The sequence below is a fragment of the Escherichia sp. WS3063 genome (assembly GCF_046486595.1).
GTDB classification, from domain to species: Bacteria; Pseudomonadota; Gammaproteobacteria; order Enterobacterales; family Enterobacteriaceae; genus Escherichia; species Escherichia coli.
This window is the reverse complement of sequence record NZ_JBJQKY010000032.1, coordinates 1-55,301: the sequence shown is the minus strand read 5'-3', so window position 1 is coordinate 55,301 and position 55,301 is coordinate 1. Positions and strand designations below refer to the sequence as shown.

Here is a 55,301-nt window from a genome sequence, read left to right as displayed (position 1 = left end):
CAGTAGTGAAGTAGTGATTCACGACTTCAAGGCGCTTTTCAAAAGGGTATTTTGGCTTTGACATATCAGGGGCTATTCCATTTCATCGTCCAACAAAATGGGTGCAGTACATACTCGTTGGAAATCAACACAGGAGGCTGGGAATGCCGCAGAAATATAGATTACTTTCTTTAATAGTGATTTGTTTCACGCTTTTATTTTTCACCTGGATGATAAGAGATTCACTGTGTGAATTGCATATTAAACAGGGGAGTTATGAGCTGGCGGCGTTTTTAGCCTGCAAATTGAAAGAGTAAGCGTCTTCGGCGGGAAGTTATTCCCGCCTTTCTTACGGCGTTGCGCATTCTCATTGCACCCAAATTTATTCTTCACAAAAATAATAATAGATTTTATTACGCGAACGATTATTTATTTCCTGAATAAACAAATAAAAAAATCCCCGCCATTTGGCAGGGATCTTAGATTCTGTGCTTTTAAGCAGAGATTACAGGCTGGTTACGTTACCAGCTGCCGGGCCTTTAGCGCCGCTTTCGATGGTGAAGGACACTTTCTGACCTTCGTCCAGAGATTTGTAACCATCGTTCTGGATAGCAGAGAAGTGTACGAACACGTCTTTAGAGCCATCGTCAGGAGTGATGAAGCCGAAGCCTTTGTCAGCGTTGAACCATTTTACGATACCAGTCATTTTACCGGACATAGTGTATTACCTTTAATAATTAAGTGTGCCTTTCGGCGATATGGCGTGCTTTACAGATTTTGAAGCGTTAAAGGAATGTGCACTACGAGGGGTATCAACGATAACTCTTGAAGGGACTTGCCTTACTACACTGCTTTAATGGTCTGTACGTCAAACCGTTGATGTGCATTAAGCCACGCATTGGCGGGTGATGCAACAATTATTTTTCATATTTATGATTAATCGGTTGGAAAACGGTCCTGTCATCAGGACCGTAAACAGCAATAAAGTGGATAAAAGTCTATTCCATCAACTGCTTACTTAATGCCGGGTTGGCTTGAATCAAACGCATCAATTTTAGTTCGGCACTTGAAGGCTTCACGCGTCTGGATTCCCATTCCTTTACCATGGCGACTGATACGCCCAAAACCCGGGCGAAATCATCGATTTTTAACCCTGTCCCTTTTCGTAACTGCTCAATTTCGGTACAGGACGTTGTTCTGTGCGTCAGGGTAATTTTCTGCGTTTCATCTTTAAAAACAATCTGTTCCAGGCTGCTCAACAGCTCATGCATTGGATCTTTATATTCCATTGAAAACTCCTCAAATCACACTGCGGGATCGTGAATTGCATCGAAGCTCATTAAGAATAGTCGGGAAAAACAGACACAGCGGGGTGTAGTCAGGGCATGCTCTGGCTATGATTCGATTCAGCCAGTCATTTAGCGTGACTTATAGCCACCTAACGATCTGATAAATGCCGATATATCTCTTACCACTCCCGGTTTGTAAAGATTTCGAAAATCTAACGTTCTGAGAAGGCGTAAATCTCTGGCTACAAAAAAAGCAACGGCACTATCATTTTTTAACAATGAAACAACAAATTAACCTTGTTTCATTTTCTCCATGATTTTACCAGGAAGATTACGTAGAAAGGGTATCCTGCAAGCCTGTCCTGGACTATCCTTGTCACGTCAGACACGCGTGTGTCGTTGTGCGCTTTTTTTGGGTGAAAGGAGTAAGAAAATGGCGACAGGAAAGTCCTGCTCTCGCTGGTTTGCGCCTCTTGCGGCGTTATTAATGGTAGTTAGCCTGAGTGGGTGTTTTGATAAAGAAGGCGATCAGCGTAAAGCGTTTATCGACTTCCTGCAGAATACAGTGATGCGTAGCGGTGAACGTCTACCAACCCTGACTGCCGATCAGAAAAAACAGTTTGGTCCTTTTGTCTCTGATTACGCGATTCTGTATGGTTATTCTCAGCAGGTGAATCAGGCGATGGATTCCGGTCTGCGCCCGGTTGTAGACAGCGTTAACGCAATTCGCGTACCGCAGGATTACGTTACGCAAAGCGGCCCACTGCGTGAAATGAACGGTTCTCTGGGTGTGCTGGCGCAACAGCTGCAAAATGCGAAGTTGCAGGCCGATGCTGCACACTCTGCGCTAAAACAGAGCGATGACCTGAAACCGGTTTTCGATCAGGCATTCACCAAAGTGGTAACGACGCCAGCTGATGCATTGCAACCGTTGATTCCGGCGGCACAAACTTTCACGCAACAACTGGTGATGGTTGGAGACTACATTGCTCAGCAAGGTACTCAGGTGAGCTTTGTCGCAAATGGCATCCAGTTCCCGACGTCACAGCAGGCAAGTGAATATAACAAACTGATTGCGCCATTACCGGCACAGCATCAGGCGTTTAATCAGGCCTGGACTACAGCAGTTACTGCAACCCAATAAAGAGTAAAAGCCCGAGCGATTATCGGGCTTTACTCCACGCAGTCGCGGCTTAGTCCGCGACGTGCGGATTCACACAGTTCTTCTCAACCTTTCCTTGTAACGCATCAATCAAATTATCCACGGCACAGGCGGCCATGCCATAACGCGTCTCATGGGTGGCAGATCCAATATGCGGTACTGCGACGACGTTGGCCATTGAGAGCAACGGCGAATCTACAGACAGTGGCTCTTGTTCGAAGACATCCAGCCCGGCGGCGTGAATTTCCCCTTTCTGCAATGCAGCAATCAGTGCATTTTCATCAACCACCGGGCCACGTCCGGCATTAATGAAAATAGCGGAGGATTTCATTTTGGCGAATTGTTCTGCGCCAAACAGATGATGCGTTTCATCAGTTAACGGCAGGATCAGGCAAACGAAATCTGACTCTTGTAACAGTGTATCCAAATCGCAGTAGCGGGCGTTGAAGCGTTCTTCTGCTTCTTTATGGTGGCGACGTGCGTTATAGAGGATGGGCATGTTGAAGCCAAAGTGCGCACGTTGTGCCAGCGCCATGCCGATCCGTCCCATCCCGACAATGCCCAGTGTTTTATGGTGAACGTCAGTGCCGTACCAGTCCGGGCCTATGCTCGCGGTCCATTCGCCTGCTTTTACCCGTTCTGCTACCTCCACAACCCGACGAGCGGTAGACAACACCAGCGCCATCAGCGTATCGGCGACGGTTTCTGTTAATACGGTTGGTGTGTGCATCAGCAGAATTTTTCGGGCGGTAAGCGCATCGACATCAAAATTGTCATAGCCGACGGAGATCGTTGATGTGGCACGCAGTTTCGGCATTTTTTCCAGCAATGCGGCATCAACATTCTCATTTGAACCCAGCAAGCCTTCAGCTTCGGCAAAAATTGCTGCATTTTGTTCGACGGTTTGTGGGCTGAGGTTTGCCACCTGGTGAACGGTGAAATGTTCTTGCAGGCGTTGCAGTAAATCATCAGGTAAGGCTTTGTAGAGGATAACGGACGGCTTCATGCTTCTCTCCATTCACTGATAAGGCGATCACCTTAGCCTGAAATATGATGAAGGAAAACTGAAGAATGCCAGGTGATTTCTGTATCACCTGACATGAAAGGGATTACAGTGGGCTTAAGGTAATTTCTACACGGCGGTTTTGCGCCTTACCTTCTGCGGTGCTGTTGCTGGCGATTGGGTTAGCCGGGCCAAGGCCTTGAGTACGGATGCGGCTGGCGTCCACGCCCTGGGTGATCAACGCGCTGGCAACGGAATCCGCACGCTGCTGGGAGAGACGCATGTTCAGGTCGTGCCCCCCCGTGCTGTCGGTATAACCAATCACGTTAACCGCCGTTTTCGGATACTCTTTCAGTACCATTGCCACGCCGGTCAGGGTGTTAGCGCCCGCCGGTTTCAGGGTTGCGCTGCTGCTGTCGAAGGTCACATTGTTCGGCATATTGAGGATAATGTTATCCCCGCTGCGGGTTACGCTAACACCAGTGCCGCGCATTTTGTCACGCAGCTTCGCTTCCTGCACATCCATGTAATAACCAACGCCGCCGCCCAGAGCTGCGCCTGCTGCTGCGCCAATGAGCGCGCCTTTACCGCGATCTTTCTTCGAAGAAGAGAGCGCACCAATACCCGCGCCAACGAGAGAGCCCAGACCTGCGCCGATAGCAGATTTACCTGCTTCGCGTTCGCCGGTGTAAGGGTTAGTTGTACAGCCAGATACCGCCAGAGCGCCACTCACTACGGCGGCAATAAGATAAACACGTTTCTTCATTGTTAATCCTTAATAACCTTTTTATTCTTTGCCACGGGTTCCGTGGCGGGAGATTATGCCGCGTGAACATGAAGATTATTCCTGGGAATACTCGGAAATTTGTAAGTAATATTTAACTGCTCAATACATCTAACCTTTCAGGAGTCTTCGGTTTGGCCAACTCATCCTCACGATATTCCGTTCTGACTGCCGCCCACTGGGGGCCCATGCTGGTTGAAACCGACGGCGAAACCGTGTTTAGCTCGCGTGGCGCGTTAGCCACAGGAATGGAAAACTCCTTGCAGAGCGCGGTTCGCGACCAGGTTCACAGCAATACGCGGGTGCGATTTCCAATGGTGCGCAAAGGCTTTCTTGCGTCACCGGAAAATCCGCAAGGCATTCGTGGGCAGGATGAATTTGTTCGCGTGAGTTGGGATGAGGTGCTGGAGCTCATCCATCATCAACATAAACGTATTCGTGAGGCTTATGGTCCGGCGTCGATTTTTGCGGGTTCCTACGGCTGGCGTTCAAACGGCGTGCTGCATAAGGCCTCGACATTATTACAACGCTATATGGTGCTGGCAGGCGGTTATACCGGGCATCTGGGGGATTATTCGACCGGTGCAGCACAGGCGATCATGCCGTATGTCGTGGGGGGCAGCGAAGTTTATCAACAGCAAACCAGTTGGCCGTTGGTATTGGAACATAGCGATGTCGTGGTGCTATGGAGTGCTAACCCACTCAATACGCTGAAAATTGCGTGGAATGCATCCGATGAGCAGGGGCTTTCTTACTTTTCCGCACTGCGTGACAGCGGGAAAAAGCTGATCTGCATTGATCCAATGCGATCGGAAACCGTCGATTTCTTTGGCGATAAAATGGAGTGGGTGGCACCGCACATGGGCACCGATGTTGCGCTGATGCTGGGGATCGCCTATACGCTGGTGGAAAATGGTTGGCACGACGAAGCGTTTCTGGCGCGTTGCACCACAGGTTATGCCGTCTTCGCCTCTTATTTGCTGGGCGAGAGTGACGGAATAGCGAAAAACGCCGAATGGGCGGCAGAGATTTGTGGTGTTGGCGCAGCGAAAATCCGCGAGCTGGCGGCTATTTTCCACCAAAATACCACCATGCTGATGGCAGGCTGGGGAATGCAACGTCAACAGTTTGGCGAGCAAAAGCACTGGATGATCGTCACGCTGGCGGCAATGTTGGGGCAAATCGGCACACCCGGCGGCGGTTTTGGTCTTTCTTACCATTTTGCCAATGGTGGTAACCCCACGCGCCGCGCTGCGGTGCTCTCTTCCATGCAGGGCAGCTTGCCGGGTGGCACCGATGCGGTAGATAAAATCCCTGTCGCCCGCATTGTTGAAGCACTGGAAAACCCCGGTGGCGCATATCAACATAACGGTATGGACCGACATTTCCCGGATATTCGTTTTATCTGGTGGGCGGGCGGTGCCAACTTTACTCATCATCAGGATACCAATCGCCTGATCCGTGCCTGGCAAAAACCGGAGCTGGTGGTGATCTCTGAATGCTTCTGGACGGCTGCGGCGAAACACGCGGATATCGTTCTGCCTGCGACCACTTCGTTTGAGCGTAATGATCTCACCATGACCGGCGATTACAGTAATCAGCATCTGGTGCCGATGAAGCAAGTGGTGCCTCCACGTTATGAAGCGCGTAATGATTTTGATGTCTTTGCCGAGTTGAGTGAACGTTGGGAGAAGGGCGGCTATGCGCGGTTTACGGAAGGAAAAAGTGAGCTGCAATGGCTGGAAACGTTTTATAACGTTGCCCGGCAGCGCGGGGCAAGCCAGCAGGTTGAATTGCCGCCATTTGCTGAGTTCTGGGAAGCCAACCAGTTAATTGAGATGCCGGAAAACCCGGACAGCGAGCGGTTTATTCGCTTCGCCGATTTTCGCCGCGATCCGCAGGCGCATCCATTAAAAACCGCCAGCGGCAAGATTGAAATCTTCTCGCAGCGTATTGCCGATTACGCTTATCCGGATTGCCCTGGGCATCCAATGTGGCTGGAGCCGGACGAATGGCAGGGCAATGCCGAACCGGAACAGTTGCAGGTACTTTCTGCTCATCCGGCACATCGTCTGCACAGCCAGCTGAATTACAGTTCTCTGCGCGAATTGTACGCGGTGGCAAATCGTGAGCCTGTCACCATTCATCCTGACGATGCCCAGGCGCGCGGCATACAAGATGGCGATACTGTTCGGTTGTGGAACGCACGCGGGCAAATTCTTGCCGGCGCGGTCATTAGCGAGGGAATTAAACCTGGCGTGATTTGCATTCATGAAGGGGCATGGCCGGATCTGGATTTAACCGCTGACGGTATTTGTAAAAACGGCGCGGTGAACGTTCTGACCAAAGATCTCCCCAGCTCGCGGCTGGGGAATGGCTGTGCGGGTAATACGGCGCTGGCATGGCTGGAAAAATACAACGGTCCGGAACTGACACTTACAGCGTTTGAACCACCGGCCAGCTCATAATCCAGGTGGGTAGTTGGGTTTCATCCTGCCATGCGCAATCGACAATGTGAAAACCCTGCGCCTGGTAAAAATCTATCGCCGGTTGATTTTTTTGATAAACCTCCAGCATCAGATGGGGATGGCGCTGCTGCACATACTGCATTAGCGCCTTACCAATACCGCGTCTGACGGCCTTCGGTGCGACAAACATTGCAGCCAGAAATCGGCCTTCCATAATGCTGACAAAACCGAGAAGCTTACCGTCTTCTTCCCAGACCCAGTTTTGCGCGTTGGCAAGATAGGCATCCCGCACCAGCGGAATGCAATCACGCCAGTAATTCGCTTTTATAAAGGGATGCCCCCAGGTTGTACTTTCCAGCCACAGTTCGAGGATCGCGGGGAGTTCTGAACGTTGCGCTTCCCGAATCATGGTTTATTTCCCGGATAGCAACAGCAGCCAACCACATGATCATTCACCAGCCCACATGCCTGCATAAAGGAGTAACAGATTGTGGTACCAACAAACTTAAAACCACGCTTTTTCAGGGCTTTAGATAGAGCGTCGGAGGCGGGCGTAGATGTAGGGATTTCGCTCAACGTTGTGGCTTGTGTCACCTGTGGTTGATGATTGACAAACGACCAGACAAAGTCGGCAAACGGTTCGCCGTTCTGTTCCATTTGCAGGTACGCCCGCGCATTACCAATAATTGCCTGAATTTTCCCGCGATGGCGGATAATCCCGGCGTCCTGTACCAGTCTTTCGACATCCTCTTCCTGCATTGCTGCCACCTTCACCGGATCGAACTGATGAAAGCTGGCGCGATAGTTTTCGCGTTTTTTGAGGACGGTGATCCACGATAATCCAGCCTGCTGCCCTTCAAGGCAGATCATTTCGAACAGTTTTTTACTGTCAGTTTCAGGCACGCCCCATTCATTATCATGGTAGGCAATATAAAGCGGATCCTGACTCACCCAGCCGCAACGTTCCATACTTTCCCTCGCTATGTACCCGATCGTAAAAATTTCAGCCGCTTTTCTTGACGCATCGGTGAAAAAGTCAATATTTAATACAGGGCTACTATGCCCGATATCCTTCATACAATGACAATAATATTGCCGAATTCGGCTCTTCCCTGGAGTCGTGTTAATGATCATAAAAAAAAGCGGTGGTCGCTGGCAGCTAAGCCTGCTGGCGAGTGTGGTAATCAGTGCCTTTTTTCTCAACACAGCTTACGCCTGGCAACAAGAATATATCGTTGATACGCAACCCGGACATTCCACAGAGCGTTACACCTGGGATAGTGATCATCAACCTGATTACAACGATATTTTGTCGCAACGTATTCAAAGTAGCCAAAGGGTGCTGGGACTGGAAGTCAATCTGGCGGAAGAAACCCCTGTGGATGTGACCAGCAGTATGAGTATGGGCTGGAATTTTCCTTTATATGAGCAGGTTACAACCGGCCCGGTCGCGGCATTACATTACGATGGCACAACCACCTCGATGTATAACGAGTTTGGCGACAGTACTACCACGCTGACCGATCCGTTATGGCATGCCAGCGTGAGTACTTTAGGCTGGCGTGTTGACTCCCGGCTTGGCGATCTCCGACCCTGGGCGCAAATCAGCTATAACCAGCAATTTGGCGAGAATATCTGGAAGGCGCAATCAGGCCTGAGCCGGATGACGGCGACAAACCAGAACGGCAACTGGCTGGATGTCACCGTAGGCGCTGATATGTTGCTCAATCAAAATATTGCTGCCTATGCGGCGCTATCTCAGGCAGAAAATACCACTAACAATAGCGACTATCTGTATACGATGGGGGTTAGTGCCAGATTTTAACGTTATAGATACAATTGAAACCCATAAATAACAACTAATGTGGCGATAGTGGGGACTAACTTACTAAATAATAAATTTGGCGAATAATTGTCGAGTCATTCATTCCTGAACTAATGCATTTCATTCCGTTCTGATGGCATTTCATGCCGTTTTTCCCCAGGCATAAAGCGCACTTCGTTATGGTTGTCAGCAGAGATTTTTCCTTTTTATTACTGCAGGAATACTGCCATGACACCTTCAAATTATCAGCGTACTCGCTGGCTGACACTCATCGGTACTATCATTACCCAGTTTGCTCTGGGGTCGGTTTATACCTGGAGTCTGTTTAACGGTGCGCTTTCTGCCAAGCTGGGGGCTCCTGTAAGCCAGGTTGCTTTCTCTTTCGGCTTGTTAAGTCTGGGGCTGGCAATTTCATCTTCTGTTGCGGGCAAATTGCAGGAACGTTTTGGTGTTAAACGCGTCACTATGGCTTCCGGCATTTTGCTGGGATTAGGTTTCTTCCTGACAGCACATTCCAACAACCTGATGATGCTGTGGTTAAGCGCCGGTGTGTTGGTTGGTCTGGCGGATGGTGCGGGTTACCTGTTGACGCTCTCTAACTGCGTGAAGTGGTTTCCGGAGCGTAAGGGACTTATCTCTGCTTTTGCTATCGGTTCTTATGGTCTGGGCAGCCTGGGTTTTAAATTTATCGACACGCACCTGCTCGAAACGGTGGGTCTGGAAAAAACCTTTGTTATTTGGGGCGCGATTGTACTGGTGATGATTGTCTTTGGCGCAACGTTAATGAAAGATGCGCCGAAACAGGAAGTGAAAACCAGCAATGGTGTGGTGGAGAAGGACTACACGCTGGCAGAGTCGATGCGTAAACCGCAGTACTGGATGTTAGCGGTTATGTTCCTGACTGCGTGCATGAGTGGTCTGTATGTGATTGGTGTAGCGAAAGATATCGCTCAAAGTCTGGCGCATCTTGATGCAATTTCCGCAGCCAATGCTGTGACGGTTATTTCCATCGCCAACCTTTCTGGTCGTCTGGTGCTGGGTATTCTGTCTGACAAAATCGCCCGTATCCGTGTTATCACCATTGGTCAGGTGATATCGCTGGTGGGTATGGCGGCCCTGCTGTTTGCACCATTGAATGCAGTGACGTTCTTTGCAGCGATTGCCTGCGTGGCGTTTAACTTTGGCGGCACTATCACGGTGTTCCCGTCACTGGTCAGTGAGTTCTTCGGCCTCAATAACCTGGCGAAAAACTACGGTGTGATTTATCTCGGTTTCGGTATCGGCAGCATTTGTGGGTCGATTATCGCCTCACTGTTTGGCGGCTTCTATGTGACCTTCTACGTGATTTTCGCCCTGCTGATTCTGTCACTGGCGCTCTCTACGACGATTCGTCAGCCAGAGCAGAAAGTATTGCGTGAAGCGCATGGCTCCCTTTAATCATCTGCCGCGAGCTACTGGGCTTTAACCTTAGTGTGAATCAAACGCTTCAACGCAATGTATAAACAATGACGCGTAAAATTTGGGCCAGTTAACTGGCCCTTTTTACTGCTTTTTGTAACGCTAAAGTCTCTTTTCAAACTTGCATTTTTGTAAATTTGTGCTTCATGCACACTCTTTCCCCACACTTTTTCCCTTTGCTGTGGTCTACTTATTCGCGCGTGTAGATTTTACTTATCTGACTACCTCCGCACTTTTCCCCTGCCGGGCCTGAAAAGCCGCTAAGCAGGGTGTTATCACCTGTTTGTCCAGGGTTTGTTTGCATGAGATACATCAAATCGATTACACAGCAGAAGCTGAGCTTTTTGCTTGCAATCTATATTGGCCTTTTTATGAATGGCGCGGTTTTTTACCGCCGCTTCGGCAGCTATGCGCACGATTTTACCGTCTGGAAAGGTATTTCTGCTGTTGTTGAACTGGCCGCCACCGTACTGGTGACCTTCTTTTTACTGCGTCTTCTTTCGCTGTTTGGCCGCCGCAGCTGGCGTATTCTGGCATCGCTGGTGGTGCTCTTTTCCGCAGGTGCCAGCTATTACATGACCTTCCTTAATGTAGTCATTGGTTATGGCATCATCGCATCCGTCATGACCACCGATATCGACCTGTCAAAAGAAGTTGTTGGTCTGAACTTTATTCTCTGGTTAATCGCCGTAAGCGCGTTGCCTCTTATCCTTATCTGGAATAACCGCTGTCGTTACACCTTGCTCCGACAACTGCGAACCCCAGGGCAGCGTATTCGCAGCCTGGCGGTCGTCGTACTGGCAGGTATTATGGTTTGGGCACCGATTCGTTTGCTGGATATCCAGCAGAAGAAAGTGGAGAGGGCGACAGGTGTTGATTTGCCGAGTTATGGCGGCGTCGTCGCGAACTCTTATCTGCCATCAAACTGGCTTTCGGCATTAGGTCTTTATGCCTGGGCGCGGGTCGATGAATCTTCCGATAACAATTCTCTCCTTAACCCTGCGAAGAAGTTTACGTACCAGGCTCCACAAAACGTTGATGATACATATGTCGTTTTCATTATTGGTGAAACCACGCGCTGGGATCATATGGGCATTTTCGGCTATGAACGCAATACCACACCGAAACTGGCTCAGGAGAAAAATCTGGCGGCGTTCCGTGGTTACTCCTGTGATACTGCAACCAAACTCTCACTGCGTTGCATGTTTGTACGTCAGGGTGGAGCAGAAGATAATCCGCAGCGCACATTAAAAGAACAGAACATTTTCGCGGTATTGAAGCAGTTAGGATTCAGTTCTGATCTCTACGCTATGCAAAGCGAAATGTGGTTCTACAGCAATACGATGGCGGACAACATTGCTTATCGTGAGCAGATTGGTGCGGAGCCACGTAACCGTGGCAAACCGGTAGATGATATGTTGCTGGTAGACGAAATGCAGCAGTCGCTGGGGCGCAACCCGGATGGTAAGCATCTGATCATTCTGCATACCAAAGGCTCACACTTTAACTACACCCAGCGTTACCCGCGCAGCTTTGCGCAGTGGAAGCCGGAATGTATTGGTGTTGATAGCGGCTGTACCAAAGCGCAGATGATCAACTCATACGACAACTCGGTGACCTATGTGGATCACTTTATTTCCAGCGTGATTGATCAGGTTCGCAATAAGAAAGCGATTGTGTTCTATGCAGCTGACCACGGTGAGTCAATTAATGAACGCGAGCACCTGCACGGCACGCCGCGTGAACTGGCACCGCCGGAACAGTTCCGTGTGCCGATGATGGTCTGGATGTCGGATAAATATCTGGAAAATCCGGTCAATGCGCAGGCATTTGCGCAGCTGAAAAAAGAAGCCGACATGAAAGTGCCACGCCGTCACGTAGAGCTGTACGACACCATCATGGGGTGTCTTGGCTATACTTCACCTGATGGTGGAATTAACGAAAACAACAACTGGTGTCACATCCCGCAGGCAAAAGAGGCAGCGGCTAACTAAGAGGTCTGCTGACTTTCTCGCCGATCAAAAGGCATTTTGCTATTAAGGGATTGACGAGGGCGTATCTGCGCAGTAAGATGCGCCCCGCATTCGGTGATTGGCGCAGCCTGGTAGCGCACTTCGTTCGGGACGAAGGGGTCGGAGGTTCGAATCCTCTATCACCGACCAAATTCGAAAAGCCTGCTCAACGAGCAGGCTTTTTTGCATCTGTAACTCATGAGGAAGAGAACCTCCGGGGGCGGGGAGGTTCGACTCGACGTAGGCCTGATAAGACGCGCCAGCGTCGCATCAGGCAAATGTACCGGCCCATTGTCGGATGCGGCGCGACCGCCTTATCCGATCTACACACCACACATTTCCCTGCCAAATTTGCGCCCCATATCTCACTATCCATTAACGGATTTGTGACAGAAACCATTGTCTTTTTTTATATTTGCTTAAATCTTTTTTTGCGTTACTTATGGCTGGCGCTGGCATTTTCCGCTGTGCGTTTTAGCGTTCATGGTATTAATCGCTCAGATATCCACCTTTACCTCAGATTTTTTTCATTAAATGCATAAAACTTAATCACCAAATGTTGCTAAATATTAAGCTGATTGTTCTGGTTGTGTTGGCGTAGCACAAATTTCTCTGCTGCAAATAGCTGTTTGAAGTTTTTTTAATCTTTGTTTGTGGATTCTCACCGTTGGTGTAAATCCCGGTTGGCTGTATTGACGTTTTCACATTCTGTTGACAGATTGTAGGTCACGAGGGGCATTTTATGGAGGATCCGCACTGTTACACTGATGTTAATTAGTACGGCATCCCCACCTCATAACGTTGACCCGACCGGGCAAAAAACAAAAAAGGTCAGGCAGCGACAACCCACTGCAAAGGGTTAAAACAACAAACATCACAATTGGAGCAGAATAATGCGTATTTCCTTGAAAAAGTCAGGGATGCTGAAGCTTGGTCTCAGCCTGGTGGCTATGACCGTCGCAGCAAGTGTTCAGGCTAAAACTCTGGTTTATTGCTCAGAAGGATCTCCGGAAGGGTTTAACCCGCAGCTGTTTACCTCCGGCACCACCTATGACGCCTCTTCCGTACCGCTTTATAACCGCCTGGTTGAATTTAAAATCGGCACCACTGAAGTGATTCCGGGCCTCGCTGAAAAGTGGGAAGTCAGCGAAGACGGTAAAACCTATACCTTCCATCTGCGTAAAGGTGTGAAGTGGCATAACAACAAAGAATTCAAACCGACGCGCGAACTGAACGCCGATGACGTGGTGTTCTCGTTCGATCGTCAGAAAAACGCGCAAAACCCGTACCATAAAGTTTCTGGCGGCAGCTACGAATACTTTGAAGGCATGGGCTTGCCGGAGCTGATCAGCGAAGTGAAAAAGGTGGACGACAACACCGTTCAGTTTGTGCTGACTCGCCCGGAAGCGCCGTTCCTCGCTGACCTGGCAATGGACTTCGCCTCTATTCTGTCAAAAGAATATGCTGACGCGATGATGAAAGCCGGTACACCGGAAAAACTGGACCTCAACCCAATCGGTACCGGCCCGTTCCAGTTACAGCAGTACCAGAAAGATTCCCGTATTCGCTATAAAGCGTTTGATGGCTACTGGGGCACCAAACCGAAGATCGATACGCTGGTCTTCTCTATTACTCCTGACGCTTCCGTGCGTTATGCGAAATTGCAGAAGAACGAATGCCAGGTGATGCCGTACCCGAACCCGGCAGATATCGCCCGCATGAAGCAGGATAAATCCATCAACCTGATGGAAATGCCGGGGCTGAATGTCGGTTATCTCTCGTATAACGTGCAGAAAAAACCACTCGATGACGTGAAAGTTCGCCAGGCTCTGACCTACGCGGTGAACAAAGACGCCATCATCAAAGCAGTTTATCAGGGCGCGGGCATATCAGCGAAAAACCTGATCCCGCCAACCATGTGGGGCTATAACGACGACGTTCAGGACTACACCTACGATCCTGAAAAAGCGAAAGCCTTGCTGAAAGAAGCGGGTCTGGAAAAAGGTTTCTCCATCGACTTGTGGGCAATGCCGGTACAACGTCCGTATAACCCGAACGCTCGCCGCATGGCGGAGATGATTCAGGCAGACTGGGCGAAAGTCGGCGTACAAGCGAAAATCGTTACCTACGAATGGGGTGAGTACCTCAAGCGTGCGAAAGATGGCGAGCATCAGACGGTAATGATGGGCTGGACTGGCGATAACGGGGATCCGGATAACTTCTTTGCCACCCTGTTCAGCTGCGCCGCCTCTGAACAAGGCTCCAACTACTCAAAATGGTGCTACAAACCGTTTGAAGATCTGATTCAACCGGCGCGTGCTACCGACGACCACAATAAACGTGTTGAACTGTACAAACAAGCACAGGTCGTGATGCACGATCAGGCTCCGGCACTGATCATCGCTCACTCCACCGTGTTTGAACCGGTACGCAAAGAAGTTAAAGGCTATGTGGTTGATCCATTAGGCAAACATCACTTCGAAAATGTCTCTATCGAATAATTAAAAGCCATACCCGGTGGCGCTGTGCCTCTGCGTGCAGCGCCATCCGGCAGCAATACTTCATTCCCTGTCCCACAAGGGCGGGAATTGATTTGTGAGCAATACAGACACGCAGTTCCAGGCTGCGGGTCATTATAGAGAATCCGGGTTATGTTGCAGTTTATTCTCCGACGTTTGGGACTCGTCATCCCCACGTTTATCGGTATTACCCTTCTCACATTTGCCTTTGTCCACATGATCCCGGGCGATCCGGTGATGATCATGGCGGGCGAACGTGGGATCTCCCCAGAGCGTCACGCGCAATTGCTGGCTGAACTCGGCTTAGATAAACCGATGTGGCAGCAGTATCTCCATTACATTTGGGGCGTAATGCACGGTGATTTAGGCATTTCCATGAAAAGCCGCATCCCGGTATGGGAAGAGTTCGTGCCGCGCTTTCAGGCCACGCTGGAACTTGGCGTCTGCGCGATGATTTTTGCGACGGCAGTCGGTATTCCGGTTGGTGTGCTGGCTGCGGTTAAACGCGGTTCCATTTTCGATCACACAGCGGTTGGCCTGGCGCTGACCGGCTACTCGATGCCAATTTTCTGGTGGGGCATGATGCTGATCATGCTGGTTTCGGTGCACTGGAACCTGACGCCTGTCTCCGGTCGTGTGAGCGACATGGTGTTCCTCGATGATTCAAATCCGTTAACCGGTTTTATGCTGATCGACACCGCCATCTGGGGTGAAGACGGTAACTTTATCGATGCCGTCGCCCATATGATCCTGCCCGCCATTGTGCTGGGTACCATCCCGCTGGCGGTCATTGTGCGTATGACGCGCTCCTCGATGCTGGAAGTGCTGGGCGAAGATTATATCCGCACCGCGCGTGCCAAAGGTCTTACCCGGATGCGGGTGATTATCGTCCATGCGCTGCGTAACGCGATGCTGCCGGTGGTGACCGTTATCGGCCTGCAGGTGGGAACATTGCTGGCGGGGGCGATTCTGACTGAAACCATCTTCTCGTGGCCCGGTCTGGGGCGCTGGTTGATTGACGCACTGCAACGCCGCGATTATCCGGTAGTGCAGGGCGGCGTATTGCTGGTGGCGACGATGATTATCCTCGTCAACCTGCTGGTCGATCTGCTGTACGGCGTGGTGAACCCGCGTATTCGTCATAAGAAGTAAGGGGACATCATGTCACAGGTTACTGAAAATAAAGTGATTAGCGCACCGGTGCCGATGACCCCGTTACAGGAGTTCTGGCACTATTTTAAACGCAACAAAGGCGCGGTTGTCGGGCTGGTTTACGTCGTCATCGTGCTGTTTATCGCGATCTTTGCCAACTGGATTGCACCCTATAACCCAGCGGAACAGTTCCGCGATGCACTGCTCGCCCCGCCAGCCTGGCAGGAAGGCGGCAGCATGGCGCACTTGCTGGGCACTGATGACGTGGGGCGTGATGTGCTGTCGCGGCTGATGTACGGCGCGCGCTTGTCGCTGCTGGTTGGCTGTCTGGTAGTGGTGTTATCGCTGATTATGGGCGTTATTCTCGGCCTGATCGCTGGTTACTTTGGCGGTCTGGTCGATAACATCATCATGCGCGTGGTCGATATCATGCTGGCGCTGCCAAGTCTACTGCTGGCACTGGTGCTGGTGGCGATTTTCGGCCCGTCGATTGGTAACGCCGCGCTGGCGCTAACCTTCGTTGCGCTGCCGCATTATGTGCGCTTAACCCGCGCCGCCGTGCTGGTGGAAGTTAACCGCGATTACGTCACCGCGTCTCGCGTGGCGGGTGCCGGGGCAATGCGCCAGATGTTTATTAACATCTTCCCGAACTGCCTTGCGCCGCTGATTGTTCAGGCGTCGCTCGGTTTCTCTAACGCTATTCTCGATATGGCCGCCCTTGGCTTCCTCGGCATGGGGGCGCAGCCGCCAACGCCGGAGTGGGGCACCATGCTCTCTGACGTGTTGCAGTTCGCGCAAAGCGCCTGGTGGGTCGTGACCTTCCCGGGTCTGGCGATCCTGCTGACGGTGCTGGCATTTAACCTGATGGGTGACGGTCTGCGTGACGCGCTCGATCCCAAACTGAAGCAGTAAGAGGTTCGAGATGGCGTTATTAAATATAGATAAATTATCGGTGCATTTCGGCGACGAAAGCGCACCGTTCCGCGCCGTAGACCGCATCAGCTACAGCGTAAAACAGGGCGAAGTGGTCGGGATTGTGGGTGAGTCCGGCTCTGGTAAGTCGGTCAGTTCACTGGCGATTATGGGGCTGATTGATTATCCGGGCCGCGTGATGGCGGAAAAGCTGGAGTTTAACGGTCAGGATTTACAGCGTATCTCAGAAAAAGAGCGCCGCAACCTGGTGGGTGCCGAAGTGGCGATGATCTTCCAGGACCCGATGACCAGCCTTAACCCGTGCTACACCGTGGGTTTCCAGATTATGGAAGCGATTAAGGTGCATCAGGGCGGCAACAAAAGTACCCGCCGTCAGCGGGCGATTGACCTGCTGAATCAGGTCGGTATTCCCGATCCGGCATCGCGTCTGGATGTTTACCCGCATCAGCTTTCCGGCGGCATGAGCCAGCGCGTGATGATCGCCATGGCGATTGCCTGTCGGCCAAAACTGCTGATTGCCGATGAACCAACCACTGCGCTGGACGTGACCATTCAGGCGCAAATCATTGAACTACTGCTGGAGCTACAGCAGAAAGAGAACATGGCGCTGGTGTTAATTACCCATGACCTGGCGCTGGTGGCGGAAGCGGCACATAAAATCATCGTGATGTATGCAGGTCAGGTGGTGGAAACGGGCGATGCGCACGCCATCTTCCATGCGCCGCGTCACCCGTATACTCAGGCATTGCTGCGTGCGCTGCCGGAATTTGCCCAGGACAAAGAACGTCTGGCGTCGTTGCCAGGTGTTGTTCCCGGCAAGTACGACCGTCCGAACGGCTGCCTGCTTAACCCGCGCTGCCCCTACGCCACTGACAAATGCCGCGCTGAAGAACCGGCGCTGAATATGCTCGCTGACGGGCGTCAGTCCAAATGCCATTACCCACTTGATGATGCCGGGAGGCCGACACTATGAGTACGCATGAGGCCACCTCGCAACAACCGCTGTTGCAGGCTATCGACCTGAAAAAACATTATCCGGTGAAGAAAGGCATGTTCGCGCCGGAACGTCTGGTGAAGGCGCTGGATGGCGTTTCGTTTAACCTTGAACGTGGCAAAACGCTGGCAGTAGTAGGTGAATCTGGCTGCGGTAAATCGACCCTCGGTCGGTTACTGACGATGATCGAAACGCCCACCGGTGGTGAGCTGTATTACCAGGGGCAGGATCTGCTCAAGCACGATCCGCAGGCGCAGAAGTTGCGTCGGCAGAAAATCCAGATCGTCTTTCAGAATCCCTATGGTTCGCTAAATCCGCGTAAAAAAGTTGGGCAAATTCTTGAAGAGCCGCTGCTTATTAATACCAGCTTAAGCAAAGATCAGCGTCGGGAAAAAGCCCTGTCGATGATGGCGAAAGTCGGCCTGAAAACCGAGCATTACGACCGCTATCCGCATATGTTCTCCGGCGGTCAGCGTCAGCGTATCGCCATTGCCCGTGGTCTGATGCTCGACCCGGATGTGGTGATTGCCGATGAGCCGGTTTCCGCGCTGGACGTCTCAGTGCGTGCGCAGGTGCTGAATCTGATGATGGATTTGCAGCAGGAGTTGGGGCTGTCTTATGTCTTTATCTCCCACGACCTGTCAGTGGTTGAGCACATTGCCGATGAAGTGATGGTGATGTACCTGGGCCGCTGCGTGGAGAAGGGAACGAAGGACCAAATCTTCAATAACCCGCGTCATCCGTACACTCAGGCGCTACTCTCCGCGACGCCGCGCCTGAACCCGGACGATCGCCGCGAGCGCATCAAGCTCACCGGTGAACTGCCAAGCCCGCTCAATCCACCGCCGGGCTGCGCGTTTAACGCCCGCTGTCGTCGGCGCTTCGGCCCCTGCACCCAGTTGCAGCCGCAGCTAAAAGACTACGGCGGTCAACTGGTAGCTTGTTTTGCTGTTGATCAGGATGAAAATCCGCAGCGTTAACTCACAAAACCGGGGCCGTGCGCTCCGGTTTACTCAATCAGCTTCAACAGTGGCGACAAGCATAGCAAAATGCCGTAAAGCAGAATCAGCCAGGCTTTAAATCCGCGAAGTTTTTCCAGTTGTGCGACTTTATAGATCAGGAAAAACGGAATGAGGCACGACACAATGCCATATAACGGGCTTCCCAACTGAAAGAACACCAGCACCGATACACGAAACGAAACCCAAATCGTCAACGTAATGACGATAAAAGCGCAGATCGCCAGAGTCAGCACGCGTGAATTAATTTTCCTGGTATCAATAATTCGGCTTAACAGATTGAGAATAATGCCTTTAATGGCCTCGTGGAAACCGAGATAAATGCCAAAGAATGCGGTCAGTACGGCAAAGATATTCAGCACCGTAGAGGTGATATGAATGATATGCCCAGGGATCACCTGCGCGGCCAGTGCCAGTGCCGAGATATTTTGTTCAAAGGCAGAAACGGCTTCTTCGTGGCTAATTGAGAAGGTAAACGAAAAGGCAAAAAACAGGATCACCGCGATGAGCGTGACATAACTAATTCGGTGGGTACGCAGCGCGAGCCGGGTTGCCAGTACTTTATCCGCTTCCCGTTTACGATAGGCAATATTCATTGGGTTAAGTACCTGAATAAATACCGCAGAAAAGAAGCAAAAGGGAATGGTAAGCAGGACATCGCGGAAAAAGACGGAGGCTTGCGGGAAGGCGGTTATATTGGCGAAATTCCAGTGCGGGATCATCGCAAAACCGAACACGACGATAATCCCTACTTTGACCACCACCATTGGCCCGGAAATCTTAAACAGTAATCGTTCACCACCAGACGCAATTGCCACCAGTACGGCGAAAATGGCGACTTTATAAAGTAGAGATTGTGAAAGATCGGCATCGGTTAAACCGAAGGTTTTCAGGTACGAGGCGCTGTCGAAAACCACGGAGAGAGAGTAGATAAAAATCCCGTGGATAATCATCAAAAAGTAGATAACCCCGAGGAAAATTCCCCAGTTCTTCCCCAGGTAATGACTGATAATATCGGTATAGTCATTACAGGAATCGCTTTTAGAAAGGGTTTTTAAATAAATGTCCTGCACTACCCAGGTGGCAGGATAAGCAATGATCGCTGCGGTAATAAATACCCAAATTCCCTTCAAGCCAATTTGTACTGGCATCAGCACGGTTCCGGCACCAATCGCCATGCCTATGCATAATAAAACCCAGCCGAAGTCGTAGCGTGTAAACGGCAATTTCTGATCGTGTTTCGGTAGTGTGTTGTGCTGCATAAAGTCCTGTCCAGAAAGAAGTCGGCCTCGCAAAAATGAATAAACCCAGTTTCTCTTGCGCAACAGGTGGAGAAGTCGAATACGCAGTATGTAAAAAATGAGGCAACAGATTCACTGGGGAGGTCGCGAGGAGGCGCAATTCTACAAAATTGCGCATTTCACTACCAGTCTGGAGTCAGCCCGGATATGAACTGCAACTATTGCAAATAAAGAAATTAAGCTGGAATGCATCACGCAATGAGGAAGATTGCCGGGTGCTGACGGTAAAAAGCAATCGTAGAATCAGCGGCAAGCCGGAAAGGTTCCGGTGAGGCGCAATGTTGCGGGGGCTTAATCCCTGGTGGCATTGGTTGCTGGAGAGAGAAAACCCCCGCACGTTGCAGGTATGCACCTGACAACATCACGGGGGCTAATCTTGAACCTAGACCACTCAAGAATAGCCGCGAAACGTTGTCATTACAACACAGGCGGCTATATGACGCTCGCAGAACTGGGCATGGCCTTCTGGCATGATTTAGCGGCTCCGGTCATTGCTGGCATTCTTGCCAGCATGATCGTGAACTGGCTGAACAAGCGGAAGTAACGTGTCAGACGGGCGTCAGGCTGCGGTAATGGCAATTTGCGCCCGGACCAGGCCGCAGGGATAAAACTCTGCGGCCTTTTTCGTAAGAAAAAGGCAACGGTTGCAAGCGGATAATATTCTGCGGAATGGACAGCACAGAGTGAAGAAGTGACGGATTCCGGAACAGAAAAACAGTCGTAGAATCAGCGGCAAGCCGGAAAGGTTCCGGTGAGGCGCAATGTTGCGGGGGCTTTATCCCTGGTGGCATTGGTTGCTGGAGAGAGAAAACCCCCGCACGTTGCAGTTATGCACCTGACAACACCACGGGGGCTAATCTTGACTCTAGACCACTCAAGAATAGCCGCGAAACGTTGTCATTACAACTCAGGCGGCTATATGACGCTCGCAGAGCTGGGCATGGCCTTCTGGCATGATTTAGCGGCTCCGGTCATTGCTGGCATTCTTGCCAGCATGATCGTGAACTGGCTGAACAAGCGGAAGTAACGTGTCAGACGGGCGTCAGGCTGCCGTAATGGCAAGTTGCGCCCGGATCAGGCCGCAGGGGTGAAACTCTGCGGCCTTTTTCGTTCTTATTGCGGGTAAGGCACCCAGTCGCCGCCGTTCAGGCGAACGTACGGTTTATCCTGGTATTGAATAACTACTGCATTTGAGTTCTCGGAGACCGGTGCTGTTTGTGGCAACCCACTGGTGAGTTTTTTCCAGTCAACATTGTCTTCGGAGAAAATCTTGCCATCAAGAACGCGAACCACCAGATCGGAGATAGCCAAGAAGCTGCTCGGTTGGTCGATGACAATCGGTGCCCCCTGATGTGGTGCCTTCATGCCGAAGAATTTCACCCCAACGGGGACGTCTGTGATAGACGGGCTAGGGATATCACGTAGGCCAGATACCTGCATTCTGTCGCCCTTCAGCGCGCCGCCGTGTTCCGGCACCACGACCACCATCACTTTACGACCCGATTTCTCCAGTTCAGTAAAGAAGGCGTCCAGTTCATCAAAGAATTTCTGCGCCCGCGCTTTGTAATCCGCTGTTTTGCTGACGCCCGGATAATGGTTGCCGTCATGCAGTGGAAGCGTGTTGTAGAACGTGGCACTACGGCTGTTTTTATCTTTTTCGGTAACGTCCAGCCAGCGGTTAAGCACGGCAGTATCGTCATAAACCGGCGAACCATCAAAGCCCAGCAAAACAACCGGCAGATTTGTTTGATCCATCAATTCGGTCTGCATGCCGCCATTTTCGCGAACTTCTTTCAAAAAACCGCCGAACTGGCCGTTATGTCCCATCATCAGGTGCTGGGTAAAGCCCAGTTTCGACAGGTTATCAAACAGATAGCAGTCGTTATTTGCCGGTTGATACAGATTAGTGTGCGAAGTCTGCCCGCAGCTGGCGCGCAGTAAACGGATCGCCGCCGGGCCACTGTAGGAGGTGGCGGAGTTAAAGTTCTTGAACTCAATATCGAAATGCGACCACAGCGGATGCGACATCAACCCGGCGGCTTCAATATCCGACCAGGAAAGCGAACAGATATTAATCACCAGTAGTTCAAATGGCTGAGCATCAGCGGGCAGCGAAGACGGGAAGATTGATTTACGTTTCGCCTCCGCGTTATAGAAATTATTCAGCCAGGCGTTAAGGTTCGCCGTTGTTGGCGGTGCAGTTTGTGCGGGCATATCACCCACTACCGGTGCGCCACCCGTCGCCGCAACGGTTGCCGCTGCGTTACCGCCCGTCGTTGTTACAGTGGTCGTTGGTTGACCGGCTGGCCACAAGGAGAAACTTGGTCCCGCCAGGGTAAGTACGTTCAGCCATAGCAGAATGGCAACCACAAAAACGGTAATGCGAATCCATTGTGACAGGAATAACCAGGCCACTAATAAAACAAAAATGGCCCCAATCATCTGCCAGTTAATAAAGCGTGTGACAAGGTCGATTAAATAATCGGTACTGAACCCCGCCACCTGCGAACCCTGGCTCATTATGCTTTCCGGGCCAGGCAACCAGGTGTCATGCCAGAACAAAGCAAAGCCGATCGGCAGGGCAATCCAGTGGCGTAAGCGATGCAGGCTGTAGCGCGGAATGGGCATCAGCAGAAACGCGGCAAACACCAGATTGAGGAGCGGATGGAAGTTAAGATATCCCGCCCACAACAGGCCGAACTTAACCAGAAAATAGAAGTTCCAGCCGGAAAGGCCGCGCCAGTATTGCCAGAGGGAAGAAGGCATGGCGGTATTTTGCGTAAATTGAGTCATTTTTTGGTTGCCCTGGCTTTTTCCGTGCGGCGTAACGTCCCGGCCGGTTTAACATAACGAGGTTTAGCAAAGAACAAACGTAAGGTGTCGCGAATGCGTCGCAAAGAGTGCCGCGCCAGATAGCCCAGCGGGAAAAATATCAGTGCGCAAACGACAATAATTTCAATGATATCGCTGATGGTCATCATGATGAGCGCTCCACAGCATCATCTAACAGTCGCATTGGTTCTGGTATTCGTCGCCAGTGGCGACCATCGTGCTCGGCATTGATGACCGGTTTAGAACTTTGCGTTAAAGGCAGCGGCATGCCCCATTGTTCTGGGGCAAGCAGGCGCATCTGCACCAGCTCGGCACTGATTTGATCATCTTCAAACCAGACCATACGGTTTGAGAAAATGTCGCCAGTAGGCAATGGGAAAATATGATTCAACGCGGTATCCAGATCGTTAATCCGACAGAATGAGAGAAACAGCACCAGCCGATTACCGCCAATGGTCATGATATCGCCGGTGCGATTAGGGCGACATAGCGTCAGGGCTTGCTCAACGCGGATACCCGGTACCGGACGTAGGGCAACCAGAACGCCTTTACCGTGGGCAGGTAATAGAGGGTTATTCATCATGTTGTTGACGGCATTACAGAACACATCCCACTTCTGGAAACCACGCAGTTTGAGCGGCTGGGTCATTGACAGCAAGGTAGTGATATCTTCCGGCACATAGCGACTAAACTTCTGCCCTTGCACGCTTTCGATCATCGTCAGACAGCGGGAGAGTGGGGCATTCCATGGGATAACCATATTTGCACCGCAGGCCAATAACAAACGTTCATCGGTGGCGCGCAGGCTAGCGGTATTTTCCCGTACGAGGATTTTCATCGCACTACCGCGCTGGCGACGCAGAGTATGAATGCTGCGGGCCAGTGGCTCGATTTGCGCATTTTGTTGTAAAGAAAAGACCACCGTCGCCGCCTGAGCGGTACGGGCTTCATTAAACAGGACTTCGTTATTGTTGAACAGTTGCCAGTGTTCCGATAGCGGCGGCGCACCTTCAAGTACAGAAACATTACTCAGAATGCGTTTTTCGTCGCTGCGTGGTTGGATTTCCGCCTCTTGGTGTTGAACTAATGTCCAGCAACCATTTTGTTGCTGAACGCTAAGCTGCTGACGGGCGCTGACCCCTTTTTCGTTGCACCAGAAAGCAATATCCAGCAAATGTTGGTCGCCCTGAAAACGCAAACTGGCAAGACCAAAAAGTGACCGGTATTCCTCAAGTAACAATGAAAATTGTTTATCGTTATTATTTCCGGAATTAATTACCAAAAGCGAACAATGGTTTAGCCGGCTCCATTTATTCATTTTATCCAACCATGAGCGAAGCCGCTCGGCAGGAATGTTTTGCCATGCATTATTTGCGCAAACAAGAATAAAAAGGTAATTATGGGGATCAATAGAACACTGCAAATCACGGGCCAAATAGTATAGACCTTTTTCATGATTTAGCATCGAAAATAATGTTATTTTTTCCGGCCCTTGAGAATCATCTAATTGAAAGATTTTCGCCGGATCGCTGTCCATGCTAATGACCGCGACGTGTGCGGTTTCAGCCTGGGATGCAATTGTTTGATTCGCCAGACTGATAGCATCTTCATGGCGATCGACGTTAAACCACCAGACGCCGCCTGCTGGCATATGTCGCAGCTCATCCCATAATGATGAGATACCGATAGAGAATACAGGGTCCACAATGTCCCTCATGTCAACATTTTGTCTGATTATCAGTTTACTAGCGAAAGCTAAGAAATAAACCTACCATTGAAATTAAAACTTATCAGATTTAGCATGTGAATCAATTTAGCAGGTCACAAGACGTGTGATTTTAGTCTTTTCGTTTTTAACTTTTTTTGTTGCGTAACGGAAAGTCAAAAAGTGAGCAAATTCCCGTCTCGCCGTAAACAATAAACCGGCGAAATGCTCACGGTTAGAATTGTCTCATGAACGGTGCGGTTATTTCATAGGGATCAAGCAAATGAATAACAATGAACCAGATACTCTGCCTGATCCCGCGATAGGCTATATCTTCCAGAATGATATTTTGGCGTTAAAGCAGGCATTTTCACTGCCTGATATTGATTATGCCGATATTTCCCAACGCGAACAGTTGGCCGCGGCATTAAAACGCTGGCCGTTGCTGGCAGAGTTTGCGCAACAAAAGTAGGGGATTGGTGAATGGCCGTACTGGGATTGCAGGGGGTGCGGGGAGGCGTGGGGACAACAACCATCACCGCCGCATTAGCCTGGTCATTACAAATGTTGGGAGAAAATGTCCTGGTGGTCGATGCCTGCCCGGACAACTTGTTGCGCCTGTCATTTAACGTTGATTTTACCCACCGTCAGGGCTGGGCCAGAGCTATGCTGGATGGCCAGGACTGGCGTGACGCTGGGTTGCGCTATACCTCGCAACTCGATTTGCTGCCTTTTGGTCAGTTATCCATTGAAGAACAAGAAAATCCACAGCACTGGCAAACCCGGCTGAGCGATATTTGCTCCGGCTTACAGCAACTAAAAGCCAGCGGGCGTTACCAGTGGATTTTAATTGACTTACCGCGTGATGCCTCACAGATAACCCACCAGCTGCTGAGTTTGTGCGATCACTCGCTGGCAATCGTCAATGTGGATGCCAACTGCCATATCCGACTGCATCAGCAAGCGCTGCCGGATGGCGCGCATATTTTGATTAATGACTTCCGTATCGGCAGTCAGGTTCAGGACGATATTTACCAGCTTTGGTTGCAAAGCCAGCGCCGATTACTGCCAATACTCATTCATCGTGATGAAGCGATGGCTCAATGCCTGGCGGCTAAGCAACCAGTCGGTGAATACCGCAGTGATGCGCTGGCGGCTGAAGAGATACTGACGCTGGCTAACTGGTGCCTGTTGAACTATTCCGGGCTGAAAACGCCAGTCGGGAGTGCATCATGAGTATCCTGACCCGGTGGTTGCTTATCCCGCCGGTCAACGCGCGGCTTATCGGGCGTTATCGCGATTATCGTCGTCACGGTGCGTCGGCTTTCAGCGCGACGCTCGGCTGTTTTTGGTTGATCCTGGCCTGGATTTTTATTCCGCTGGAGCACCCGCGCTGGCAGCGTATTCGCGCAGAACATAAAAACCTGTATCCGCATATCAACGCCTCGCGTCCGCGTCCGCTGGACCCGGTCCGTTATCTCATTCAAACATGCTGGTTACTGATCGGTACATCGCGCAAAGAAACGCCGAAACCGCGCAGGCGGACATTTTCAGGTCTGCAGAATATTCGTGGACGTTACCATCAATGGATGAACGAGCTGCCTGAGCGCGTTAGCCATAAAACACAGCATCTCGATGAGAAAAAAGAACTCGGCCATTTGAGCGCCGGGGCGCGGCGGTTGATCCTCGGTATCATCGTCACCTTCTCGCTGATTCTGGCGTTAATCTGCGTTACCCAGCCGTTTAACCCGCTGGCGCAGTTTATCTTCCTGATGCTGCTGTGGGGTGTAGCGCTGATCGTACGGCGGATGCCGGGGCGCTTCTCGGCGCTAATGTTGATTGTGCTGTCGCTGACCGTTTCTTGCCGTTATATCTGGTGGCGCTACACCTCTACGCTGAACTGGGACGATCCGGTCAGCCTGGTGTGCGGGCTTATTCTGCTGTTCGCCGAAACGTACGCGTGGATTGTGCTGGTGCTCGGTTACTTCCAGGTGGTATGGCCGCTGAATCGTCAGCCGGTGCCATTGCCGAAAGATATGTCGCTGTGGCCGTCGGTGGATATCTTTGTCCCGACTTACAACGAAGATCTCAACGTGGTGAAAAATACGATTTACGCCTCGCTGGGTATCGACTGGCCGAAAGACAAGCTGAACATCTGGATCCTTGATGACGGCGGCAGGGAAGAGTTTCGCCAGTTTGCGCAAAACGTGGGGGTGAAATATATCGCCCGTACCACTCATGAACATGCGAAAGCGGGCAACATCAACAATGCGCTGAAATATGCCAAAGGCGAGTTCGTGTCGATTTTCGACTGCGACCACGTACCAACGCGATCGTTCCTGCAAATGACCATGGGCTGGTTCCTGAAAGAAAAACAGCTGGCGATGATGCAGACGCCGCACCACTTCTTCTCACCGGACCCGTTTGAACGCAACCTGGGACGTTTCCGTAAAACACCGAACGAAGGCACGCTGTTCTATGGTCTGGTGCAGGACGGCAACGATATGTGGGACGCCACCTTCTTCTGCGGTTCATGTGCGGTGATTCGCCGTAAACCGCTGGATGAAATTGGCGGCATTGCTGTCGAAACGGTAACTGAAGATGCGCATACTTCTCTGCGTTTGCACCGTCGTGGCTATACCTCCGCGTATATGCGTATTCCGCAGGCGGCGGGGCTGGCGACCGAAAGTCTGTCGGCGCATATCGGTCAGCGTATTCGCTGGGCGCGCGGGATGGTGCAAATCTTCCGTCTCGATAACCCGCTCACCGGTAAAGGGCTGAAGTTTGCTCAGCGGCTGTGCTATGTCAACGCCATGTTCCACTTCTTGTCGGGCATTCCACGACTGATCTTCCTGACTGCGCCGCTGGCGTTCCTGCTGCTGCATGCCTACATCATCTATGCGCCAGCGTTGATGATTGCCCTGTTCGTGCTGCCGCATATGATTCATGCCAGCCTGACCAACTCGAAGATCCAGGGCAAATATCGCCACTCTTTCTGGAGTGAAATCTACGAAACGGTGCTGGCGTGGTATATCGCACCACCGACGCTGGTGGCGCTGATTAACCCGCACAAAGGCAAATTTAACGTCACCGCCAAAGGTGGACTGGTGGAAGAAGAGTACGTCGACTGGGTGATCTCGCGGCCCTACATCTTCCTTGTTCTGCTCAACCTGGTGGGCGTTGCGGTAGGCATCTGGCGCTACTTCTATGGCCCGCCAACCGAGATGCTCACCGTGGTCGTCAGTATGGTGTGGGTATTCTACAACCTGATTGTTCTTGGCGGCGCAGTTGCGGTATCGGTAGAAAGCAAACAGGTACGCCGATCGCACCGCGTGGAGATGACGATGCCCGCGGCAATTGCCCGCGAAGATGGTCACCTCTTTTCATGTACCGTTCAGGATTTCTCCGACGGTGGTTTGGGGATCAAGATCAACGGTCAGGCGCAGATTCTGGAAGGGCAGAAAGTGAATCTGTTGCTTAAACGCGGTCAGCAGGAATACGTCTTCCCGACCCAGGTGGCGCGCGTGATGGGTAATGAAGTTGGGCTGAAATTAATGCCGCTCACCACCCAGCAACATATCGATTTTGTGCAGTGTACGTTTGCCCGTGCGGATACATGGGCGCTCTGGCAGGACAGCTATCCGGAAGATAAGCCGCTGGAAAGTCTGCTGGATATTCTGAAGCTCGGCTTCCGTGGCTACCGCCATCTGGCGGAGTTTGCGCCTTCTTCGGTGAAGGGCATATTCCGTGTGCTGACTTCTCTGGTTTCCTGGGTTGTATCGTTTATTCCGCGCCGCCCGGAGCGGAGCGAAACGGCACAACCATCGGATCAGGCTTTGGCTCAACAATGATGATAACGCGATGAAAAGAAAACTATTCTGGATTTGTGCAGTGGCTATGGGGATGAGTGCGTTCCCCTCTTTCATGACGCAGGCGACGCCAGCAACGCAACCACTGATCAATGCTGAGCCAGCTGTAGCCGCCCAGACGGAACAAAATCCGCAGGTGGGGCAAGTGATGCCAGGCGTGCAGGGCGCTGATGCCCCCATCGTGGCGCAGAACGGTCCTTCGCGTGATGTGAAGCTGACCTTTGCGCAAATTGCGCCGCCGCCGGGCAGCATGGTGCTACGTGGCATTAACCCGAACGGCAGCATTGAGTTTGGTATGCGCAGCGATGAAGTGGTGACGAAGGCGATGCTCAACCTCGAATACACGCCATCGCCATCGTTACTGCCTGTCCAGTCGCAGTTAAAGGTTTATCTCAATGATGAGCTGATGGGCGTGCTGCCAGTGACCAAAGAACAGTTGGGTAAAAAAACGCTGGCGCAAATGCCCATTAACCCACTGTTTATTACCGACTTCAACCGTGTGCGGCTGGAGTTTGTCGGCCATTATCAGGACGTGTGCGAAAACCCGGCCAGCACCACGCTTTGGCTGGATGTTGGGCGGAGCAGTGGACTGGATTTGACCTATCAGACCCTGAATGTGAAGAATGACCTGTCACACTTCCCGGTACCATTCTTTGACCCGCGTGATAACCGCACCAACACCTTGCCGATGGTCTTTGCGGGTGCCCCGGATGTTGGGCTCCAACAAGCATCTGCCATTGTCGCCTCGTGGTTTGGTTCGCGTTCTGGCTGGCGTGGGCAGAACTTCCCGGTGCTCTATAACCAACTGCCGGATCGCAATGCCATTGTTTTTGCCACTAATGACAAACGGCCGGACTTCCTGCGCGATCATCCGGCGGTAAAAGCCCCGGTGATTGAAATGATCAACCATCCACAGAATCCTTACGTCAAACTGCTGGTGGTCTTTGGTCGTGACGACAAAGACCTGTTGCAGGCAGCGAAAGGTATCGCTCAGGGTAACATTCTGTTCCGTGGTGAAAGCGTGGTAGTGAATGAAGTGAAACCGCTGCTACCGCGTAAGCCGTACGATGCGCCGAACTGGGTGCGTACCGATCGTCCGGTCACCTTTGGTGAACTGAAAACCTATGAAGAACAGTTACAATCCAGCGGTCTTGAGCCAGCAGCGATTAACGTTTCGCTAAATCTGCCGCCGGATCTCTACCTGATGCGCAGTACCGGCATTGATATGGATATCAACTATCGCTACACCATGCCGCCGGTGAAAGACAGTTCGCGGATGGATATCAGCCTGAATAACCAGTTCCTGCAATCCTTCAACCTGAGCAGTAAACAGGAGGCGAACCGCCTGCTGCTGCGTATTCCGGTATTACAAGGTTTGCTGGATGGCAAAACGGATGTCTCTATTCCGGCGCTGAAACTGGGCGCGACCAACCAGTTGCGGTTCGACTTTGAGTATATGAACCCGATGCCGGGCGGTTCGGTGGATAACTGTATTACCTTCCAGCCGGTGCAGAATCATGTGGTGATTGGTGACGACTCCACCATCGACTTCTCGAAGTATTACCACTTCATCCCGATGCCGGATCTACGCGCCTTTGCTAACGCGGGCTTCCCGTTCAGCCGGATGGCGGATCTGTCACAAACCATCACCGTGATGCCGAAAGCGCCTAACGAAGCACAGATGGAAACCTTGCTGAATACTGTTGGCTTTATCGGTGCGCAGACGGGCTTCCCGGCGATTAACCTGACGGTGACCGATGATGGCAGCACTATTCAGGGCAAAGATGCCGACATCATGATCGTCGGTGGTATCCCGGACAAACTGAAAGACGACAAGCAGATCGACCTGTTGGTGCAGGCGACCGAAAGCTGGGTGAAAACGCCGATGCGCCAGACCCCGTTCCCCGGCATTGTACCGGACGAGAGCGATCGCGCGGCAGAAACTCAGTCAACGCTGACCTCTTCCGGTGCGATGGCAGCGGTGATTGGCTTCCAGTCGCCGTATAACGACCAGCGTAGCGTGATTGCGCTGCTGGCAGATAGCCCACGCGGTTATGAAATGCTTAACGATGCGGTGAACGATAGCGGCAAACGCGCCACCATGTTCGGTTCGGTCGCGGTGATCCGCGAGTCCGGTATCAATAGCCTACGCGTTGGCGACGTCTATTACGTTGGCCATCTGCCGTGGTTCGAACGCTTATGGTATGCGCTGGCAAACCATCCGATTCTGCTGGCGGTGCTGGCGGCAATCAGCGTCGTGCTGCTGGCATGGGTACTGTGGCGTTTGCTGCGTATTATCAGCCGTCGTCGTCTTAACCCGGATAACGAGTAATTGAAGATGAATGTGTTGCGTAGTGGACTCGTGACGATGCTGCTGCTGGCTGCCTTTAGTGTTCAGGCAGCCTGCAACTGGCCTGCCTGGGAGCAGTTCAAAAAGGATTACATCAGTCAGGAAGGGCGCGTCATTGACCCCAGCGACGCGCGTAAAATCACCACTTCCGAAGGGCAAAGTTACGGCATGTTCTTTGCCCTGGCGGCTAACGACCGTGCAGCTTTCGATAATATTCTCGACTGGACGCAGAACAATCTCGCTCAGGGTTCTTTAAAAGAACGTTTGCCCGCATGGCTGTGGGGCAAGAAAGAGAACAGTAAGTGGGAAGTGCTGGACAGCAATTCGGCCTCCGATGGTGATGTCTGGATGGCCTGGTCGTTGCTGGAGGCGGGGCGTTTGTGGAAAGAGCAGCGTTATACCGACATCGGCAGCGCGTTGTTAAAACGTATTGCGCGGGAGGAAGTGGTGACGGTGCCTGGGCTGGGTTCCATGTTGTTGCCGGGCAAAGTGGGATTTGCAGAGGATAACAGCTGGCGTTTTAACCCCAGCTACCTGCCGCCGACGCTGGCGCAGTATTTCACCCGCTTTGGCGCGCCGTGGACTACGCTGCGCGAAACCAATCAACGTTTATTGCTGGAAACCGCCCCGAAAGGCTTTTCGCCAGACTGGGTGCGCTATGAGAAAGACAAAGGCTGGCAGCTAAAAGCCGAAAAAACATTGATCAGCAGCTACGACGCGATCCGCGTTTACATGTGGGTAGGCATGATGCCTGACAGCGATCCGCAAAAAGCGCGGATGCTCAACCGGTTTAAACCGATGGCGACATTCACCGAGAAAAACGGCTATCCGCCAGAAAAAGTGGATGTGGCTACGGGGAAAGCGCAGGGTAAAGGACCGGTCGGTTTTTCTGCCGCCATGCTGCCCTTTTTACAAAACCGCGATGCACAGGCCGTTCAGCGCCAGCGCGTGGCCGATAACTTTCCCGGCAGCGATGCCTATTACAACTATGTGCTGACCCTGTTTGGACAAGGCTGGGATCAACACCGTTTCCGCTTCTCGACAAAAGGTGAGTTATTACCTGACTGGGGCCAGGAATGCGCAAATTCGCACTAAACATATTCACGCTTTCCCTCGGTCTGGCCGTCATGCCGATGGTCGAGGCAGCACCAACCGCTCAGCAACAGTTGCTGGAGCAAGTTCGGTTAGGCGAAGCGACCCATCGTGAAGACCTGGTGCAACAGTCGTTGTATCGTCTGGAACTTATTGATCCGAATAACCCGGACGTCGTTGCCGCCCGTTTCCGTTCTCTGTTACGTCAGGGCGATATTGATGGCGCGCAAAAACAGCTCGATCGGCTGTCGCAGTTAGCGCCGAGTTCAAATGCGTATAAATCGTCGCGGACCACAATGTTGCTTTCCACGCCGGATGGTCGTCAGGCACTGCAACAGGCAAGATTGCAGGCGACTACTGGTCATGCAGAAGAAGCTGTGGCGAGTTACAACAAACTGTTCAACGGTGCGCCGCCGGAAGGTGACATTGCCGTCGAGTACTGGAGTACGGTGGCGAAAATTCCGGCTCGCCGTGGCGAAGCGATTAATCAGCTAAAACGCATTAATGCGGATACGCCGGGCAATACGGGCCTGCAAAACAATCTGGCGCTATTGCTGTTTAGTAGCGATCGCCGTGACGAAGGTTTTGCCGTCCTGGAACAGATGGCGAAATCAAACGCCGGGCGCGAAGGGGCCTCTAAAATCTGGTACGGGCAGATTAAAGACATGCCCGTCAGCGATGCCAGTGTGTCGGCGCTGAAAAAATATCTCTCGATCTTTAGTGATGGCGATAGCGTGGCGGCTGCGCAATCGCAACTGGCAGAACAGCAAAAACAGCTGGCCGATCCTGCTTTCCGCGCTCGTGCGCAAGGGTTAGCGGCGGTGGACTCTGGCATGGCGGGTAAAGCCATTCCCGAACTACAACAGGCGGTGCGGGCAAACCCGAAAGACAGTGAGGCTCTGGGGGCGCTGGGCCAGGCGTATTCTCAGAAAGGCGATCGCGCCAATGCGGTGGCGAATCTGGAAAAAGCCCTCGCACTGGACCCGCACAGCAGCAACAACGACAAATGGAACAGTCTCCTGAAAGTAAACCGCTACTGGCTGGCAATCCAGCAGGGCGATGCTGCGCTGAAAGCCAATAATCCTGACCGGGCAGAACGCCTGTTCCAGCAGGCGCGTAATGTCGATAACACCGACAGCTATGCAGTGCTGGGGCTGGGCGATGTGGCGATGGCGCGCAAAGATTACCCCGCCGCTGAACGCTATTACCAGCAGACGCTGCGTATGGACAGCGGCAACACTAACGCCGTGCGCGGGCTGGCGAATATTTACCGCCAGCAATCGCCAGAAAAAGCTGAAGCGTTTATCGCCTCGCTCTCTGCCAGTCAGCGGCGTAGCATTGATGATATCGAACGCAGCCTACAAAACGACCGTCTGGCACAGCAGGCAGAGGCACTGGAAAACCAGGGCAAATGGGCGCAGGCGGCAGCACTTCAGCGGCAACGACTGGCGCTGGATCCCGGCAGCGTATGGATTACTTACCGACTTTCGCAGGATCTCTGGCAGGCCGGACAACGCAGCCAGGCTGATACATTAATGCGCAATCTGGCACAGCAGAAGCCGAACGACCCGGAGCAGGTTTACGCTTACGGGCTGTATCTCTCTGGTCATGACCAGGACAGAGCGGCGCTGGCGCATATCAACAGCCTGCCGCGCGCGCAATGGAACAGCAATATTCAGGAACTGGTTAATCGCCTGCAAAGCGATCAGGTGCTGGAAACCGCTAATCGCCTGCGAGAAAACGGCAAAGAAGCTGAAGCGGAAGCGATGCTGCGCCAGCAACCACCTTCCACGCGCATAGACCTCACGCTGGCTGACTGGGCGCAACAACGACGTGATTACACCGCCGCTCGCGCTGCATATCAGAATGTCCTGACGCGGGAGCCAACTAACGCCGACGCCATTCTTGGTCTGACGGAAGTGGATATTGCTGCTGGTGACAAAGCGGCGGCACGTAGCCAGCTGGCGAAACTGCCTGCCACCGATAACGCCTCGCTGAACACTCAGCGGCGCGTGGCGCTGGCGCAGGCGCAGCTTGGCGATACCGCAGCGGCGCAGCAGACGTTTAATAAGTTGATCCCGCAGGCAAAATCTCAGCCACCGTCGATGGAAAGCGCGATGGTGCTGCGCGACGGTGCGAAGTTTGAAGCGCAGGCGGGCGATCCAACGCAGGCGCTGGAAACCTACAAAGACGCCATGGTTGCATCCGGTGTGACCACGACGCGTCCGCAGGATAACGACACCTTTACCCGGCTGACCCGTAACGACGAGAAAGATGACTGGCTGAAACGCGGCGTGCGCAGCGATGCAGCGGACCTCTATCGCCAGCAGGATCTTAACGTCACCCTTGAGCACGATTATTGGGGATCGAGCGGCACCGGTGGTTACTCCGATCTGAAAGCGCACACCACTATGTTGCAGGTGGACGCGCCGTATTCTGACGGGCGGATGTTCTTTCGCAGTGATTTCGTCAATATGAACGTCGGCAGTTTCTCCACTAATGCCGATGGCAAATGGGATGACAACTGGGGCACCTGTACATTACAGGACTGTAGCGGCAACCGCAGCCAGTCGGATTCCGGTGCCAGCGTGGCGGTTGGCTGGCGAAATGACGTCTGGAGCTGGGATATCGGCACCACGCCGATGGGCTTCAACGTGGTGGATGTGGTCGGCGGCATCAGTTACAGCGATGATATCGGGCCGCTGGGTTACACCGTTAACGCCCACCGTCGGCCCATCTCCAGTTCTTTGCTGGCCTTTGGTGGGCAAAAAGACTCTCCGAGCAATACCGGGAAAAAATGGGGCGGCGTGCGTGCCGACGGCGTGGGGCTAAGCCTGAGCTACGATAAAGGTGAAGCAAACGGCGTCTGGGCATCGCTTAGTGGCGACCAGTTAACCGGTAAAAATGTCGAAGATAACTGGCGTGTGCGCTGGATGACGGGCTATTACTATAAGGTCATTAACCAGAACAATCGCCGCGTCACAATCGGCCTGAACAACATGATCTGGCATTACGACAAAGACCTGAGTGGCTACTCACTCGGTCAGGGCGGTTACTACAGTCCGCAGGAATACCTGTCGTTTGCCATACCGGTGATGTGGCGGGAGCGCACGGAAAACTGGTCGTGGGAGCTGGGGGCGTCTGGATCGTGGTCGCATTCACGCACCAAAACCATGCCGCGTTATCCGCTGATGAATCTGATCCCGAGCGACTGGCAGGAAGAAGCCGCACAACAATCCAACGATGGCGGCAGCAGTCAGGGCTTTGGCTACACGGCGCGGGCATTACTTGAACGACGTGTTACCTCCAACTGGTTTGTCGGCACGGCAATTGATATCCAGCAGGCAAAAGATTACGCACCCAGCCATTTCCTGCTCTACGTACGTTATTCCGCCGCCGGATGGCAGGGTGACATGGATTTACCGCCGCAGCCGCTGATACCTTACGCCGACTGGTAAGTTTTCAGATAGCGCCTCTCTTAATGCCGCTGCGATCGGGTATACTCGGGCGGCAATCTGGGATTTCCGGGGGGAGACAATTTGCGCGTAAGTCGCTCGTTAACAATCAAGCAGATGGCAATGGTGGCAGCCGTTGTCCTGGTGTTCGTTTTTATTTTTTGCACCGTTTTGCTGTTCCATCTGGTCCAGCAGAATCGCTATAACACGGCTACGCAACTGGAAAGCATTGCTCGCTCTGTCCGCGAACCCTTATCTTCTGCCATTTTGAAAGGCGATATTCCCGAAGCGGAAGCTATTCTTGCCAGCATTAAACCGGCAGGCGTGGTCAGCCGTGCCGATGTGGTGCTGCCTAACCAGTTCCAGGCGCTGCGTAAAAGTTTTATTCCAGAGCGTCCGGTGCCGGTAATGGTTACTCGCCTGTTTGAGCTACCGGTGCAAATCTCGCTGGGCGTTTACTCGCTGGAACGTCCGGCAAACCCGCAGCCAATTGCCTATCTGGTGCTACAGGCGGATTCCTTCCGCATGTATAAGTTCGTGATGAGCACCCTCTCAACGTTAGTGACCATTTACTTACTTTTGTCGTTAATATTGACGGTGGCGATTAGCTGGTGCATTAACCGCCTGATTTTGCATCCATTACGCAATATTGCTCGCGAACTTAACGCCATCCCAGCCCAGGAGCTTGTTGGTCACCAACTGGCATTACCGCGTCTGCATCAGGACGATGAAATCGGTATGTTGGTGCGCAGTTACAACCTCAACCAGCAATTGCTGCAGCGCCATTATGAAGAACAGAACGAAAATGCGATGCGCTTCCCGGTGTCGGATTTGCCGAACAAAGCCTTGCTGATGGAGATGCTGGAGCAGGTGGTGGCGCGTAAACAAACCACCGCGCTGATGATCATCACCTGTGAAACCCTGCGTGATACTGCGGGTGTGCTGAAAGAGGCGCAACGAGAAATTCTGCTGCTGACGCTGGTGGAAAAACTCAAATCGGTACTGTCGCCACGTATGATCCTCGCGCAGATTAGCGGTTATGACTTTGCTGTCATTGCCAACGGTGTACAGGAACCGTGGCACGCAATCACTTTGGGTCAGCAAGTGCTCACTATCATGAGCGAGCGCCTGCCGATTGAACGTATTCAACTCCGTCCGCACTGTAGCATTGGCGTGGCGATGTTCTACGGCGATCTCACCGCCGAACAGCTTTACAGTCGCGCTATTTCTGCGGCATTTACCGCTCGCCATAAAGGCAAGAATCAGATTCAGTTCTTTGATCCGCAGCAGATGGAAGCCGCCCAACAGCGGTTGACGGAAGAGAGCGATATCCTTAATGCACTGGAAAATCATCAGTTTGCGATTTGGTTACAGCCACAGGTCGAGATGACCAGCGGTAAACTGGTCAGTGCGGAAGTGTTACTGCGTATCCAGCAACCGGATGGCAGTTGGGATCTGCCGGATGGCTTAATCGATCGCATTGAATGCTGTGGGCTGATGGTTACCGTTGGTCACTGGGTGCTGGAAGAGTCCTGTCGACTGCTTGCTGCCTGGCAAGAGCGCGGCATTATGCTGCCCTTGTCGGTAAACCTCTCAGCGCTGCAACTGATGCACCCGAATATGGTGGCGGATATGCTGGAACTGTTAACCCGCTATCGCATTCAGCCGGGAACACTGATTCTGGAAGTGACAGAAAGCCGACGTATTGACGACCCTCATGCTGCGGTGGCAATCCTCCGTCCGCTGCGCAATGCCGGAGTTCGGGTGGCGCTGGATGATTTCGGCATGGGCTATGCAGGGCTGCGTCAGCTGCAGCATATGAAATCGTTGCCAATCGACGTACTGAAAATCGACAAAATGTTTGTTGAAGGCTTGCCGGAAGATAGCAGCATGATTGCTGCAATTATCATGTTGGCGCAAAGCCTGAACTTACAAATGATTGCCGAAGGCGTGGAGACTGAAGCACAACGCGACTGGCTGGCAAAAGCGGGCGTTGGTATTGCCCAGGGCTTCCTTTTTGCTCGCCCACTCCCTATTGAAATCTTCGAAGAGAGTTACCTGGAAGAAAAGTAGCTACCCCAAACTGATTACAAAACTTTAAAAAGTGCTGGTTTGTGCGAGCCAGCTCAAACTTTTTAACCTTTTTGTTTCAATTATGATCCAGGTACATTTCTGTGATGTTGTCTGGGTGTTATTTTAAGGCCGCAGGTACCCCATAACCTTACAAGACCTGTGGTTTTACTAAAGGACACCCTATGAAAACCTCTCTGTTTAAAAGCCTTTACTTTCAGGTCCTGACAGCGATAGCCATTGGTATTCTCCTTGGCCATTTCTACCCTGAAATAGGCGAGCAAATGAAACCGCTTGGCGACGGGTTCGTTAAGCTCATTAAGATGATCATCGCTCCTGTCATCTTTTGTACCGTCGTAACGGGCATTGCGGGCATGGAAAGCATGAAGGCGGTCGGTCGTACCGGCGCAGTCGCACTGCTTTACTTTGAAATTGTCAGTACCATCGCGCTGATTATTGGTCTTATCATCGTTAACGTCGTGCAGCCTGGTGCCGGAATGAACGTCGATCCGGCAACGCTTGATGCGAAAGCGGTAGCGGTTTACGCCGATCAGGCGAAAGACCAGGGCATTGTCGCCTTCATTATGGATGTCATCCCGGCGAGCGTCATTGGCGCATTTGCCAGCGGTAACATTCTGCAGGTGCTGCTGTTTGCCGTACTGTTTGGTTTTGCGCTCCACCGTCTGGGCAGCAAAGGCCAACTGATTTTTAACGTCATCGAAAGTTTCTCGCAGGTCATCTTCGGCATCATCAATATGATCATGCGTCTGGCACCTATTGGTGCGTTCGGGGCAATGGCGTTTACCATCGGTAAATACGGCGTCGGCACACTGGTGCAACTGGGGCAGCTGATTATCTGCTTCTACATCACCTGTATCCTGTTTGTGGTGCTGGTACTGGGTTCAATCGCTAAAGCGACTGGTTTCAGTATCTTCAAATTTATCCGCTACATCCGTGAAGAACTGCTGATTGTACTGGGGACTTCATCTTCCGAGTCGGCGCTGCCGCGTATGCTCGACAAGATGGAGAAACTCGGCTGCCGCAAATCGGTGGTGGGGCTGGTCATCCCGACAGGCTACTCGTTTAACCTTGATGGCACATCGATATACCTGACAATGGCGGCGGTGTTTATCGCCCAGGCCACTAACAGTCAGATGGATATCGTCCACCAAATCACACTATTAATTGTGTTGCTGCTTTCTTCCAAAGGGGCTGCAGGGGTAACGGGCAGTGGCTTTATCGTGCTGGCAGCGACGCTCTCTGCGGTGGGCCATTTGCCGGTAGCGGGTCTGGCGCTGATCCTCGGTATTGACCGCTTTATGTCAGAAGCTCGTGCGCTGACTAACCTGGTCGGTAATGGCGTAGCGACCATTGTCGTTGCTAAGTGGGTGAAAGAACTGGACCACAAAAAACTGGACGATGTGCTGAATAATCGTGCGCCGGATGGCAAAACGCACGAATTATCCTCTTAATCTCACCACTTATGCCCGCACTCCCTTCCCCGAGTGCGGGTGTTTGCGCATAATTGACCCCTGTGCCTGAACTTACCACCTGGGTGAGTTCAGGTTTATTTCACTTCTTCCGTGACATTTTCATGTTCTTGCGGTCTAACACGAAGTGTTTTTAACGTCATTTAGACTGACCGACAACGGCCAGTTTTTTATTACCAGGATAGTTGATCAGGGGTTCACATGCAGGGCACAAAAATTCGACTTTTAGCGGGCGGTTTGCTGATGATGGCCACTGCTGGCTATGTGCAGGCAGATGCGCTCCAGCCTGATCCAGCATGGCAACAGGGGACGCTTTCCAACGGTTTACAGTGGCAAGTGCTGACTACACCCCAGCGTCCCAGCGATCGTGTTGAAATTCGCCTGCTGGTTAATACCGGTTCGCTCGCCGAAAGTACACAACAGAGCGGTTACAGCCACGCCATCCCTCGTATTGCGTTAACGCAAAGCGGTGGCCTTGACGCAGCGCAGGCGCGTTCATTGTGGCAGCAGGGGATCGACCCTAAACGCCCGATGCCGCCGGTAATTGTCTCTTATGACACCACGCTGTTTAATCTGAGTTTGCCCAATAACCGTAACGACTTGCTGAAAGAAGCGCTCTCTTATCTGGCAAATGCCACTGGCAAACTGACTATCACGCCAGAAACCATCAACCACGCGCTGCAAAGTCAGGACATGGTGGCAACCTGGCCTGCCGATACTAAAGAGGGCTGGTGGCGCTATCGTCTGAAAGGATCAACCTTGTTAGGTCACGATCCTGCCGATCCGCTGAAACAACCCGTTGAAGCGGAAAAGATTAAAGATTTCTATCAGAAATGGTACACCCCGGATGCAATGACGCTGCTGGTGGTGGGAAACGTGGATGCGCGCTCGGTCGTCGACCAAATCAATAAAACGTTTGGCGAACTGAAAGGCAAACGTGAAACACCGGCTCCGGTGCCGACGCTTTCTCCGCTGCGTGCGGAAGCGGTGAGTATTATGACCGACGCGGTGCGTCAGGACCGGCTATCTATCATGTGGGATACGCCGTGGCAGCCGATTCGTGAATCAGCCGCACTGCTGCGCTACTGGCGTGCGGACCTGGCCCGTGAGGCGCTGTTCTGGCATGTTCAGCAAGCGTTAAGCGCCAGCAACAGTAAAGACATCGGTCTTGGATTTGACTGTCGTGTGCTGTATCTGCGTGCGCAGTGTGCCATCAACATCGAATCACCAAACGACAAGCTGAACAGCAACCTTAATCTGGTGGCGCGTGAACTGGCGAAGGTTCGCGATAAAGGTCTGCCGGAAGAAGAGTTCAATGCGTTAGTGGCGCAAAAGAAACTGGAGCTGCAGAAACTGTTTGCCGCCTATGCGCGAGCTGATACCGATATTTTGATGGGGCAGCGGATGCGTTCGTTGCAAAATCAGGTTGTCGATATCGCGCCGGAGCAGTATCAGAAATTGCGGCAGGATTTCCTTAATAGTCTGACGGTAGAGATGTTAAATCAGGATCTGCGCCAGCAGTTGTCGAACGATATGGCGTTAATACTGCTGCAGCCGAAAGGCGAGCCGGAATTTAACATGAAAGCGTTGCAGGCGGCCTGGGATCAAATCATGGCCCCATCGACTGCGGCTGCCGCCACATCTGTCGCCACGGATGACGTACATCCTGAAGTGACGGATATTCCACCTGTACAGTAATGCCTGATGGTGATGAGTTAGCACAACCATCAGGTATTTATGGATGAGCTGGATAGGGGGTAACACTCTATCCAGCCTTTTGCATATGCTGCTTTTACGCTGGCATCGCTTCACGCGGGATAATCGCGCCGCGATACTGAATAACGGTACTTGCGGTCAGGTGCCCGCGTTTCGCTGCGTCTTCCGCACTGCCGCCCGTCAAACGTACCGCCAGATAACCGGCACTGAAAGAGTCGCCAGCTGCGGTGGTATCGATCACTTTTTCTTTCGGCAGTTTTACCGCCGGAACATCCACTAACCCTTCGCCAGCAATGGACACCAGGCAAGAATCCGCCCCGCGTTTCACCACCACTTCTTTCACGCCCGCGTTATGGGTGCGCGCAATGACGTCTTCCACCGGCTGTTGACCCCACAGCGCGTCTTCATCGTCCAGCGTCAGGAAGGCGATATCCGTGCATTCCAGCATTTGTTGGTACACCTGCTGTGTCTCTTCTTTGCTGGCCCACAGGCGCGGACGATAGTTATTGTCGAAAATCACTTTTCCGCCGTTGGCGCGGCATTCGCGCAGCAGGGAAAGCAGCTTTTCGCGGCTGGTCGGGCTTAAGATCGCCAGGCTAATCCCGCTCAGGTAGAGATAATCGAAATTCGCCAGCTCTTCGCAAATCGCCGCGGATTGCTCACTCTCCAGCCAGAATTTGGCGGCGGCTTCGTTACGCCAGTAGTAGAACGTACGTTCGCCGGTGCTGTCGGTTTCAATGTAGTAAAGGCCCGGCAGACGGTTTTCCATCCGTTGGGTCAGGGAAGTATCAACGTTCTCGCCGTGCCAGGCGTCCAGCATCTGCTGGCTAAAACTGTCCGTTCCCAGCGCCGTTACGTAATGAACGGTTAATGCCGCAGGATCGACCTGACGGGCGATATAGACGGAAGTGTTCAGGGTATCTCCGCCGAAACCGCGCTTAACGTCCGCGCCTTTCTCGGAAAGCTCAATCATGCATTCGCCAATCACGGCAATCTTTTTGGACATAGTCGTGAACCTGATCTGTAAAAAATTAGCGTTAGTTTGCGCTGTGGTGGTTTGCTGGTCAACCATATTAAAACAGTGTTCCATTATTTTTTTGAGCCAGAACGTATTCCTGAAAGATTCCGTTGTGGAGTGGGGAAATTTACCCCGGCCAGGCGGTAAAGTTCTGCCCTTGCGCGCCGATAATCTTTGTCGAGTCCGGGCAGCATCACTTTTAAACACAGGACATCTTTGATGATAAGGCAGGTTATCCAGCGAATAAGCAACCCTGAAGCAAGCATCGAGAGCTTGCAGGAACGGCGTTTTTGGTTGCAGTGTGAGCGTGCTTACACCTGGCAGCCGATCTATCAAACATGCGGGCGGTTAATGGCCGTGGAGCTATTAACGGTGGTCACGCATCCCTTGAACCCTTCGCAACGCCTGCCGCCGGATCGCTATTTTACTGAAATCACCGTTAGCCATCGGATGGAGGTTGTGAAAGAGCAGATTGATTTGCTGGCGCAAAAAGCCGACTTCTTTGTAGAGCACGGCCTGCTGGCATCGGTCAATATTGATGGCCCTACGCTCATCGCCCTGCGTCAGCAACCAAAAATCCTGCGCCAGATTGAGGATCTTCCCTGGCTGCGTTTCGAACTGGTGGAACACATCCGCCTGCCGAAAGATTCAACCTTTGCCTCGATGTGTGAATTTGGCCCGCTGTGGCTGGATGATTTTGGTACCGGGATGGCAAATTTCTCTGCACTAAGTGAAGTGCGTTATGACTACATCAAAATCGCGCGAGAACTGTTTGTGATGCTGCGTCAGTCGCCGGAAGGACGCACACTCTTTTCTCAGCTTTTACATCTAATGAATCGCTATTGTCGCGGGGTGATTGTCGAGGGCGTAGAAACGCCGGAAGAGTGGCGTGATGTTCAGAACTCGCCCGCATTCGCCGCACAAGGCTGGTTTCTTTCACGCCCGTCACCGATAGAAACGCTGAATACGGCGGTTCTGGCGCTATAAGCTGCCTCATTTTCCGCCTGGCTGGACTATCTTTAGGACTGGCACAGGAAGAATATGAGGAAGCGAACGATGAGCAAGGCAGGCAAAATAACCGCTGCGATTTCAGGGGCTTTCTTGTTGTTGATTGTCGTGGCGATCATTTTGATTGCAACTTTTGACTGGAATCGACTAAAACCGACCATCAACCAGAAAGTCTCTGCGGAGTTGAATCGTCCGTTCGCTATCCGTGGCGATCTGGGCGTGGTGTGGGAGCGGCAAAAGCAAGAAACTGGCTGGCGCAGCTGGGTGCCGTGGCCCCATGTACACGCGGAAGACATTATTCTTGGCAACCCACCAGATATTCCCGAAGTCACAATGGTGCATTTGCCACGCGTAGAGGCAACGCTGGCACCGTTGGCGCTGCTGACCAAAACGGTCTGGCTACCGTGGATCAAACTGGAAAAGCCCGACGCATGCCTGATTCGCCTCTCTGAAAAGAACAATAACTGGACCTTTAATCTCGCCAGCGATGACAACAAAGACACGAATGCAAAGCCGTCGGCATGGTCGTTTCGGCTGGATAATATTCTGTTCGATCAAGGGCGGATCGCCATTGATGACAAAGTAAGCAAAGCGGATCTAGAAATTTTTGTCGATCCGTTAGGCAAGCCGCTGCCGTTCAGCGAAGTTACTGGATCGAAAGGTAAAGCGGATAAAGAAAAGGTGGGCGATTACGTTTTTGGCCTGAAGGCGCAGGGACGTTATAAGGGAGAGCCGCTCACTGGTACGGGAAAAATAGGCGGTATGCTGGCGCTGCGTGGCGAAGGGACGCCGTTTCCGGTACAGGCTGATTTCCGCTCTGGTAACACCCGTGTTGCTTTTGATGGCGTTGTGAATGACCCAATGAAGATGGGTGGTGTCGATTTACGGCTTAAATTTTCTGGCGATTCGCTGGGTGATCTCTATGAACTGACGGGCGTTCTGCTGCCCGATACCCCGCCGTTTGAAACGGATGGTCGGCTGGTAGCGAAAATCGACACTGAAAAATCGTCGGTCTTTGATTATCGCGGCTTTAATGGGCGCATTGGCGATAGCGATATCCACGGTTCTCTGGTCTACACCACCGGCAAGCCACGACCAAAACTGGAAGGTGATGTCGAGTCGCGGCAATTGCGGCTGGCGGACCTGGGACCGTTGATTGGCGTTGATTCCGGGAAAGGAGCTGAAAAGTCGACACGGTCTGAACAGAAGAAGGGTGAAAAAAGCGTTCAGCCTGCGGGCAAAGTGCTGCCTTATGACCGCTTCGAAACCGATAAATGGGACGTTATGGATGCCGATGTTCGCTTCAAAGGGCGGCGCATTGAGCATGGCAGTAGCCTGCCGATTAGCGATCTTTCTACTCATATCATCCTCAAAAATGCTGACCTGCGCCTGCAACCGCTGAAATTTGGCATGGCGGGCGGCAGCATTGCGGCGAATATTCATCTGGAAGGTGATAAAAAACCGATGCAAGGGCGGGCAGATATTCAGGCTCGTCGACTGAAACTGAAAGAACTGATGCCCGATGTGGAACTGATGCAGAAGACGCTGGGGGAAATGAACGGTGACGCGGAACTACGCGGTAGCGGTAACTCGGTGGCGGCGCTTTTAGGCAACAGTAACGGCAACCTGAAACTGTTGATGAATGACGGGCTGGTGAGCCGCAACCTGATGGAGATTGTCGGGCTGAATGTCGGCAACTACATTGTCGGTGCGATATTTGGTGACGATGAGGTGCGGGTGAACTGCGCGGCGGCGAATCTTGATATTGCCAACGGCGTGGCGCGCCCGCAGATCTTTGCTTTCGATACTGAGAACGCGTTGATTAACGTTACCGGCACGGCAAGTTTTGCTTCGGAACAGCTGGATTTGACTATTGATCCGGAGAGTAAAGGAATTCGGATTATCACACTGCGTTCGCCGCTGTATGTGCGTGGGACGTTTAAAAATCCGCAGGCTGGGGTGAAAGCCGGGCCGTTGATTGCTCGCGGAGCCGTCGCGGCGGCACTGGCAACGCTGGTAACACCGGCGGCGGCGTTACTGGCGCTGATCTCTCCTTCCGAAGGGGAGGCTAATCAGTGTCGGACGATTTTGTCGCAGATGAAGAAGTGATGATAATTGCCGGATGTCTGACATCCGGCAATTAAACAGATTTAGATTGTTGGCAAAGTGTGCTTTGTTCATGCCGGATGCGGCGTGAACGCCTCCGACTTACAAATCCTTGCTAATTCAATATATTGTATGGGAATTCAGGCCTGATAAGCGTAGCGCATCAGGCTTTTCACTCTTATTACAACGACTGATGTCGCGTCTCATGGGTCAGCAGCAGGGCGATTAACGTCAAGCCAGCCATCGCCGCCAGATATAACCCCACCGCACCTAACCCGTAGTTAGTCTGCAACCAGGCTGCGATATACGGCGCAACGGAAGCCCCGAGAATCGACGCTACGTTGTAAGAGAACGATGCTCCGGTGTAACGCACTTCTGTTGGGAACAGCTCTGGTAACAGCGCGCCCATTGGCCCGAAGGTCAGCCCCATCAGACTTAACCCCAGCAGCAGGAAGGCAAAAACCAGAATCGGGTTGCCAGAACCGAGCAGCGGGTTAAAGGCGAACAGCGCGAACAGGATGATCAGCGTGGTGATAATTACCATGCTTTTACGGCGACCAAAGGCATCAGCCAGTAATCCGGCGACTGGCACCATCACGCCAAAACCAATAACTGCCATCATCAGCATCCACAACACTTCGTTACGTGGCAGGCCAAGCCCAACTGGCGCGGCGGCGGTACTGAAGGTCATAGAGTAGACCGTCATGATGTAAAACAGCGTATATGTTGCCAGCATGATGAACGTACCCAGTACGGTTACGCGAACATGTTTGGTCAGCAGCGTACCCAGCGGGATCTTCACCTGTTTTTTCGCTTTAGCGACTTTCTCAAACACCGGCGACTCATGCAGCGACACGCGAACATACAGGCCGATAATGACCAGCACCGCCGAGAAGATAAATGGCACACGCCAGCCCCAGCTCATAAACTGCTCATCGGTCAGTAGCCAGGAAAGCAGCAAGAAAGTGCCGTTGGCAAAGAAGAAGCCAATCGGTGCGCCCAGCTGTGGGAAGGAGCCATACAGTGCACGTTTGCGCGGTGGGGCGTTTTCAGTCGCCAGCAGCGCCGCGCCGCCCCATTCACCGCCTAAGCCCAGACCCTGACCAAATCGAGCCAGCGCCAGCAGCAGTGGGGCGAAAATACCAATCGTGGCATAGCCCGGCAGCAGACCAATCACCACGGTCGAAATCCCCATCGTTAGCAACGAGGCGACCAGCGTCGCTTTACGCCCAACGCGATCGCCAAAATGACCAAAAACGGCAGAGCCAATGGGGCGCGCGACGAAGGCGATGGCGAAGGTGGCGAGCGACTGTAGCGTTGCTGCCGTTGGATCGCCCTGTGGGAAGAAGATATGCGGAAACACAATAACGGCCGCAGTGGCGTAAATGTAAAAGTCGAAGAACTCAATGGCCGTGCCAATGAGAGAGGCGACAAGGACTTTATTACGCGAGTTGATCGGCGTGTATTCTTGCTCGTGGTCGAGTGTTGTGGCTGTTGCTTGCATAATCTTTTCTTATTTTTTGGCTAACGAATAGCCATATTACGCACAGCAAAAGTGATATTTCAATGTGTAACAAATCGCGGAAATGGTCAAAAACCAGGCAAAAAGGGGATAATGTTTAGGCCAGTGATTTTTCTTCTATGAAATGCTTCACATAATTTTATAAATAGTGGATAAAACTGGTTTCAGGTTAAATAAAAGTTACCAACTGGATTTATATGCTGGGGTTATGAGTTGGAATGAAATTGTTTGCTCCCAAATAGATGGCTGAAGAGGCTCTGGGGACGAGTTTCAAGAGGTTATGTGCGCATTATAGCCGGATGCGATGCTGGCGCATCTTATCCGGCCTACGGGGAGCCAGGCCGAATAAAATCGTATGCCGGATAAGGCGTTTACGCCGCATCCGGCCTATTTTAAGGCTGCGTTTTCCCTGGCATTCGCGGGTCGTCTTTATATTCGGCGGTGGCAATCCACGCCGCGCAAAACAGCGTCAAACGGGCGAAGAAGTAGAAAAATGCCATCAGCCCCAGCACGGAACCAAATGCTGCGCCAGAGGGGGATTTCATCAGCGATGGCAAGGTGTAGGTCATCACGATTTTAATCACTTCAAAACCAATAGCAGCCAGAAATGTTCCGCGAATCAGGGCTTTTTTGCGCGGACGGTGGCGCGGCAACCGCCAGAAGATCCAGAAGAAAAGCAGATAGTTGGCGAAGATGGAAATCGCCAGGCCAATCAACCGCCACGTCGGTTTCAGCCACTCAATGCTGTTCAGGTGCAGGGCGCTAATAATCATTTGCTGCGCCGAACCGGCAACCGAGGTGATCGACAGCGTCACAATCAGCGCAATTAACAAACCAATCAGTGAAATAAAATCACGCAGATATTTTACCCAGAACTTCTCCTGATCTTGCGGCGAGCGTTCCCAGACATCGCGCGACTGGGCACGAATCGCTTCACGCAGGTTACCCATCCAGTTGATGCCGGAATAAAGCGCCACCGCCAGGCCGACAAGCCCTACAGTCGTACGCTGCTGAACGGCGGTGTTGATGGTGTTTTTCAACGTGGCGGCTAGCGTCGGATCGCTGATGTTTTGCAGAATTTTGTCGAAGATATCCTGTAGCAACATCGGATGGGAGGCCAGCACAAAGCCCCCTGCGGCAAACGACACCATCAAAATCGGGATCATCGATAAAAATGAGAAATAGGTGATAGCCGCACCAAACTGGTTACCCAGCCGATCGTTAAAGCGTTCTGTCGCGCGAATCAGGTGCGCAATAACCGGTTGGCGTTGGACTTTTTCGGCAGTGGTGGTGACGGTTTCCAGCGCCTGGCTAACTTTGCCGCCTTTCTCGCTATTATCCAACTGCTTAATCGGCTCGTGCTCCTGATCCTGGGTGGGACGTTTGATCTCGTTTTCCTGCGTCATCCGCTCTTTTGTCCTTCTGTCGTGGTCATTCTTAAAAAGTATAGTCGGTCAGTCCAGGTGCTCTTTCATTACGCCAGCCAGCCACTGCATAAACAGGTTTACACGCCGGGAAAGCTCCCGACGCTGCGGGTAAACCAGCGAAAGGGAGAGCGGCTCGGCACGGTAGCCTGGCAACACTTCAATAAGCCGCCCGGCACGCAGGGCTTCGCGCACGGCAATGCGCGGGATCTGAATAATCCCCAGACCGGCAAGACCGGCGGCGAGATAGTTTTCGCTACTGTTTACCGTCAACATGCCGCCAGACTTAAACCACTGGACGCCATTAACGCTGGCAACCTCAAAACCTAACGGATGTACACCCAGGTGCGGTGTATAACGCACTATTGCGTGTGAAGTCAGATCATCGGGGCTTTGCGGATAACCAAAGCGCGTCAGATAGTGCGGACTGGCACAGTTGACCATGGTCAGTTTGCCGAGGGGACGGGCGATAACGCCATCTTCCGGTAACGCGCCAGTGCGTATCACGCAATCAAAACCATCATGAAGAATATCTACCGGACGGTCATGGCTACTCAGTTCCAGCTCAATTCCCGGATGCAGATAGAGAAATTCCGACAGGCGCGGCAGTAACAGGCTTTTCGCGATTCCTGGCGGGATGTCGATGCGTAATTTACCGCTGATACTGGTGGCATCCTGTTGAAACAGACCGTCCAGTTCGCTGAGATTACTCAACACATCTTTTGCTCGTTGATAATAGGTCATGCCTTCTGGCGTGAGTTTGACCCGTCGCGTGGTGCGCTGGAGAAGCTGGGTGCCAAGTTGATGTTCCAGTGCCTGTATCTGGCGCGAAACACTTCCTTTTGGCAAAGCAAAGAAATCCGCCGCGCGGGAAAAACTTTCCAGCTCCGCGACTTTGATGAACAACTGCATTGCGTGAATTTTATCCATTTCTTTGACCGATTGTTGTTCACAGCGAAACAGTAACGCGCATATCGCATTGTTTATTGTTTTTTCTAACATCTAATGCCGGGTTTCACAATGTTGTCATGACGAATGTGGCGATTTCTCAGCAGGAAAAGGGCGGAATAGCTTTCTGAGAAAGGTGAATCCCCCTAAACAGAGCGTATTTTTCAGCGATTCCCTTTAAAGTGAATAGAGGACGTGTTGGCTATTTGTGCTTATTTTTGTCTCATTGCCGTTTGTTATTTTTGCTTGTGGTCGCGGAGTTTCATTTTTAATTGCATGCGTACTAACCACCAATATAAGGAAATCCTCAAAATTGTTTTAAATAGTGCCCTCGACATGTAATTTCAGGCGTTTAGCTGTAACTATTTATATCGGTAACTATTTTCTACGCGTCATCTCTGTAGAATGGCCACCGCCAAATGGCGAATTCTTATTTTTTCTCGCGGGTAATACCCTTCCACTACTTAAGTCTTTTTAACGTATTCAGGTGGAGATTCAGTTATGCAAATAGTCATGTTTGACAGGCAGTCAATATTTATTCATGGAATGAAAATCAGTTTACAGCAGCGTATTCCAGGAGTGAGTATTCAGGGGGCCAGTCAGGCAGACGAGTTATGGCAAAAGCTGGAAAGTTACCCTGAAGCCTTAGTTATGCTCGATGGCGATCAGGATGGTGAGTTTTGCTACTGGTTGCTGCAAAAAACCGTGGTGCAGTTTCCTGAGGTTAAGGTGTTAATCACGGCGACGGATTGCAATAAACGGTGGTTACAGGAAGTTATCCATTTTAATGTGCTGGCCATTGTGCCTCGTGATTCAACCGTCGAGACATTTGCGTTGGCGGTAAATAGTGCGGCGATGGGGATGATGTTTCTGCCTGGAGACTGGCGGACGACGCCGGAAAAGGACATTAAAGATCTCAAATCGTTAAGCGCCCGCCAGCGGGAGATTTTAACCATGTTAGCGGCGGGCGAATCAAATAAGGAGATCGGCAGAGCGCTGAATATCAGTACCGGAACGGTAAAAGCGCATCTGGAATCCCTGTATCGCCGTCTGGAAGTGAAAAATCGCACCCAGGCGGCAATGATGTTAAATATCTCCTCCTGAAGAGGATAATTTTACAGCCAGCAGGAAGTTAGCGGCTGGCTGTAAAAATATTATGGTTCGCCGTACAAACCAATTAAACGGCGTACCACACCGTTAGTCCAGCCAAACCCATCCTGCAACGGATACTCGCCACCGCCGCCTTCGCGGGGAACACCATCGGCAATATGGTATTTCTCGATCATTTTGTGCTGTTCCAGATAGAACTGATTCACCGTTTTCAGCCAGCTGCGCGCGATTTCATCACCCAGAAGGTCATCGCCATACATTTTAAATCCCTGAATTGCCATCCATTGTAACGGTGCCCAGCCATTGGGTTTATCCCACTGTTCACCGGTTTCGTACTCGCTTGCCAGAATCCCGCCAGGTGTCAGTAACCGGCTGCGTACGGCGTTTGCCAGACGATCGGCCTGTTCATGGTTCGCCATGCCGACATAGAGCGGCACAATGGCGGCAGCGGAAAACAGCGCCAGTTGTTCGCGTCGCCAGTCGTAATCGCGGTAGATGCCGTTTTCATCATCCCAGAGGTAACGGTTTACCGCATCGCGACGGGCACTGGCCTTCTGGCGGAACAGTGCTTCTGTCTCTTTCTCGCCTTTCAGCGCCGAGATGTTGGCGATGGCGCTCTCCAGTTTAAACAGGAAGGCATTCAGATCGATGGGGATGAACTGGGTGGTACGAATGCTCGCCAGACGACCAGTATCACGCAGCCAACGGGAAGAGTAATCCCAACCGGAGGCCGCCCCCGCACGTAAATCGCGGTACACCTCGTTAGGCGGGCGACCAGAATGTTTCGCGGTTTCAACGTCTTCAAGCCAGGATTCGTCACGCGGCGTGTCGCGATCGTCCCAGTAACGGTTGAGCAGCGATCCGTCCGGCATCCGCACAACATGGCGATAGGCCTGATTAGGGATCAACGATTCTGCACCGTCCATCCAGAAGGCATATTCCATTTTCAGGTGGTCGAGATAGCGGCGCGCGCCGCGTACACCATCTTCTTCAAACAACTCCACCATCAGCGCAAAAACCGGTGGTTGCGAGCGGCTCAAATAATAGGTGCGGTTGCCGTTGGGGATGTGACCGTAGTTTTCGATCATCCAGGCGAAGTTATCGGCCATGCATTTCAGCAAATCTTCCCGACCACTTTCCGCCAGCCCCAGCATGGTGAAATAGGAATCCCAATAGTAGGTTTCGCTAAAACGGCCGCCCGGGACAATATATGACTGCGGCAGCGCCAGCAGAGAAGACCACGGAATGTGATCCTGTGGTTCACGGGTTAGCACCGGCCACAGCTGGTCGATATGCTCTTTCAGGGAATTTTGCGGGTCCGATACATACTCGCTGGAGTAGACCTCCGGCAGCCAGAAGTGGTTTTCAACAAACTTGCGCAAGTCAAAATCACGATGACGGCGCACTTTACGGTAGCGGATTAAGATATCCAGCGGGTCCATTTTAGGTGCGCAGTCGGGAAAGGTTTTACTGTCGGGGAAAATTTTCGCCGACTGAACATGCTCGAACAGTTCGAGATAGCGATCGGCAGGCGTCAGCGCATCAGAGGCGGGCAGCCCTTCAATCATCTCGGGTTCCGGTTCTGCCTCGATCATCTCATCCAGTTTTAATTCATACGGGTCCAGCTCATAGCAGAGATCGACCTCGATCATCAGTTCGTCTGGATTAGGGTTTTGAATTTTCTGATTGAGCATAAGGATCCGACCTCCGAAATTCGTCGCTAATTATCGGGCTTTTCTTTAAGGGTAGTCATTCGCTCCGCCTGGTGGGCGACAAAGCGTGCGGTGGATCACGTTTATTAACCTGCCAAAAAATATAACGCACTAATATCAATGGAATTTATAAAAATACGGATTTCGTGTTGTTTTTCATTTTCAGAACATTCAATCCTGCTCTCGCCGCAATCATGATATGCCATTCCTGATCTGGGTAATAGGCACAGGCTATCTTATTGATAGTTTATATTCATGTAATTGATTGATTCCTATCAAAAAGCGTATTTCCCTGTTTTTTATGATGGCTTTGTCTCGCAGAGACGTTTGCAGCATTCTGGAAAATTTTCTGGGTCACAATAACTCACCACCGTGAGGGAAGAATAATGAAAATGGTCTCACGTATTACCGCGATCGGCCTGGCTGGCGTCGCGATTTGCTATTTAGGGTTATCTGGTTATGTGTGGTACCACGATAATAAACGCAGTAAACAGGCCGATGTTCAGGCATCTGCTGTCAGTGAAAATAATCAGGTTTTAGGTTTTCTTCGCGAAAAAGGATGCGACTATTGCCATACGCCTTCGGCAGAATTACCCGCCTATTATTATATTCCTGGCGCGAAACAGTTGATGGATTACGACATTAAGCTTGGATATAAATCTTTTAACCTCGAGGCCGTGCGTGCGGCTCTGCTGGCTGATAAACCCGTTTCGCAAAGCGATCTGAATAAGATTGAATGGGTAATGCAGTATGAAACCATGCCACCAACGCGTTATACCGCGCTACACTGGGCGGGTAAGGTGAGTGATGAAGAGCGGGCGGAAATACTCGCCTGGATTGCAAAACAACGCGCAGAATATTACGCCAGTAATGATACTGCTCCGGAGCATCGCAATGAACCGGTGCAGCCCATCCCGCAAAAACTGCCTACCGATGCGCAAAAAGTGGCGTTGGGCTTTGCGCTGTATCACGATCCCCGTTTATCGGCTGATAGCACCATTTCATGCGCTCATTGCCATGCGTTGAATGCGGGGGGCGTCGATGGCAGAAAAACATCGATTGGTGTTGGTGGCGCAGTTGGGCCGATTAACGCGCCGACGGTATTTAACTCAGTATTTAACGTTGAGCAGTTTTGGGATGGTCGTGCGGCAACATTGCAGGATCAGGCTGGTGGACCGCCGTTGAACCCGATTGAAATGGCGTCGAAATCCTGGGACGAAATTATTGCTAAGCTGGAAAAAGATCCGCAGCTTAAAGCGCAGTTCCTCGAAGTCTATCCGCAAGGTTTCAGCGGTGAAAATATTACTGATGCCATTGCTGAATTTGAAAAAACATTAATTACGCCGGATTCCCCATTTGATAAATGGTTGCGTGGAGATGAGAATGCGCTGACGGCACAACAGAAAAAAGGCTATCAATTATTTAAAGATAATAAATGTGCAACTTGTCATGGTGGTATTATTCTCGGCGGACGTTCCTTCGAACCGTTGGGGCTGAAAAAAGACTTTAACTTTGGTGAAATTACGGCGGCGGATATTGGTCGTATGAATGTGACTAAAGAAGAGCGTGATAAATTGCGTCAGAAAGTACCCGGTTTACGTAACGTTGCTTTAACGGCACCGTACTTCCATCGCGGTGACGTGCCGACGCTGGACGGGGCGGTGAAACTGATGCTGCGCTATCAGGTAGGCAAAGAGCTGCCGCAGGAGGATGTGGATGATATCGTAGCTTTCCTGCACAGTCTGAACGGGGTTTACACGCCGTATATGCAGGATAAACAATAATTAATTTAATCGCCCGAACAGGAATGTTTGGGCGATTTTTATTACGATAATAAAGTCTGTTTTTAATATTATCATGTTAAATGTTTATATTATAAAAAGTCGTTTTTCTGCTTAGGATTTTGTTATTTAAATTAAGCCTGTAATACCTTGCTTCCATTGCGGATAAATCCTACTTTTTTATTGCCTTCAAATAAATTTAAGGAGTTCGAAATGGACCAGAAGCTGTTAACGGATTTCCGCTCAGAACTACTCGATTCACGTTTTGGCGCAAAGGCCATTTCTACTATCGCGGAGTCAAAACGATTTCCGCTGCACGAAATGCGCGATGATGTCGCATTCCAGATTATCAATGATGAATTATATCTTGATGGCAACGCTCGTCAGAACCTGGCCACTTTCTGCCAGACCTGGGACGACGAAAATGTCCACAAGTTGATGGATTTATCCATTAACAAAAACTGGATCGACAAAGAAGAATATCCGCAATCTGCAGCCATCGACCTGCGTTGCGTAAACATGGTTGCTGACTTGTGGCATGCGCCTGCGCCGAAAAATGGTCAGGCCGTTGGCACCAACACCATTGGTTCTTCCGAGGCCTGTATGCTCGGCGGGATGGCGATGAAATGGCGTTGGCGCAAGCGTATGGAAGCCGCAGGTAAGCCGACCAACAAACCAAACCTGGTGTGCGGTCCGGTACAAATCTGCTGGCATAAATTCGCCCGCTACTGGGATGTGGAGCTGCGTGAGATCCCTATGCGCCCCGGTCAGTTGTTTATGGACCCGAAACGCATGATTGAAGCCTGCGACGAAAACACCATCGGCGTGGTGCCGACTTTCGGCGTGACCTACACCGGTAACTATGAGTTCCCGCAACCGCTGCACGATGCGCTGGATAAATTCCAGGCCGACACCGGTATCAACATCGACATGCACATCGACGCCGCCAGCGGTGGCTTCCTGGCACCGTTCGTCGCCCCGGATATCGTCTGGGACTTCCGCCTGCCGCGTGTGAAATCGATCAGTGCTTCAGGCCATAAATTCGGTCTGGCTCCGCTGGGCTGCGGCTGGGTTATCTGGCGTGATGAAGAAGCGCTGCCGCAGGAACTGGTGTTCAACGTTGACTACCTCGGTGGTCAGATTGGGACTTTCGCCATCAACTTCTCCCGCCCGGCGGGTCAGGTGATTGCACAGTACTATGAATTCCTGCGCCTCGGTCGTGAAGGCTATACCAAAGTACAGAACGCTTCCTACCAGGTTGCTGCTTATCTGGCGGATGAAATCGCCAAACTGGGGCCGTATGAGTTCATCTGTACCGGTCGCCCGGACGAAGGCATCCCGGCGGTTTGCTTCAAACTGAAAGATGGTGAAGACCCGGGATACACCCTCTACGACCTCTCTGAACGTCTGCGCCTGCGCGGCTGGCAGGTTCCGGCCTTCACTCTCGGCGGTGAAGCCACTGACATCGTGGTGATGCGCATTATGTGTCGTCGCGGCTTCGAAATGGACTTTGCTGAACTGTTGCTGGAAGACTACAAAGCCTCCCTGAAATATCTCAGCGACCACCCGAAACTGCAGGGTATTGCCCAGCAGAACAGCTTTAAACATACCTGATAACATAACGTTGTAAAAACCGAATGCCCAACCTTTAAAAAACAGCTGGGCATTCGGTTGCTTATTAATCGCAATAATATATTGGCTGTCTATTCATCGTGTTGATAAGATATATGTTATATGAATGTTTATTAAATGTAGCGATTATATTTAATGTAACGAAAAGGGATTATTTGCTTACTATTAATTTCCCTGCGTTCTTAAACACGTTTTTGTATTATAAATCCAGTCATCCTGCCCGTAGAACATCACACATTATCATCCTGTTCTCCCGCTTCGTTTAAATTTATTTATCAATCAATTTGACTTAAGAGGGCGGCGTGCTACATTAATAAACAGTAATATGTTTATGTAATATTAAGTCAACTATGCAACCACTACATGGTAATTGTCTAATTGCGTACGCAAGACATAAATATATTCTCACCATGGTTAATGGTGAATATCGCTATTTTAATGGCGGTGATCTGGGTGATGCTGCCAACTTACTGATTTAGTGTATGATGGTGTTTTTGAGGTGCTCCAGTGGCTTCTGTTTCTATCAGCTGTCCCTCCTGTTCAGCTACTGACGGAGTGGTGCG

Annotated in this window: 44 protein-coding genes, 1 tRNA gene and 1 pseudogene; 30 read left to right on the top strand and 16 right to left on the bottom strand. The window is 51.8% G+C overall.

The genetic code is table 11. The features are described 5' to 3' along the window. Positions 1-143 precede the first annotated feature (143 nt). Positions 144-296, top strand: a complete 153-nt coding sequence (gene hokA / locus ACJHYW_RS22200; protein WP_001135737.1) for a type I toxin-antitoxin system toxin HokA — start codon at positions 144-146, stop codon at positions 294-296. Here hokA and ACJHYW_RS22195 read toward each other — a convergent pair. The 3 genes from ACJHYW_RS22195 to ACJHYW_RS22185 all read right to left on the bottom strand — a co-directional run bounded on the left by ACJHYW_RS22195 (position 273) and on the right by ACJHYW_RS22185 (position 1,268). Then, positions 273-344: a hypothetical protein gene (locus ACJHYW_RS22195; protein ID WP_212734159.1), complete on the bottom strand. Its 72-nt coding sequence runs from the start codon at positions 342-344 to the stop codon at positions 273-275. The two genes, hokA and ACJHYW_RS22195, sit on opposite strands and share 24 nt — an antisense overlap. 140 nt (positions 345-484) lie before the next feature. Further along, positions 485-697: an RNA chaperone/antiterminator CspA gene (gene cspA, locus ACJHYW_RS22190; RefSeq protein ID WP_000014594.1), complete on the bottom strand. Its 213-nt coding sequence runs from the start codon at positions 695-697 to the stop codon at positions 485-487. A gap of 280 nt (positions 698-977) precedes the next feature. Further along, a complete protein-coding gene (locus ACJHYW_RS22185; protein ID WP_000455798.1) occupies positions 978-1,268 on the bottom strand; it encodes an HTH-type transcriptional regulator in 291 nt (96 codons plus the stop codon). 433 nt (positions 1,269-1,701) lie between these two features. Here ACJHYW_RS22185 and ACJHYW_RS22180 point away from each other — a divergent pair, with 433 nt between their 5' ends. Continuing rightward, positions 1,702-2,412 (top strand): DUF3053 domain-containing protein, encoded by a 711-nt coding sequence (locus tag ACJHYW_RS22180; RefSeq protein WP_000190516.1) that lies wholly within the window; start codon positions 1,702-1,704, stop codon positions 2,410-2,412. A gap of 49 nt (positions 2,413-2,461) precedes the next feature. Here the strand turns inward: ACJHYW_RS22180 and ghrB are convergent, their stop codons facing one another. Beyond that, entirely contained in the window at positions 2,462-3,436 is a 975-nt protein-coding gene (ghrB, locus tag ACJHYW_RS22175) for a glyoxylate/hydroxypyruvate reductase GhrB (RefSeq protein ID WP_000805027.1), read from the bottom strand. Positions 3,437-3,539: 103 nt separating this feature from the next. Continuing rightward, the gene (locus tag ACJHYW_RS22170; RefSeq protein WP_000747625.1) at positions 3,540-4,199 is read right to left on the bottom strand and encodes an OmpA family lipoprotein; all 660 of its coding nucleotides are present in this window, start codon (positions 4,197-4,199) and stop codon (positions 3,540-3,542) included. Between the two features lie 152 nt (positions 4,200-4,351). On the opposite strand from ACJHYW_RS22170, the gene bisC reads away from it, so the two are divergent. Beyond that, complete coding sequence (bisC, locus tag ACJHYW_RS22165) at positions 4,352-6,685, top strand: biotin sulfoxide reductase (protein WP_000013984.1); 2,334 nt, start codon at positions 4,352-4,354, stop codon at positions 6,683-6,685. On the opposite strand, the gene ACJHYW_RS22160 is transcribed toward bisC, so the two are convergent. Together ACJHYW_RS22160 and tag are read right to left on the bottom strand one after the other, a co-directional pair. Further along, the gene (locus ACJHYW_RS22160; RefSeq protein WP_000617471.1) at positions 6,654-7,094 is read right to left on the bottom strand and encodes an N-acetyltransferase; all 441 of its coding nucleotides are present in this window, start codon (positions 7,092-7,094) and stop codon (positions 6,654-6,656) included. The two genes, bisC and ACJHYW_RS22160, sit on opposite strands and share 32 nt — an antisense overlap. Further along, positions 7,091-7,654 carry a DNA-3-methyladenine glycosylase I gene (gene tag / locus ACJHYW_RS22155; RefSeq protein WP_000438962.1) on the bottom strand — a complete coding sequence of 188 codons (564 nt, stop codon included), beginning with the start codon at positions 7,652-7,654 and terminating at the stop codon, positions 7,091-7,093. Before tag ends, ACJHYW_RS22160 begins: the two co-directional genes overlap by 4 nt. Before the next feature lie 157 nt (positions 7,655-7,811). Here tag and ACJHYW_RS22150 point away from each other — a divergent pair, with 157 nt between their 5' ends. From ACJHYW_RS22150 to dppF, 9 genes are all read left to right on the top strand, one after another. Further along, positions 7,812-8,510: an autotransporter outer membrane beta-barrel domain-containing protein gene (locus tag ACJHYW_RS22150; protein ID WP_061093022.1), complete on the top strand. Its 699-nt coding sequence runs from the start codon at positions 7,812-7,814 to the stop codon at positions 8,508-8,510. Between the two features lie 228 nt (positions 8,511-8,738). Beyond that, positions 8,739-9,947 carry an MFS transporter gene (locus ACJHYW_RS22145; protein WP_000189050.1) on the top strand — a complete coding sequence of 403 codons (1,209 nt, stop codon included), beginning with the start codon at positions 8,739-8,741 and terminating at the stop codon, positions 9,945-9,947. Positions 9,948-10,270: 323 nt separating this feature from the next. Further along, on the top strand, positions 10,271-11,962 hold the full coding sequence (gene eptB / locus ACJHYW_RS22140) for a kdo(2)-lipid A phosphoethanolamine 7''-transferase (RefSeq protein ID WP_001269206.1): 1,692 nt from the start codon (positions 10,271-10,273) through the stop codon (positions 11,960-11,962). Between the two features lie 91 nt (positions 11,963-12,053). After that, positions 12,054-12,130: transfer RNA gene (locus ACJHYW_RS22135), tRNA-Pro, on the top strand. A 743-nt stretch (positions 12,131-12,873) separates the two neighbouring features. Then, a complete protein-coding gene (gene dppA / locus ACJHYW_RS22130) occupies positions 12,874-14,481 on the top strand; it encodes a dipeptide ABC transporter substrate-binding protein DppA (RefSeq protein ID WP_061093023.1) in 1,608 nt (535 codons plus the stop codon). A gap of 150 nt (positions 14,482-14,631) precedes the next feature. Continuing rightward, positions 14,632-15,651 (top strand): dipeptide ABC transporter permease DppB, encoded by a 1,020-nt coding sequence (dppB, locus tag ACJHYW_RS22125; protein WP_000938855.1) that lies wholly within the window; start codon positions 14,632-14,634, stop codon positions 15,649-15,651. 9 nt (positions 15,652-15,660) lie between these two features. Beyond that, positions 15,661-16,563 carry a dipeptide ABC transporter permease DppC gene (dppC, locus tag ACJHYW_RS22120; protein ID WP_000084677.1) on the top strand — a complete coding sequence of 301 codons (903 nt, stop codon included), beginning with the start codon at positions 15,661-15,663 and terminating at the stop codon, positions 16,561-16,563. A 10-nt stretch (positions 16,564-16,573) separates the two neighbouring features. Beyond that, positions 16,574-17,557, top strand: coding sequence for a dipeptide ABC transporter ATP-binding protein (dppD, locus tag ACJHYW_RS22115; RefSeq protein ID WP_001196444.1), 984 nt, complete (start codon positions 16,574-16,576; stop codon positions 17,555-17,557). Next, positions 17,554-18,558: a dipeptide ABC transporter ATP-binding subunit DppF gene (gene dppF, locus ACJHYW_RS22110; protein WP_000103576.1), complete on the top strand. Its 1,005-nt coding sequence runs from the start codon at positions 17,554-17,556 to the stop codon at positions 18,556-18,558. Before dppD ends, dppF begins: the two co-directional genes overlap by 4 nt. Before the next feature lie 29 nt (positions 18,559-18,587). On the opposite strand, the gene ACJHYW_RS22105 is transcribed toward dppF, so the two are convergent. Then, positions 18,588-19,859: an aromatic amino acid transport family protein gene (locus ACJHYW_RS22105; protein WP_061093024.1), complete on the bottom strand. Its 1,272-nt coding sequence runs from the start codon at positions 19,857-19,859 to the stop codon at positions 18,588-18,590. A gap of 475 nt (positions 19,860-20,334) precedes the next feature. Here ACJHYW_RS22105 and ACJHYW_RS22100 point away from each other — a divergent pair, with 475 nt between their 5' ends. Beyond that, the gene (locus ACJHYW_RS22100) at positions 20,335-20,442 is read left to right on the top strand and encodes a type I toxin-antitoxin system toxin Ldr family protein (protein WP_001295224.1); all 108 of its coding nucleotides are present in this window, start codon (positions 20,335-20,337) and stop codon (positions 20,440-20,442) included. A gap of 375 nt (positions 20,443-20,817) precedes the next feature. Continuing rightward, positions 20,818-20,925 carry a type I toxin-antitoxin system toxin Ldr family protein gene (locus ACJHYW_RS22095; protein WP_001295224.1) on the top strand — a complete coding sequence of 36 codons (108 nt, stop codon included), beginning with the start codon at positions 20,818-20,820 and terminating at the stop codon, positions 20,923-20,925. An 86-nt stretch (positions 20,926-21,011) separates the two neighbouring features. Here ACJHYW_RS22095 and bcsG read toward each other — a convergent pair whose 3' ends face one another. Genes bcsG through bcsE form a run of 3 tightly spaced genes read right to left on the bottom strand, consistent with a single transcriptional unit; the run spans position 21,012 to position 24,447 of the window. Next, positions 21,012-22,691 carry a cellulose biosynthesis protein BcsG gene (bcsG, locus tag ACJHYW_RS22090; protein ID WP_022646241.1) on the bottom strand — a complete coding sequence of 560 codons (1,680 nt, stop codon included), beginning with the start codon at positions 22,689-22,691 and terminating at the stop codon, positions 21,012-21,014. Next, positions 22,688-22,879, bottom strand: a complete 192-nt coding sequence (gene bcsF / locus ACJHYW_RS22085; protein ID WP_000988308.1) for a cellulose biosynthesis protein BcsF — start codon at positions 22,877-22,879, stop codon at positions 22,688-22,690. The genes bcsG and bcsF overlap by 4 nt, the downstream gene beginning before the upstream one ends. Next, positions 22,876-24,447: a cellulose biosynthesis c-di-GMP-binding protein BcsE gene (bcsE, locus tag ACJHYW_RS22080; RefSeq protein ID WP_072275330.1), complete on the bottom strand. Its 1,572-nt coding sequence runs from the start codon at positions 24,445-24,447 to the stop codon at positions 22,876-22,878. The genes bcsF and bcsE overlap by 4 nt, the downstream gene beginning before the upstream one ends. A gap of 271 nt (positions 24,448-24,718) precedes the next feature. Between bcsE and bcsR the strand changes: the two genes are divergently transcribed. From bcsR to ACJHYW_RS22035, 9 genes are all read left to right on the top strand, one after another. Further along, positions 24,719-24,907: a cellulose biosynthesis protein BcsR gene (gene bcsR, locus ACJHYW_RS22075; protein ID WP_001063314.1), complete on the top strand. Its 189-nt coding sequence runs from the start codon at positions 24,719-24,721 to the stop codon at positions 24,905-24,907. Positions 24,908-24,918: 11 nt separating this feature from the next. Next, a complete protein-coding gene (gene bcsQ / locus ACJHYW_RS22070) occupies positions 24,919-25,671 on the top strand; it encodes a cellulose biosynthesis protein BcsQ (protein ID WP_000279524.1) in 753 nt (250 codons plus the stop codon). Further along, complete coding sequence (bcsA, locus tag ACJHYW_RS22065) at positions 25,668-28,286, top strand: UDP-forming cellulose synthase catalytic subunit (RefSeq protein ID WP_000025855.1); 2,619 nt, start codon at positions 25,668-25,670, stop codon at positions 28,284-28,286. The genes bcsQ and bcsA overlap by 4 nt, the downstream gene beginning before the upstream one ends. 10 nt (positions 28,287-28,296) lie before the next feature. Then, positions 28,297-30,636 (top strand): cellulose biosynthesis cyclic di-GMP-binding regulatory protein BcsB, encoded by a 2,340-nt coding sequence (bcsB, locus tag ACJHYW_RS22060; RefSeq protein WP_001316714.1) that lies wholly within the window; start codon positions 28,297-28,299, stop codon positions 30,634-30,636. Positions 30,637-30,642: 6 nt separating this feature from the next. Next, positions 30,643-31,749: a cellulose synthase complex periplasmic endoglucanase BcsZ gene (gene bcsZ / locus ACJHYW_RS22055; RefSeq protein ID WP_001330682.1), complete on the top strand. Its 1,107-nt coding sequence runs from the start codon at positions 30,643-30,645 to the stop codon at positions 31,747-31,749. Continuing rightward, complete coding sequence (gene bcsC / locus ACJHYW_RS22050; RefSeq protein WP_001224509.1) at positions 31,731-35,204, top strand: cellulose synthase complex outer membrane protein BcsC; 3,474 nt, start codon at positions 31,731-31,733, stop codon at positions 35,202-35,204. The genes bcsZ and bcsC overlap by 19 nt, the downstream gene beginning before the upstream one ends. Positions 35,205-35,285: 81 nt before the next feature. Then, a complete protein-coding gene (gene hmsP / locus ACJHYW_RS22045; protein ID WP_001266310.1) occupies positions 35,286-37,274 on the top strand; it encodes a biofilm formation regulator HmsP in 1,989 nt (662 codons plus the stop codon). Between the two features lie 182 nt (positions 37,275-37,456). Next, a complete protein-coding gene (gene dctA / locus ACJHYW_RS22040) occupies positions 37,457-38,743 on the top strand; it encodes a C4-dicarboxylate transporter DctC (protein WP_000858214.1) in 1,287 nt (428 codons plus the stop codon). 219 nt (positions 38,744-38,962) lie between these two features. Beyond that, complete coding sequence (locus ACJHYW_RS22035; protein ID WP_001163136.1) at positions 38,963-40,459, top strand: M16 family metallopeptidase; 1,497 nt, start codon at positions 38,963-38,965, stop codon at positions 40,457-40,459. A gap of 94 nt (positions 40,460-40,553) precedes the next feature. On the opposite strand, the gene kdgK is transcribed toward ACJHYW_RS22035, so the two are convergent. Further along, the gene (gene kdgK / locus ACJHYW_RS22030) at positions 40,554-41,483 is read right to left on the bottom strand and encodes a 2-dehydro-3-deoxygluconokinase (RefSeq protein ID WP_000037562.1); all 930 of its coding nucleotides are present in this window, start codon (positions 41,481-41,483) and stop codon (positions 40,554-40,556) included. Between the two features lie 231 nt (positions 41,484-41,714). Here kdgK and pdeH point away from each other — a divergent pair, with 231 nt between their 5' ends. Further along, on the top strand, positions 41,715-42,482 hold the full coding sequence (gene pdeH / locus ACJHYW_RS22025) for a cyclic-guanylate-specific phosphodiesterase (RefSeq protein ID WP_001361529.1): 768 nt from the start codon (positions 41,715-41,717) through the stop codon (positions 42,480-42,482). A 69-nt stretch (positions 42,483-42,551) separates the two neighbouring features. Continuing rightward, the gene (locus ACJHYW_RS22020) at positions 42,552-44,612 is read left to right on the top strand and encodes an AsmA family protein (protein ID WP_001361528.1); all 2,061 of its coding nucleotides are present in this window, start codon (positions 42,552-42,554) and stop codon (positions 44,610-44,612) included. A 178-nt stretch (positions 44,613-44,790) separates the two neighbouring features. On the opposite strand, the gene ACJHYW_RS22015 is transcribed toward ACJHYW_RS22020, so the two are convergent. The 3 genes from ACJHYW_RS22015 to ACJHYW_RS22005 all read right to left on the bottom strand — a co-directional run bounded on the left by ACJHYW_RS22015 (position 44,791) and on the right by ACJHYW_RS22005 (position 48,485). After that, positions 44,791-46,113 (bottom strand): MFS transporter, encoded by a 1,323-nt coding sequence (locus ACJHYW_RS22015; RefSeq protein WP_001149003.1) that lies wholly within the window; start codon positions 46,111-46,113, stop codon positions 44,791-44,793. 410 nt (positions 46,114-46,523) lie between these two features. Further along, positions 46,524-47,537 carry an inner membrane protein YhjD gene (gene yhjD / locus ACJHYW_RS22010; RefSeq protein ID WP_061093025.1) on the bottom strand — a complete coding sequence of 338 codons (1,014 nt, stop codon included), beginning with the start codon at positions 47,535-47,537 and terminating at the stop codon, positions 46,524-46,526. A 48-nt stretch (positions 47,538-47,585) separates the two neighbouring features. Beyond that, positions 47,586-48,485: a LysR family transcriptional regulator gene (locus ACJHYW_RS22005; protein ID WP_001307449.1), complete on the bottom strand. Its 900-nt coding sequence runs from the start codon at positions 48,483-48,485 to the stop codon at positions 47,586-47,588. Between the two features lie 519 nt (positions 48,486-49,004). On the opposite strand from ACJHYW_RS22005, the gene ACJHYW_RS22000 reads away from it, so the two are divergent. Continuing rightward, positions 49,005-49,607 (top strand): helix-turn-helix transcriptional regulator, encoded by a 603-nt coding sequence (locus ACJHYW_RS22000; protein WP_001167676.1) that lies wholly within the window; start codon positions 49,005-49,007, stop codon positions 49,605-49,607. A 50-nt stretch (positions 49,608-49,657) separates the two neighbouring features. Here ACJHYW_RS22000 and ACJHYW_RS21995 read toward each other — a convergent pair whose 3' ends face one another. Next, entirely contained in the window at positions 49,658-51,307 is a 1,650-nt protein-coding gene (locus tag ACJHYW_RS21995) for an alpha,alpha-trehalase (protein ID WP_000934218.1), read from the bottom strand. A gap of 404 nt (positions 51,308-51,711) precedes the next feature. Here ACJHYW_RS21995 and ccp point away from each other — a divergent pair, with 404 nt between their 5' ends. The 4 genes and pseudogenes from ccp to ACJHYW_RS21975 all read left to right on the top strand — a co-directional run. Continuing rightward, a complete protein-coding gene (gene ccp / locus ACJHYW_RS21990) occupies positions 51,712-53,109 on the top strand; it encodes a cytochrome c peroxidase (RefSeq protein WP_000784844.1) in 1,398 nt (465 codons plus the stop codon). 210 nt (positions 53,110-53,319) lie between these two features. Further along, positions 53,320-54,720, top strand: coding sequence for a glutamate decarboxylase (locus tag ACJHYW_RS21985; RefSeq protein WP_061093026.1), 1,401 nt, complete (start codon positions 53,320-53,322; stop codon positions 54,718-54,720). Positions 54,721-55,088: 368 nt separating this feature from the next. Beyond that, a pseudogene (locus ACJHYW_RS21980) lies at positions 55,089-55,214 on the top strand (AraC family transcriptional regulator); the annotation flags it as partial. 31 nt (positions 55,215-55,245) lie between these two features. Beyond that, positions 55,246-55,301: IS1 family transposase (locus tag ACJHYW_RS21975; RefSeq protein ID WP_097491765.1), on the top strand; the 56-nt coding region annotated here is incomplete at its 3' end.

Excerpts from the sequence above, each read along its gene's own strand:
- tag (WP_000438962.1), bottom strand. The coding sequence starts at position 7,654 with ATGGAACGTTGCGGCTGGGTGAGTCAGGATCCGCTTTATATTGCCTAC.
- bcsB (WP_001316714.1), top strand. The coding sequence starts at position 28,297 with ATGAAAAGAAAACTATTCTGGATTTGTGCAGTGGCTATGGGGATGAGT.
- dctA (WP_000858214.1), top strand. The coding sequence starts at position 37,457 with ATGAAAACCTCTCTGTTTAAAAGCCTTTACTTTCAGGTCCTGACAGCG.
- ACJHYW_RS21995 (WP_000934218.1), bottom strand. The coding sequence starts at position 51,307 with ATGCTCAATCAGAAAATTCAAAACCCTAATCCAGACGAACTGATGATC.
- ACJHYW_RS22145 (WP_000189050.1), top strand. The coding sequence starts at position 8,739 with ATGACACCTTCAAATTATCAGCGTACTCGCTGGCTGACACTCATCGGT.
- ACJHYW_RS22000 (WP_001167676.1), top strand. The coding sequence starts at position 49,005 with ATGCAAATAGTCATGTTTGACAGGCAGTCAATATTTATTCATGGAATG.
- ACJHYW_RS22005 (WP_001307449.1), bottom strand. The coding sequence starts at position 48,485 with ATGGATAAAATTCACGCAATGCAGTTGTTCATCAAAGTCGCGGAGCTG.
- eptB (WP_001269206.1), top strand. The coding sequence starts at position 10,271 with ATGAGATACATCAAATCGATTACACAGCAGAAGCTGAGCTTTTTGCTT.
- ACJHYW_RS22035 (WP_001163136.1), top strand. The coding sequence starts at position 38,963 with ATGCAGGGCACAAAAATTCGACTTTTAGCGGGCGGTTTGCTGATGATG.
- dppD (WP_001196444.1), top strand. The coding sequence starts at position 16,574 with ATGGCGTTATTAAATATAGATAAATTATCGGTGCATTTCGGCGACGAA.
- dppA (WP_061093023.1), top strand. The coding sequence starts at position 12,874 with ATGCGTATTTCCTTGAAAAAGTCAGGGATGCTGAAGCTTGGTCTCAGC.
- ACJHYW_RS22020 (WP_001361528.1), top strand. The coding sequence starts at position 42,552 with ATGAGCAAGGCAGGCAAAATAACCGCTGCGATTTCAGGGGCTTTCTTG.
- ACJHYW_RS22015 (WP_001149003.1), bottom strand. The coding sequence starts at position 46,113 with ATGCAAGCAACAGCCACAACACTCGACCACGAGCAAGAATACACGCCG.
- ccp (WP_000784844.1), top strand. The coding sequence starts at position 51,712 with ATGAAAATGGTCTCACGTATTACCGCGATCGGCCTGGCTGGCGTCGCG.
- ACJHYW_RS22105 (WP_061093024.1), bottom strand. The coding sequence starts at position 19,859 with ATGCAGCACAACACACTACCGAAACACGATCAGAAATTGCCGTTTACA.
- ACJHYW_RS22100 (WP_001295224.1), top strand. The coding sequence starts at position 20,335 with ATGACGCTCGCAGAACTGGGCATGGCCTTCTGGCATGATTTAGCGGCT.
- pdeH (WP_001361529.1), top strand. The coding sequence starts at position 41,715 with ATGATAAGGCAGGTTATCCAGCGAATAAGCAACCCTGAAGCAAGCATC.
- ACJHYW_RS22185 (WP_000455798.1), bottom strand. The coding sequence starts at position 1,268 with ATGGAATATAAAGATCCAATGCATGAGCTGTTGAGCAGCCTGGAACAG.
- bcsA (WP_000025855.1), top strand. The coding sequence starts at position 25,668 with ATGAGTATCCTGACCCGGTGGTTGCTTATCCCGCCGGTCAACGCGCGG.
- bcsF (WP_000988308.1), bottom strand. The coding sequence starts at position 22,879 with ATGATGACCATCAGCGATATCATTGAAATTATTGTCGTTTGCGCACTG.
- hokA (WP_001135737.1), top strand. The coding sequence starts at position 144 with ATGCCGCAGAAATATAGATTACTTTCTTTAATAGTGATTTGTTTCACG.
- dppB (WP_000938855.1), top strand. The coding sequence starts at position 14,632 with ATGTTGCAGTTTATTCTCCGACGTTTGGGACTCGTCATCCCCACGTTT.
- bcsZ (WP_001330682.1), top strand. The coding sequence starts at position 30,643 with ATGAATGTGTTGCGTAGTGGACTCGTGACGATGCTGCTGCTGGCTGCC.
- ACJHYW_RS21985 (WP_061093026.1), top strand. The coding sequence starts at position 53,320 with ATGGACCAGAAGCTGTTAACGGATTTCCGCTCAGAACTACTCGATTCA.
- bcsC (WP_001224509.1), top strand. The coding sequence starts at position 31,731 with ATGCGCAAATTCGCACTAAACATATTCACGCTTTCCCTCGGTCTGGCC.
- ACJHYW_RS22170 (WP_000747625.1), bottom strand. The coding sequence starts at position 4,199 with ATGAAGAAACGTGTTTATCTTATTGCCGCCGTAGTGAGTGGCGCTCTG.
- ACJHYW_RS22180 (WP_000190516.1), top strand. The coding sequence starts at position 1,702 with ATGGCGACAGGAAAGTCCTGCTCTCGCTGGTTTGCGCCTCTTGCGGCG.
- ACJHYW_RS22160 (WP_000617471.1), bottom strand. The coding sequence starts at position 7,094 with ATGATTCGGGAAGCGCAACGTTCAGAACTCCCCGCGATCCTCGAACTG.
- bcsR (WP_001063314.1), top strand. The coding sequence starts at position 24,719 with ATGAATAACAATGAACCAGATACTCTGCCTGATCCCGCGATAGGCTAT.
- bcsE (WP_072275330.1), bottom strand. The coding sequence starts at position 24,447 with ATGAGGGACATTGTGGACCCTGTATTCTCTATCGGTATCTCATCATTA.
- yhjD (WP_061093025.1), bottom strand. The coding sequence starts at position 47,537 with ATGACGCAGGAAAACGAGATCAAACGTCCCACCCAGGATCAGGAGCAC.
- dppC (WP_000084677.1), top strand. The coding sequence starts at position 15,661 with ATGTCACAGGTTACTGAAAATAAAGTGATTAGCGCACCGGTGCCGATG.
- bcsG (WP_022646241.1), bottom strand. The coding sequence starts at position 22,691 with ATGACTCAATTTACGCAAAATACCGCCATGCCTTCTTCCCTCTGGCAA.
- bcsQ (WP_000279524.1), top strand. The coding sequence starts at position 24,919 with ATGGCCGTACTGGGATTGCAGGGGGTGCGGGGAGGCGTGGGGACAACA.
- kdgK (WP_000037562.1), bottom strand. The coding sequence starts at position 41,483 with ATGTCCAAAAAGATTGCCGTGATTGGCGAATGCATGATTGAGCTTTCC.
- ACJHYW_RS22095 (WP_001295224.1), top strand. The coding sequence starts at position 20,818 with ATGACGCTCGCAGAGCTGGGCATGGCCTTCTGGCATGATTTAGCGGCT.
- ACJHYW_RS22150 (WP_061093022.1), top strand. The coding sequence starts at position 7,812 with ATGATCATAAAAAAAAGCGGTGGTCGCTGGCAGCTAAGCCTGCTGGCG.
- dppF (WP_000103576.1), top strand. The coding sequence starts at position 17,554 with ATGAGTACGCATGAGGCCACCTCGCAACAACCGCTGTTGCAGGCTATC.
- ghrB (WP_000805027.1), bottom strand. The coding sequence starts at position 3,436 with ATGAAGCCGTCCGTTATCCTCTACAAAGCCTTACCTGATGATTTACTG.
- cspA (WP_000014594.1), bottom strand. The coding sequence starts at position 697 with ATGTCCGGTAAAATGACTGGTATCGTAAAATGGTTCAACGCTGACAAA.